Here is a 55,814-nt window from a genome sequence, read left to right as displayed (position 1 = left end):
GCGCGCCGACGGCGAATACCCGAATCGCGCCGCGACCGCGACACGGGATCCGGAGTACACCCAGCGGGACTTGCGGCTGCGCGGCGACTGGGTCCTCTCGGGTATCAGCAAGCTGTCCGGTTACGTCGGCTACACGGATCGGGAGTATTCGACGATCCGCAACCTGGATTTTTCGGGGCCGAGCGGACGCATCGCGTTCGACTGGCAGCCGACGGGAAAACTGGCGTTCCAGGTCGTTGCACGTCGGGAGATCGGTTCGGAATACGAAGTGCTCGACAACTACGTGCTGACCCGGGGCGTCGGTGTGGAAGCCGCATGGTCGGCGACGTCGAAGGTCACCCTGATCGCGCGGGCCGAGCGTCTTCGGCGCGATCACGGCGACATCACGCTGTCGTCGCTGGGCGAGGACCGGCGGCGTACGTACGGGCTGAGCCTCGACTATCGGCCGCTCGACACCGTCACGGTGAGCGCATCCGCGGTGCGCATCAAACGTGAGGCCGACGCCGCCTCGAGTTCCGATTACGACGCGAACATCTACGGCCTGGATCTGAAACTGGAGTTCTAGCCGCAGCGCGGGGATTGCCGTACCGGGCATCCCCGCCCAGCCCCCGGCCCCCGGGGCTTCGCATGGCTCGATCCGGGCGCGCCACGGCGCGGCGCCCCTCCGACAAGCCGCGGCGCGCGATAAATGAACCTCCGCACCGGCGCCGCGATCCTTTGCGTCCCCCTCCCCTTCATGCGAATGGATTTACCGTGCGAACTCCTCGCAGCGGCCTGATTGCGGCGTGCCGGACGGGGAGCCGGCACCGCGTCGACGCGTGCCCGACTCCGCTGCTGCATCGCTTCCGTGAGTTCATACCCATCGCGGTTCGCGCTTACTAGAGACAGCAAACCCCGTTCCCGTAGCTGAATGACATTTCGCTGAAGGCGTTATGTCGCAGTGCCGCATGGGTGCTTCCTGGGCAATTCATACGGTATCTGCAAGTTATTGATTCTTACTGATCTTACTTTTTTTCACGATCTGGGGGTAGGTGATCTGCATTGCATCAATCTACTCTAATCCGGTGAGGTAACGCAGATGATAAAGCCTTGTTCCCTTCTTCCGATGCTAATTGGAGCGGGTGTATTCCCGCTCTTCGCACATGCGCTCGACACGGTCGAGTTGAACTTGCCGGACGGTCGCCCGATGCTCGTTGCGGAAGCTTCCGCCCTGCGTTCGCAGTCCGGAGTTCCGACATTCACTTATGGCGCGGCCGCGGTCGACGTCACCTTCAACCGGCCCAAGTCGAGGTCGATTTTTCAGTTCCCGCTCGCGGAGCCCGCGGGCGACTTCCTCGGGTTCGCCGCGTCCGAGGTGACCAGCGTGCTCGAAGAGATCCGGCTCGCGACACCGCGTCCGACCGCTCCTGCGTCCGCATCGGCTGCCCAATTCGCTGCCGCGCTCGCGCTTGCGGGCTTGGTCGCGAGACGGCGTCTCGCTGGCCATTGAGGTGCGAGGAGCAGGCGCCGGCGGTCGAATTCGCCGTTGGAGCGTGGCGATCATGAAGGCCCTGATGTGGCGCCGCCCGGCCGGACGACTCATCGTGGTTGCAGCGATTGCTGCGTGTTCGCCGCTGGATCAGGACAAAGTCGCCGCGCGTGTAAACGGCGAGAAGATCCTCGCCGAGGAAGTCGATCTCGCGCTGCAATACAAGGGGGTTGCGAAACACGATCCGACCGCCCGCCAACGCCTGGTCGAAAAGCTGGTGATCGAGGAATTGCTTGCGCAGCAGTTCCTGCGAGGGACGCCCGGCAGCGCGTTGGTCGAGAAGTCCGCGGTCAGCGCTGCGCGTCGCGAGATTCTTGCGCGCAGCTACATCGAGACGCTCGTCGGCCGCGTGCCGCGCCCGACCGCCGAGCAGATGAGTGCGTACTACCGGGACAACCCGAACATGTTCGCGCGCCGACGGATCTTCACGTTGCGCCAGCTCGACGTTTCGGCGGCGCCGTCGCGGCACGCGGAACTGCGCCGGCGCGTCGGGGGGGCCGAATCGCTCGACGCGCTGGCCGATTGGCTGCGGCGGGAAAACATCCGCTTCGTCAGGACCGATCTCGAACGCGGTTCGGACGAGCTCGAAGGGAATCTCGTCGCACAGCTGGACGGGCTGAAGAAGGCGGAAGTGGGCGTGCTCGACACGAGTTCCGGTCTGCGCGTGATCCAGCTCGTGCGGACGCGCCCCGCGCCGATCGACGAAAAAACCGCATCGCCGAGCATCGAGCAGCGGCTGTGGCGGGAAATGCGTGTGGCCGCGGTCGAGGCGGAAGTCAGTCGCCTGAGCGGTATGGCAGCGATCTCGATTCCCGAAGGCGCGCCGCGCGGGGCCATGCAGGCATTGGTGCCGGACCCCGACCCGCCGCTGGCCCGCCGAATCACCGGCGTTGCGCCGCCAAGCGTGAAGGCACCAGGCGGATAAATCGAACCACGAGACGGAGAGGAGAGAAAAATGAAGCACTTGGGAATAACGATCGCCGTCTGCGCAGCGGCCTTCTCGGCAACCGGCAACGTCGCTGCGCAAGGGGAATACCTGCTCGCCCCGGGTGATGTGATACGCATCACCGTGTTCGAAAACCCGGATCTCACGACCGAGGCGCGGGTGTCGGAGACCGGCCAGGTGACCTTCCCGCTCGTCGGCGGTGCGGCGGTGGGCGGCAAGAGCCTGTCGGCCGCGGAAAAGCTGATCGCGAAAGGGCTCAAGGACGGCGGCTACGTCAACGCCCCGCAGGTGCTGATCTTCCCGATGGAAATCCGCGGCAATCAGGTTTCGGTTCTCGGGCGCGTCAATCGCGCCGGCCGTTACCCGCTGGAAACGGCGAACATGCGCGTCGCCGACCTCCTCGCGATGGCGGGCGGTGTCGCGCCCGACGGCGCCGATACGCTGGTTCTCACGGGAGTGCGCAATGGCGAGTCGATCCGGCAGGAAATTCCGCTGAGCGATCTTTTTGCGCGCTCGCCCGACGCGAACGTCGAGCTCTCCGGCGGCGACATCCTGTTCATCGATCGTGCGCCGATCTTCTACGTTTACGGCGAAGTGCAGAAACCCGGCGCCTACCGCGTCGAACCCGGGATGACGCTGATGCAGGGCCTCGCCACCGGGGGCGGCCTGACCAACCGCGGCACCGAGCGCGGCATGCAGGTCCATCGCCGCAGCGGCTCCGGCGCGGTCGAGGTCCTCGCCCTCGACCGCAACGAAAGCCTGAAGGCGGACGACGTCATCTACGTGAAGCAAAGCCTTTTCTGAGGAGCAGCCGATGACGATCCAGCAAGTCTTCCGCATCCTGCGCGCCCGCGTGCGGCTGATCCTCGCGCTGTTTGCGGCGATCGCAGCGCTGGGAGTCCTTGCCGCTCTCGTCATTCCGCGCAGCTATACTGCGAGCACGGCGCTGGTCATCGACGCGAAGTCGGCCAATGCCCTGCTCGGCGGGCTGCTGCCGCCGCAGATGCTCAACAGTTACATGGCGACGCAGGTCGATGTGATCACGAGCCGCCGCGTGCTCGAGCGCGCGGCGAACGATCCGTCGATTTCGAATGACGCGGCGCTGCGCGAGAAGTGGCGCGCCGATACCGGCGAGCAGCTCGCCTTTCCGGTCTGGCTTGCGAACCGGATCGAACGCGGTCTGGAAGTCGATCCGGCGCGGGACAGCAACGTCGTCACGATTTCGTACGGCTGCGCGGTCGCCGAACAATGTGCGCGGATCGCAAACGCGGTGGCCAATGCGTACATCGCCACCAATCTGGAAATGAAAGTCGAGCCCGCGCGGCAGTACGCGCAGTGGTTCGATGAGCGCAACCAGGGCATTCGCGGAAAGCTCGAGGCCGCACGCCACAAGCTGTCGGAGTACCAACGCCAGCACGGGATCGTCGCGTCCGACGAGCGGCTCGACGTCGAAACCGCGCGCCTCGACGAGCTGTCGCGCCAGCTCGTCACGGTGCAGGCCGAGCGCAACGCGACCCGTTCGCGCAGCGGGCAATCGGGCAATGCCCAGACCTTGCCGGAGGTCATCCAGAGTCCGCTTCTGGGCGGCCTGAAGAGCGAGATCGCGCGGCTCGAAGCGCAGCGCGAGCAGGCGATGGCGCGCCTCGGCCGAAACCACCCGGAAATCGTCCGCACCGGGCGCGAGATCGACTCGCTGCAGCGCAGGCTGAACACGGAAACCGCGCGCATCGTCGGTTCGCTCGAAACCGCCGACCGCGTCAATGTCGCGCGCGAGGAGGACATGCGCGCGGCGGTCGACCGGCAGAAGGAGAAAGTGCTGGAACTGAAGGCTCGGCGCGACGAGATGGCGGGCCTCGAACAGGAGGTGCGCACCGCGCAGCAGGCCTACGACCTCGTCACGGGCCGTTTTGCCGAAACCAATCTCGAGAGCCAGGCGCAGCAGACGAACGTGTTCGTGCTGTCGGCCGCGACCGCGCCGCTCGAACCGTCCGCGCCCCGCCGCCTCGTGATCGTCGCGATGTCGGCGTTGCTGGGGCTGCTCGTCGGCGTCGGCGTCGCGATCGCGCTCGAAATGGTGCGGCGGCGGGTCCGCTCCGAATCCGACATCATCGAAGTCCTCGGCATCCCCGTCCTCGGGGCGCTGCCGGGAACACGCCTTGCACCGCCGGCGCGCTGAGCCCGGCGCCCTTGTCCCCGAGCTGATACGGGAGTTGCGATGGATGCGATACAACACGACTTGATTGGAATGCTGCCCGGCAACGAGGAGCAGTCGATCGGCGCGATCCTCGTCGAGACCGGGCGGCTGACGGCGGCCGACGCGCACGTCGTCGCGCGCGAACAGAAGGCCAAGGGCGTTCCGTTCGGCGCTGCGGCGGTGCAATTGGGGCTGGTCTCACAGGCCGACATCGATTTCGCGCTCGCGCGGCAGTACGACTACCCGTACGTCCCCGCCCGCAGCGGCATCGTCGCGCCGCCGGTCGTCGCCGCGTACCAGCCGTTCGGCACGACCGCGGAGCATCTTCGGCTGTTGCGCAGCCAGGTGACCTTGCGCTGGAGCAATACGCGCATTGGCGCCAAAGCGCTGGCGGTCGCTGGCGTGGGCCGCGGCGAGGGCCGCAGCTTCGTCGCAGCGAACCTCGCGGTCGTCTTCGCGCAGACCGGTGCGCGCACGCTGCTGATCGACGCAGACCTGCGCAACCCGTCGCAGCATGCGCTGTTCCACGTCGACAACCGCTACGGGCTGTCGAGCGTGCTCGCCGGCCGCGTCGGCAGCGAAGCCATCGTGCGCATCGCCGCGCTGCGCAATCTCTACGTGCTGCCGGCGGGCCCGCTGCCGCCGAATCCGCAGGAGCTCCTCGCGCGGCCGACCTTCGGCATGCGTCTGCGCTCGCTCGAAGAGCTGTTCGAAGTGATCATCGTCGACACGTCGGCTGCGGAGAACGCGGCCGACAGTCAGATCGTCGCCGCGGTCAGCGGCGCGACGCTGCTCGTCGTGCGCAAGGACAGCACGCCGATGAAGGAACTGCGCGCGTTCCAATCGGCGCTCGAGTCCGCCGGCAGTCGCATCCTCGGGGCTGTCGTCAATGAGCAATGATCGGACGGGAATCCGATTCGGTGTCGCTGCGCCGGCGGTCCGGAGGCGCTGCCGGTGCTGACTGCACTCTATCCGGGCAAGGGGTTCGCGGATCGGACTTCGAGCGACCAAGCCGTTGCGACGGCCGACCCGGGTCTCTATCTCACGGCGCTGGTCCTGCTCGCGATCAGCCATCCACTCTGGCTCGTCCTGCTCCACACGCAGGCCGGTATCGGCGGATCCGGCGCGGTGGTCGTCACCGAAGCGCTGCTGCTCGCGGCCTGCGTGCCGCTGCTGCTCAAGCGTCTGCCGCTCGGGTTCTATCTCGCCGGGGTGCTGCTCCTGATCAATGCGGTCGCGCTGGGATTGCTGCGCGATTCGACCGATCCGAAGCCGCTGCGCGACCTGCTCGTGCCGCTCGTGTTTCTCGGGGTCGGCGCGTCGATCGCGAACGAAGCCGTCGCCGACCGCGTGCTGAAAACCGCCGTGTGGCTGGTGCTGGCGGTGGGGTTTTTCGAGTTTCTCGCGCTCGATGCGTTCATGCGGGTGTTCGACATCCAGTCGTACTTTCTCGCGCGCGGGGTCGGTGACCCGAACATCGGCCTTTACCGTCAGGACAAGCTCGTCGCCAGCGCGCTGCGGCCGGACGGCATCGGCCGCACGATTCTGCCGTTTCTCGGCCCGCACCGCGCTTCGTCGGTGTTCGTCGAGCCGGTTTCGTTCGGCAATTTCGCCGTCATCTGCGCTGCCTGGGGGCTCGCGAAAGGGCGCGAAGCGTGGCGCAGCGGCGCGTTTTTCGTCGCCGCCGCGCTCGTGATGCTGGTGCTGTGCGACTCGCGTTTCGGCCTGCTGTCGATCGCCGTGCTGGCGCTGCTGAGACTGGTCGTCGTGCGCGGCGGCGAGCCGATCGGCATCGCGTTCCCGTTCGCCTGCGTCGGAATTCTGATCGGCATGGCCGCGGTCCTCGGCGTCGAGTACACCGACTCGGTGCTCGGGCGGCTCACGCTGACCGGCGACACACTGAGATCGATGCCCGGCGGCGGACTGTTCGGCGTCGCAGCATCCGCGCGGCGCTACTACGACATGGGTTATCCGTATGCGCTGGCGAACTTCGGGCTGGTCGCGTGCCTCGCGATTTGGGCCGCGTTCTGGCTGCTGCCGCGGCAGTTTCCGGTTGCGCAGCGATTCCACCTGTATGTCGCGCTGTATCTCGCGCTGCTGTTGTGCGTCAGCGGGGATTCGGCATTCGCGTTCAAGACCTCGGCAGTGCTGTGGTTCCTGCTCGGGATGCTCACCGGGGACAGGACGTCCGCAGTGAGTGCGCCCGAGTGACGGCGACCGCGCGGGCCGGGGCGACTCACGCCGCGGACGGACAGTCCCCCATTTGCAATGCGCCCGCCGGGCGCGCCCGCGATCGCGCGGAGAAGATTGACAAGGAGCCAACACCGATGCGGATTGCCCACGTCGTACGCCAGTACCACCCGTCGGTCGGGGGGATGGAGGACGTCGTCCGCAACATCGCGCGCCACCAGCGGGACTCGGGACATTCTCCGGTCGTCGTCACGCTCGACCGCGTTTTTCGCGACGGCGACAAACCGTTGCCGGCGGACGAGGAAGTCGACGGCACTCCGGTGCGCCGCCTGTCGTTCCGCGGCTCGTCCCGCTATCCGCTCTGCCCTCAAGTGCTGGGCGCGCTCGACGGCACCGACCTGATCCACGTCCACGGCGTCGATTTCTTCTTCGACTACCTCGCGGCCACCCGCTGGCTCCATCGCCGGCCGATGGTCGCGTCCACGCATGGCGGCTTCTTCCACACGCGCTACGCGGAGCAGCTCAAGCGCGTCTTCTTCAATACCGTCACGCGCAGCAGCGTCCGCGCCTACGACCGGATCATCGCGACCAGCGACAACGACGGCCGCATGTTCCGACCGATCGTCGGGCGCGGGCGGCTCGAAGTGATCGAAAACGGCGTCAACGTGCGCAAGTTCCGCGGGCGGGCGGCGGAACGGCCGGCGCCGGTGCTGATCTATTTCGGCCGCTGGTCGGAGAACAAGGAGATCCCGCGCGCCATCGAGCTGCTCGGGCGGCTTCGTGTGCGCGAGCCCGATTGGCGCCTGATCGTCGCCGGACGCGAATTCGACCTCGATCTCGCGGAGCTTCGCGCGATCGTCGCCGCGCACGGGCTGGACGGCGCGGTCGACCTCGTCCCGAATCCGGGCGAAGCGGAACTCGCCGAATGGATCGGACGGGCGAGCTACTTCGTGTGCCTGTCGCGTCACGAGGGGTTCGGCCTCGCCGCGATCGAGGCGCTGAGCGCAGGCTTGATCCCGATCCTGAGCGACATTCCGCCGTTCCGTTCGCTTGTCGTGCGCTCGGGCCTGGGCGTGCTCGCCCCCCCGGGCGCGGAGGATGCCGTCACGACGTGGCTTCTCGCGTCCCGGAAGGACGACGCGGCGGCGTGGTCCGCGCAGCGCGCGCGGGCGATCGATTTCGCCGACGCCTACGACTGGCAGCAGGTCGCAGGGCGTTACCTGCAGGTGTACGACGAACTGGAGAAACGGTCATGACGAACCGGTGGATTCTCGGCTGCGTGCTGGTGTGCAGTCTGGTAACGGCCGGTAGCGCTGCTGCGGCGGGATGCCTGGACGGCCCGCTCGTCGGGGTCAACCTGGCGGGCGCCGAGTTCAATTCGAAGAAGCTGCCCGGGGTCATGAACAAGGATTACGTCTATCCCGCGGCCGACGACGTCGCTTATTTCGCGCAGAAGGGCGCGACTGCGATCCGCCTGCCCTTCCGCTGGGAACGCGCGCAGCCCACCTTGATGGGCGAGCTCGATACGGCCGAAATGACCGCGATCGACAAAACGATCGCGGCCGCGTCGGTGCATGGTCTGTGCGTGATCCTCGACGCGCACAACTACGCGACCTACCGCGGGTTGGCGATCGGTTCCGAGGACGTGCCGAATGCAGCGTTCGTCGATTTCTGGACCCGGATGGGAAAACGTTTTCCGGACGCCGACCGGGTCGCATTCGGGCTCATGAACGAGCCGAAACAGTTGCTGATCGCGCAATGGGCCGAGCTCGCGCAGACGACGGTGCAAAATCTGCGCAGCGCCGGCGTGCAGAACCTGCTGATGGTGTCGGGCGGACGCTGGAGCGGCGTGCATGAGTGGAGCAAGGTTTTTTCCGGAACCTCGAATGCGGTGGCGTTCGCCGGATTCACCGACCCGCTCGACCGCTCGCTGATCGAGGTCCACCAGTACGCGGACGCCAATTTTTCCGGCACCGGCACCGAATGCCAGCCCCCGGAGCGATTCGACAACATGTTCGCGCTGATCGCCGACTGGGCGCGAGCCAACAACAAGAAGCTCTTCCTCGGCGAGTTCGGCACGCCCGCAAACGAGCCCTGCCTCGCGACGCTCGACCACCTCCTGTCGCTGTCGTCCGATCGCAACGTGTGGCGCGGCTGGACCTACTGGGCGGCCGGGCGCTGGTGGGGCAGTTACCCGCTGAGCATCCATCCGAAGTCCGGCGTCGATGCGCCGCAGATGGGTGTCGTTTCGAAGTACCTCGGCCGATGACGGCGACCGGTGCGACCCCTACGCTGCGCGCTCGCGACTTGCAGAGTGCCCCCGATTCGGCGGCGGCGCCCCACGAGGCGTCGGAAGCCCTGCGTCGCCCGTTGCGCATCGGCTACATGCCGTATGGCGGGACCACGAACAAGTACGTTGAGCGCGTCATCGAGATTCTCGGCGCCTTCGGCAGCGTGTCCGACCTGCCCCGCCCGAAAAGCCTGCTGCGGCGCCCGTCGCACGTGCGGCGCAAGTTCGACGCCGCCATCCTCAACTGGGTCGAATTCGATCTGGTGCGCCAGCGCGACCAGGGCTTCTCGGTTTTCGGCTTTGCGAAAGTGCTCGCACGCGTGTTGGCGGTGCGCTGCGTCGCGCGGCGGGTGATTTACGTCAGGCACAACCTCTACCCGCACGGCACCCGCGAACGTGATATCGAACGGGCACGGCGCGCGCTCGATCTTCTCGAACGACTGTTCGACGTCGTGCTGGTCCATTCGGGCCACGATCTCGGCGCCCATCGCGACTACGTTCCGCACCCGCTTTACCGAGTCGACGACACGCCGCTGACCGCGGACGAGGAGCGAGTGCTTTCTGCACTGCCCGACGACTGCTACGCCGTGTTCGGTCGGATCGAGCGCTACAAGCGGATCGAGAAGCTGCTCGCCGCATTTCCCGCGTCGCGCAATCTCCTGGTGTTCGGCGCCGCCGAAGATCCGGCGTACGTCGAGGAACTGCGCGCACTTGCCGGACCCAACGTCCGCCTCATGCCGGGCTACGTATCGGACGCTTTCGCGCAGGCGGTGATCCGACGCTCCCGCGGACTCGTGCTGGCGCACGCCGAACGCGACATGATCGTCAGCGGCAGCTTGTTCTATGGCCTGTCGATCGGGGCGCGCGTGTTCGCGCTCGAATCTCCGGCGCTGTCATGGATACGCCAGAGGATCGGCGGCGAGCCGATCCACGTCGCGCGCGACCTCCCGACCTTGTGCGCAGCGATCGCCGCGGACCACGCCCCTGCCCCGCCGATCGCCGAGCGACAGTCCCTCATCGACGCCGAGTTCGGTGACCGCCGGATCGAAGCGGTGTTCCGGAGAGTGCTGCAATCGTGAAAAGCGCAGTCCTGAAGAACCTCGTCTGGCTTTTCGGCGAACGGGTCGCGCTGACGCTGCTCGTGTTCCTGTCCAACGTCTACGTGATCCGCTATCTCGGCGCGGAGCGGTTCGGCGAGTTGGCACTGTTCCAGGTCTATCTGGCGCTGACGCTGGTCTCGACCGAGTTCGGGCTGCGCCGAGTGTTTCTCGCGCTCGGGCGAGCTCGGGCAATCCGCCTGGTGCTGTCGGCGACGGTGAGAATCAAGGCCTTCCTCGGAGTCGGCCTCGCGGTCGTCCTGCTGATCGCGATCGTGTTTCTGCGCGCCCGCGCCGAATACTACCTGCTGGTCGGCGTCGTGCTGTTCGCACCGCTCGAAGCCTATGTCTACCACTTCGAGGCCCGCCTGCAGAACGATCTTCTCGCGCGCATCCGGATCAGCCTCGCGATCGTTTTCGCGGCCGTGCGGGTCGGGCTTTGCCTCGCCGGCGCCGGCGTCCCCGTGATCGCCGCGACCTACGTCCTGCCCGCGATGTTGCTCGGGCTCAGCTGCCGCGTCCTCGTGCGCCGCCACGCGCTGCCCGCCCTCCCGGCCGCGGCGTCCGGTCGCGGCGCGACGATCCGGGCACACGTGCTGCGACGGTCGTCCTACCTCTTCGCTTCGGCGCTGCTGGTGCAGTTGCACGGGCGTGCCGACCAGTTGCTGCTCAACGCGTTCGCCGGCACCGGCGAGCTCGGTCTGTACGCGGGTGCGTACAAGTTTCTCGAACAAATGTTGATGATTCCGGTGATCCTCAATGGCGTGCTGCTGCCGGCGATGAGCCGCTGGAACGAGGGCCGAACGTCCGAAGGGCTGGAGCAGGCCTATTTCGTGACCTTCCTGATCGCGCTCGGCCTCGCCGTCGTCGTCGGGCTCGGCGCGAAGCCGATCGTCGGGGTCGTGCTCGGCCCGGGCTTCGAGGCATCGGCCGGCATTCTCGAGATCCTCGCGCTGGGCATCCCGGGCCTCTTCCTCGCGAGCGTCAGCGGTCTCTATTACAGCCTGCACGGACTGGAACACCTCGGGTTCATCCGCAATCTCGCCGGCGTTGTCACGGGCGTCCTGCTCGGCCTGATCCTGATTCCGCGCTACGGCGCCATCGGCGCGGCCTGGTCGATGGTCGGGAGCTACACCTTCACGGCGTTCGGCGTCGAATGGGTGTCGAGCCGGTTCCGTCGCAACGTGCAGCTGAAGGCGCGTGCCTTCGCTTCGATATTTTCGCTTCGCAGTTACTGGGCATTGATCGCATTGGTAGGACGACAAAGTGGACCTCGATAGACTCATGACGAACTGGCAGGAACGGCGCTGCCTCTACTGGTGGGAACCGAAAGACGGCGAGCCGAATGTCGGCGACTATCTCGCGCGCGTCCTCGTCGGCGCGATCCTGCGACTCGCCGACCGCGAGATCGTCGACAAGCGCAACAAGCGCAAGCGGCTGTTTTCGATCGGGTCGGTGCTGCATTTCGCGCGAGACGGCGAAACCGTTTGGGGAACGGGCGTGAACGGCAAGATCCCGGCCGATGCGCATCGCTTTCGCGCGCTGGACGTGCGCGCGGTACGCGGACCGCTGACTCGCGAGTTCCTGGTGAAGCACGGAATCGACTGCCCCGCGGTGTACGGCGACCCGGCGCTGCTCGCGCCGCGATTCTTCCCCGCGGCCCTCGTCGCCGAGCGTTTCGCGAGCACCGATTTCCTCGTCGTGCCGCATCTCAACGATCCGCCCGAACCCTATCAGCGCTACCGCGACCGGATGTGCAGTCCGCGTCAGTTCCCGGCAGCCTTCATCCGCCGACTGGTGCAGGGACGGCGGATCGTCGCCGCCTCGCTGCACGGCGTGATCCTCGCCGAAGCCTACGGAATTCCCGCGGTACTGCTCGACGCGGGCGGCACCGAGGCGCGCTTCAAGTACGACGACTACTACGCGGGCACGGGGCGTACCGACTACCCGGTGGCTCGCTCGGTCGAGGAAGCGCTCGCGATCGAACCGGTCGAACTACCCGACGTCGATGCGATCGCCAGCCGTTTGCTGCGCGCCTTCCCGTTCGATCTGTGGAACGCGAGCGCGCCGAGCCAGAACCCGCGCGAGCGGGTCAGCAATGAAACGGCACGAGCCTGAAGGAGCGAACATGGGTGAACCGATGGACCACACGCGCCTGCGCGAACCGGGGCGGAACTTCCTCGTCATTTCCGCGCACGATTACCGATCCCCGCGCAAGGCGAATATCCACTTCATCTGCGAAGAACTCGCGCAGCGCGGGACCGCGCGCTTCTTTTCGCTGCGCTACAGCCATTTGTCGCGCTACACGGCGGACCCCCGTCTGCCGATCGACGAACGGGCGAACCGCATCGAGCAGCACCGCGGCGTCGAGTGTTTCCTTTGGAAGACACCGCTGCACCCGTTCAACACCCGCCGTCCGCTGCTGCGACCGGTGGAGACGCTGATGTTCCGCTGGTACGTGCGCGCAGCGAGCCCCGTGCTGCTGCGCTGGATCAAGGACGCCGACGTGATCCTGTTCGAGAGCGGCACCGCTCCGGTGTTCTTCGAACTCGCGCGCGCACTCAATCCGGCGGCGAAGACGGTGTACATCGCCTCCGACGACCTCGACACGATCAATTCGGCCGAGTACGTCAAGCACACCTTCCGTCGCATTGCGCCGTCGATCGACGTGATCCGGCTGCCGTCGCGTGCCCTCGCAGCGAAAATTCCGAGCACCGACAACCTCTACTTCATCCCGCACGGCATCGACCACGGGTTGGCCGAGCTCGGCGAGCCGTCGCCGTATGGGTCCGGCACGCACGCCGTGGCCGTCGGCTCGATGCTGTTCGATCCGGATTTCTTCATCAGCGCCGCCGGGCATTTTCCGGCGATCACTTTCCACGTGATCGGTTCCGGCCATCCCAGGCATCCGGATTACCCGGAAAACGTCGTCGTCCACGACGAGATGCCGCATGCCGAGACCGTGCGTTACCTCAAGCACGCCGCGTTCGGGATCGCGCCCTACCGCGCGGCAGAACTGCCCGACTACCTGGCGGACACCTCAATGAAGCTGATCCAGTACGACTTCCTCGGCCTGCCGGCCGTCTGCCCGTGGACGGTCGTCGGTGATTACGATTCGCGCTTCGGCTATTCCCCGAACGACGAAAGCTCGATCGTCGCCGCGATCGTCGCCGCGCTTCACGCGCCGCGCCGGCCGTCGCGGCGTCATCCCACTTGGGCCGAGGTCGCCGATCGGGTGCTGGCTCCGACCCGCTTCGCCGACACCCGGATGTGAGCGGCCACGCCATGACCAGCGAGGTGGAGATGCTGCCGATCGCCGGCTTTCCGGTGCTTCGGACCACGGCCGGCGCGCTTTCGCAGCGCTTGCTCGAGGCGTTGGAACGCGGCGAGCAAGCCGTGATGTTCTTCGCGAACACCAATTTCATCGTCCAGTGCACGCCGCTGCGCGAACGCATCGTCGCCGCGCCGAACGTCGTGATCGCGAACGACGGCATCGGGCTCGACATCGGCGCCTGGCTCGTCCACCGCCGGCGCTTCGTCGAAAACCTCAACGGCACAGATTTCATCCCGGCGTTGCTCGCGCAGGCGAAGCGACGGGTATTCCTCGTCGGCGCCCGTCCCGGTGTCGCGGCGAGAGCGGCGGACGCGCTGCGCGGCTTGCCGGGCCTGACGGTCGCCGGCAGCTGCGACGGTTTCGAAGGCATGTCGGACCCGCACCGGCTCGTCGCGCAGATCAACGCCTCCGGGGCGGAAGTCGTGCTCGTCGCGCTCGGCAATCCGGGACAGGAACGATGGATCCTGGATCACGCCGACCGTCTCGACGCGAAACTGCTGATCGGCGTCGGCGCACTGTTCGACTTTCTCGCCGGCGACAAGCCGCGCGCGCCGGCTTTGGTCCGCCGGCTGCATCTCGAATGGCTGTATCGACTCGGGCTGGAACCCAAGCGGCTCGCCCGCCGCTACACGGTCGATATCGCGCGCTTTCTTCTGCTGTGCGTCGTCGACGGCAGGAAGTCCGCCGCTTCGTCGGCGAACGCCTGAGCCTTCATCCGCCGGACCGCTGCGCCTCCGACTCGACCCGAATCGGGGGACACTAACGCTTCACGTCCCCCTCCGGCCCGGTGCCGTTGCGGCACCGGAACAGCCGGGCTTCAGCCGCGGCTGGCGAGGTAAGCGGCGAAATCCTCGCCGACTTCCGGGTGCCGCAGCGCCAGCTCGACGCTCGCCTTCAGGTAGCCGAGCTTCGACCCGCAGTCGTAACGCACGCCCTTGAACTGGTAGGACAGCACGGCTTCGTCCTTGAGCAGCGCCGCGATCGCGTCGGTCAGCTGGTATTCGCCGCCCGCGCCCGGCTTCACCGCGCGGATGTGCTCGAAGATGCGGGGCGTCAGGATGTAGCGGCCCACGACCGCCTGCGTCGTCGGCGCTTCCTCGGGCTTCGGCTTCTCGATGATGCCGGTCACGCGCTGCACGTCGCCGTTCTGGTTCTCGGTGCTGACGATGCCGTACTGGCGCGTTTCCTCGCGCGGCACGTTCATCGTGCCGAGCACCGAGCAGCGGTTGTAGTTATAGACGCCCACCATCTGCTCCATGATCGGTGTCGCGCCGGGGTTGTCGAGGAGGTCGTCGGCGAGCAGCACCGCGAATGCCTCGTCACCGACCACCGGCGCCGCGCACAGCACTGCGTGCCCGAGGCCCATCGCTTCCGACTGGCGGATGTAGATGCAGTTGACACCTTTCGGCACCGTGCGCTGCACCAACGCGAGCAACTCCTTCTTGCCGCGCGCTTCGAGTTCGGTCTCGAGTTCGTAGGCCTTGTCGAAATGGTCCTCGATCGAGCGCTTCGTGCGGCCGGTGATGAAGATCATCTCCGTGATTCCCGCGGCGACCGCTTCCTCGACGGCGTACTGGATCAGCGGCTTGTCGACGATCGGGAGCATCTCCTTCGGGCTCGCCTTCGTGGCCGGCAGGAACCGCGTGCCCATGCCAGCGACCGGGAACACCGCTTTCGTGACCTTCTTCATGTGCTGCCTCTCCTTGCTTTGCAGAGTTCGTTTTGAACGCATCACGCGCCGTTTTGGAGGACGCGCCGGAGCCCGTCCTCGTCGAGAATCGTCAGCCCGAGCGCTTCGGCCTTCGCGAGCTTCGAGCCCGCCTCGGCACCGGCGACGACGTAATCGGTCTTCTTCGACACCGAGCCGCTGACCTTGCCGCCGTGGGACTCGATCAGCTCCTTCGCGTCGTCGCGGCTGAGCGTCGGCAGCGTGCCGGTGAGCACGAAGGTCTTTCCGCTCGCCGCACCCGACGTCGGGACCGCGGGCGCGCCCTCTTCCCACGCGACGCCGCCCGCACGCAACTGCTCGATGACTTCGCGGTTGTGCGCCTCGGCGAAAAATCCGGCGATGCTCTGCGCAACGATCGGTCCGACATCGGGCACCTGCTGCAGGCGCTCGACGTCGGCGTCCATCAGCGCGTCGAGCGAGCCGAAATAACGCGCGAGATCCTTCGCAGTCGCTTCGCCGACGTTGCGGATGCCGAGCGCGAAAACGAAGCGCGCGAGCGTCGTGTGGCGGCTCTTCTCGATCGCCGCGAGCAGGTTTGCCGCCGATTTGTCGGCCATCCGCGGCAGGTTCGCGAGCTTCACCAGGCCGAGCCTGTAGACGTCGGCCGGCGTGTGGACGATGCCGCCCTCGACGAGCTGGTCGACGAGCTTGTCGCCGAGCCCCTCGATGTCCATCGCGCGGCGCCCGGCGAAATGGAGCAGCGCCTGCTTGCGCTGGGCCGGGCAGAAGAGACCGCCGGTACAACGCGTGATCGCTTCGTCCGGCTGCTTTTGCGCATGCGAGCCGCAAATCGGGCAGGTGTCCGGCATCACGAACGGACGCTCGCGGCCGGTGCGCCGCTCGACGACCGGCCCGACGACTTCGGGAATCACGTCACCGGCGCGCCGCACGATGACCTGATCGCCGATCAGTACGCCTTTGCGCGTGACCTCATCCTCGTTGTGCAGCGTGGCGTTCGTCACCGTGACGCCACCGACGAACACCGGCTTCAGGCGGGCCATCGGCGTCAGCGCGCCGGTGCGCCCGACCGACACCCAGATGTCCTCGAGCTCGGTGATTTCCTCCTGCGCCGGGTACTTGTGCGCCACCGCCCAGCGTGGCTCGCGCGTGACGAAGCCGAGCCGGCGCTGCAGGTCGAAGCGGTTGACTTTGTAGACGACGCCGTCGATGTCGTACGGCAGGCTGTCGCGGATTTCCGCGATGTGGTCATGGAACGCGATCAGCGTATCCGGGCCTAGCGCGACGACGCGGTGTTCGCACACCGGAATGCCGAAGCGCGCGAGCGCATCGAGCATTTCGCCCTGCGTCGACGGGAGATCCCAGCCTGCGGTCTCGCCGAAGCCATAGGCAAAAAACGACAGCGGGCGCTTCGCCGCGATGCGCGGGTTGAGCTGGCGCACGGCGCCGGCTGCGGCATTGCGCGGATTCACGAACACCTTCTCGCCGGCGTCGAGCTGGCGGGCATTGAGCTGCTCGAACGCGTCGCGGCGCATGTAGATTTCGCCGCGCACCTCGATCAGCGGCGGAGCTTCGCCGCGCAGCTTGAGCGGAATGTGGCGGATCGTGCGGACATTGTGGGTGACGTCTTCGCCGGTCTCGCCGTCGCCCCGCGTCGCCGCGCGCACAAGGACGCCGTTTTCGTAGCGCAGGTTGATCGCAAGCCCGTCGAATTTCAGTTCGCCGAGATACTCGATCGGGGCCGCGTCCGGGCCGAGTTCCAGCGCGTTGCGCACGCGCGTGTCGAACGCGATCACGCCGCCGCCGGTCGTGTCGGTCTCGGTGCGGATCGACAGCATCGGGATCGCATGCCGGACCGGGACGAGGCCCGGCATCGCTTTTCCGCCGACACGCTGCGTCGGCGAGTCGGCGCTCAGCAGTTCCGGGTGCGCGCGTTCGAGCGCTTCGAGCTCACGGAACAGGCGGTCGTATTCCGCGTCCGGAACCGTGGGCGCATCCAGAACGTAGTACGCGTGGTCGTGGCATTCGAGCTCGCGGCGCAGTTGCGCGGCGCGCTCGACTTCGACGGGTGAAGCAGCCATCAGACGGAGAACAGTCGCATCGCGAGCGGGCTGCCCGCGGGAACGTCCAGTCCAGCCATCTGCGCCTGGAAGTGCTGGATCTGCGAGCGGATCACCGCGGCGGCGTCGGGGCCGAAGGGTGCGCGGTTGTCGTCGACGACCGTGCCATGCAGCGCTTCGGCGATCTGCGTGGCCTGATGCATCATCCGCTCGAACACCGGGACGCCATTCGCGACCCGCGGAACGTCGATGACGAGCGTCAGGCCGCTGGTATGCAGTTGGCGCATCTCGTCGGGCGCGAACAGCCCCGGCTCCATGTTGCTCAGCGAATACAGCGTGTGGCCGGCTTCGTCGCGCGCGTGGAACGCGCCGTCGTCACCGATCGTCATGCCGTGCGCTTCGGCGAGCGCGCGCACCTTCGTACCGGCGAACGGCTGGTTCGTGGCGACGACGTTGATCCCGATCTGCACGTCGACGCTGGCGCAGAATTCGTCGAGGTCGGTCGCCTTGCGCAGTGTCTCGACGCGCGTCGGCAGGTCGGCCGGCACGGCGAAGAACTGGTCGGCGATGCGCTGGACGCCGCCCGAGAAATGCATGAAGTCGTTCTCGCCGATCGCGCCCCGCCGATCGACGAGCTGCATCGCAACGCAGTACCAGTGGAACGCGCCCGCGCTGTTCGGCGTCAGCATTCGCCACACATTCGCGGCGTCGTCGAACGCGAACCAGCGCACCGGCTTGGAGATGCCTTCGAGCTCCTGGTGCTGCGCGGCCCACAACCGCGGCGCGTCGAGCGTTTCGATCGATTCGATGCGGATCACGCAGTCGATGCGCGGGTCGACGACGTCGGGCACGCCGGGCGTGACGCGGCGAATCGGATTGTCCTTCGTGTGCCACTGCGTCGCGGCGGGAGCGGCGACCGGCTCCGGATTCTCGGCCGCCGGGTCATCCCACGACGGCTCGATGCGCTCATCGGCGGGCTGCGCGCCGTCCTGCGGCTCGAGCAGCACATCGCGGTGGTCGGACCGGAACGCCTGCTCCGCCTGCCGGCGGTGCTTGCGTTCCTGCCACTTGTTGTACGCGATGATGCCTGCGACTACGGCCACGCCGAGCGCGGCCAATCCGATCTGCAATTCGCTATCCATCTTCCTTCCTGTTGCGGGTCGCGCCGCCGGGGCGCACTCGTCACCAATTTCGATATGAATACAAAAAACTGCTCCGCATCCCGGGCGGGATACGGTCGGACTTCGTTTCTCAGGCTGCTGCCGGCTCCGCGAGTCGCAGAGCCGCTTCCATATCCACCTCCACCACGCGGGACACACCCTGCTCCTGCATGGTCACGCCGACCAGCTGCTGGGCGATCTCCATCGTGATCTTGCTGTGGCTGATGAAAACGAACTGCGTCTGCGACGACATGCGCTTGACCATCTGGCAGTAGCGTTCGGTGTTCGTGTCGTCGAGCGGAGCATCGACCTCGTCGAGCATGCAGAACGGCGCTGGGTTGAGCTGGAACATCGAGAAAACCAGCGCGATCGCGGTAAGCGCCTTCTCGCCCCCCGACAACAGGTGGATCGAGCTGTTCTTCTTGCCCGGCGGCTGCGCGACGATCTGGATCCCTGCATCGAGAATTTCGTCCCCGGTCAAAACCAGCCTCGCCTGCCCGCCGCCGAATAGCTGCGGGAACAGCGTGCTGAAGTGTTGCGTGACCGTATTGTAGGTTTCCTGCAACTGCTCGCGGGTTTCACGATCGATGCGGCGGATCGCGTCTTCGAGCGTGCCGATCGCTTCATTCAGATCCTCGGACTGTGCGTCGAGATAGCCCTTGCGCTCCTGCGCGCTGCGCAGTTCGTCGAGCGCGGCGAGGTTCACGTGGCCGAGTTCGGCGATCTCGCGGGCGAGCCGCGCGACTTCGCGGACGAGCGAGGTTTCGCGCAGCTCGGGGCCGAGCAGCGGCGCGAGCGCGGCTTCGTCGGCCTGCGCTTCGGCAAGCCGCTCGTGGAATTGCGCGACGGCGAGCTCCGCCGCCTGGACCGCGAGGCGCAGTTCGGCGACCCGGCCGCGGGCCGGACCCGCTTCGTGCTCGGCGCGCAGCCGCATCTCGTCGGTCTGCTTCAGCGCCGCCGCGGCCTGCTCCAGCGCGTCGCGCCGTCCCGCGAGCGCGGATTCGCGGCTTTGGCGCAGGCTCAGCGCTTCCTGCAGCGCGTCGCGGCTGCGGGCGCTGTCGGTCGCGTCGAGCTCCTGGCGGCGCGCATCGATTTCGGCGCTCACGCGCGCGAGCTGTTCGGTCGCGAGCTGGAGGTTGCGTGCGATGTCGTCGAGCTTGCCGGCGCATTCGCGCTCGGAAAAGCGCGCTTCCTGCAGCTCGCGCGCGGTCGCCTGTTCGAGCGCGCGCGTCTCGCGCAGCACGTTGTCGCGCTCCGCGAGGACTTCCATCGCGGCGTCGAGCCGCTCGCGCTGGAGTTCTGCGAGTTCGGCGCAGCGGGCCTGTTCCATGTCGACGCGCGCGAGATGCTCGCGCTCGGTCGCTTCGAGACGCACGAGGTCGTCGAGGTCCCGCGTGAGCTGGGTGCGCCTTTCGTCCGCACGCTGGCGGGCCTGCGTGAGCTTCAGGAGTTCGACCTGTTCGCCATGAATCTGCTGCTGCATCGTCTGCACGTCCCGCCGCAGCGCGCCGATGCGCTCCTGCAGGTCGGCGGCGACCGCTTCCGCTTCGAGCAGCGCGTCGTGCGCGGCCTGGGCGTCGCTTTCGAGTTCCTGCTGCGCGAGCGCGAGCGCATCGATTTCGCGCTGGCGCTCCATGACGCCGTGGGTGCGGCTGTCCGGCGCGTAATGCACGAGCGCGTGGCGGGTCAGGATCTGCCCGCGCGGCCCGACGAGGCTCACTCCGGGCGCGAGTTCGTGCCGGCGATCGATCCACGGTTCGAGCGCATCGACGGTGAAGCAGCCGTGCAGCCAGTCGGCGAGCACCGGACGCAGCGACGGGGTAGCGACGCCGATCCGTTCGATCAGCGGAATGCTGCCTGCAGGCGCCGGCGGCAGGTCTGCGCTGTCGCTGCCGTCGACGAACGCGACCGCGAGCGAGCCGGGCGGCGCGTCGTCGAACATCGCCTGAGCGGCGGTAGCGACGTCGCCGGTCAGCGCAGCCAGGCGTTCGCGCAAGACTGCTTCGACCGCGACCTCCCAACCCGGCTCGACGCGAAGCTCGCGCCAAACGGGTGGCAGCTCGGCGAGCTTGTGACGTTTCAGCCAGTCGCCGAGCTGGCCCTGCGACTGGACTTTCGCCTGCAACTGCACCAGCGCGTCGCGCCGAGCGCGCAATTCGGTCAGCCGCCGCTGCACCTGGCGTTCGTGGTCGAGCGCGGCCTTCAGTGCCGCCTGCGCTTCCGGGGCTCTAGCCTGCAGGGTGCTCGTTTCCTGCTGGCGTGCGTCGTGTTCGTCGCGGAGCGCATCGAGGCGGGCTTCCTGGCGCGCGATCATCGATTCGTCGGGCCCTTCGATCGTCTCGCCGTCGCCGGCGAGCCGAGTGCGCCGCTGCTCGAGTGCGTCGAGCGCTCGCAGCGCGCTCGCGCGATTCGCCTCCTCGACCCGCAGTTGCTGCTCGGTCTGCGCGAGTTCGCGCCGCGCGGCGGCGGCCGTAGTGTCGGCGGCCTGGCGCGCCGACTCCGCTTCGGGCAATCGATCGGCAATCTCGAAATGGCGCGCTTCGGCCTGCTCGGCGCGCATCGCGGCGTTGTCGAGCAAGCCGGTCCAGCGTTCGCGCTCGGCGCCGAGCGTTTCCTGGCGCTCGCGCCAGTGCGCCTCGTCGGTCGCGAGCTGCACGAGGCGCGCTTCGAGCCGCTTGCGCGCGTCGTCCAGATGGCGCAGTTCGGCTTCGAGCCGTGTGACCTCGGCGGACGCGGTGAAGAGGTCGGCCTGCGCCGCGTGCGCGGACTCGGACGCGGAGAAATGCGCGTCGCGTGCCGATTCGACCGCCGCTTCGAGTTCCTGCAGCCGCGCGCTGTCGGACTCCATCTTCGCCGACAGCTGGTTGAGTTCGGTTTCGAGCCGCGTCTGCTCGGCGCGCGCCTCGTTGCGCTTGAAGAGCCACAGCAGCTGCTGGCGCTGGGTGTGGGCGGTAGTGAGCTCGCGGTAGCGCGCGGCGACGGCTGCCTGGCCTTCGAGGTGGCCGATGCGCTCGCCGAGTTCCATCCGGATGTCTTCCAGGCGCGCGAGGTTGTCGCGCGCGTCCGACAAGCGACCTTCGGTCTCGCGGCGCCGTTCGCGGTACTTCGTGACGCCCGCCGCTTCTTCGAGAAAGCCGCGCACCTCTTCCGGCCGCGCCTCGATGATGCGCGAGATCATCCCCTGCTCGATGATCGCGTACGCGCGCGGGCCGAGTCCGGTGCCGAGGAAGAGATCGATGACGTCCTTGCGCCGGACCTGGACGTTGTTGATGTAGTACGTCGAGTCGCCACTGCGGTCGAGCACCCGCTTGACCGCGACTTCGGCGTAGCGCGACCACTGGCCGGCGGCGCGCCCTTCGGCGTTGTCGAACACGAGTTCGACGCTCGCGCGCGATACCGCTTTGCGCGTCGTCGAGCCGTTGAAGATCACGTCCTGCATCGACTCGCCGCGCAGTGCGCTCGCACGCGTCTCCCCGAGCACCCAGCGCACCGCGTCGATGATGTTCGATTTGCCGCAGCCGTTGGGCCCGACCACGCCGACGAGACTGCCCGGCGTCAGCACCGTGGTCGGGTCGACGAAGGTCTTGAAACCGGCAAGTTTGAGCTTGGACAGACGCACGTCGGAACGGGGAGCCGTTAGGGCCGGGGCTGGCGAAAGCCCATCATGATACCATCGCCGCCGTATGGGCCTCGCGGCCCGCGCCACGAAATATGCCGACACAATCAAAGTGAATCCGAACCTCGACCGACTGCAGCCCTACCCGTTCGAAAAATTGCGCGCGCTGTTCCAGGGCGTCACGCAAACTGCCGATCCGAGACCGATCCGTCTGTCGATCGGCGAGCCGCAGCACGCAACGCCGCCGTTCATCCGGGAGGCGCTGATCGAAAATCTCGACGGGCTCGCCAACTACCCGAGCACGCAGGGCAGCGACGCATTGCGCGGCGCGATCTCGGCGTGGCTCGAACGCCGCTTCGGGCTGCCGGCGGTCGATGCGGCGACCCAGGTGCTGCCGGTCAACGGTTCGCGCGAAGCCTTGTTCGCATTCGCGCAGGCGGTGATCGACCCGCGGCGCCCGAATCCGAAGGTCGTCTGCCCGAACCCGTTCTATCAGATCTACGAGGGCGCGGCGTTGCTGGCCGGGGCCGAGCCGGTCTTCCTCAACAACCTGCCCGAAAACCGCTTCGGCTCGGACTTCGATTCGTTGCCCGAGTCGGTCTGGCGGGACGTGCAACTCGTCTATGTCTGCTCACCGGGCAACCCGACCGGCCGGATGCTGAACCAGGACGAATGGGCGCGGCTATTCGAATTGTCGGACCGATTCGGTTTCGTCATCGCGGCCGACGAGTGCTACTCGGAGATCTACTTCGACGAAGACGCGCCGCCCGTCGGCGCGATGCAGGCGGCGCACCGCCTCGGCCGCAGCGACTTCCGCAATCTGGTGATGTTCTCGAGCCTGTCGAAGCGCTCGAACGTCCCGGGGATGCGCTCGGGTTTCGTCGCCGGCGACGCGAACGTTCTCAAGGACTTCTTGCGCTACCGCACCTACCACGGCTGCGCGATGAACCCGGCCGTGCAGGCTGCATCCGTCTCGGCCTGGAACGACGAGCAGCACGTGATCGAGAACCGCCGCCTGTACCGCGAGAAGTTCGACCTCGTCACCCCGGTCCTCGCGCGCCATCTCGACGTCGGGCTGCCCGACGCAGGGTTCTACCTGTGGGCGCGGACGCCGATCTCCGACACCGACTTCGCCCGCCGTCTGCACGCTGAATATAATGTCACAGTTCTGCCGGGCAGCTTTCTTGCCCGCGAAGCGAACGGCGTCAATCCGGGCGCCGGTTTCGTGCGTATCGCCCTCGTCGCCGGCACCGCCGAGTGCGTCGAGGCCGCCGAGCGCATCGCCGAATTCTGCCAAACCCTCAAATAACGGAAATCCCCATGCAAGAACTGCAAAAGATCATCGACGACGCGTTCGAGAACCGCGCCAGCCTGTCCCCGTCATCGGCGCCCGCGAGCGTCCGCGACGCCGTCGCCGCGGTCATCGACGGCCTCGACGCGGGACGTCTGCGCGTCGCGGAGAAGATCGACGGCACCTGGACCGTCAACCAGTGGATCAAGAAGGCGGTGCTGATCTCGTTCCGCCTCGCCGACAACGAAGTGATGCCTGCCGGCGCGACGCAATATTTCGACAAGGTACCGACGAAGTTCGGCGACTACACGCCCGAGCAGTTCCGCGAAGGCGGCTTCCGCGTGGTGCCGCCGGCGGTCGCGCGCAAGGGCAGCTTCATCGGCCGCAACGTCGTGCTGATGCCGTCCTACGTCAATATCGGCGCCTACGTCGATGAGGGCTCGATGGTCGACACCTGGGCGACGGTCGGTTCGTGCGCGCAGATCGGCAAGAACGTGCACCTGTCGGGCGGCGTCGGCATCGGCGGCGTGCTCGAACCGGTGCAGGCCGGTCCGGTGATCATCGAGGACAACGTGTTCGTCGGCGCGCGTTCGGAAGTCGTCGAAGGCGTGATCATCGAGGAGAACGCGGTGCTGTCGATGGGCGTGTACATCGGCCAGAGCACGAAGATCTACGACCGCGAGACCGGCGAAGTTTTCTACGGCCGCGTGCCGTCCGGCGCCGTCGTCGTGCCGGGCAGCCTGCCCTCGGCCGACGGCAAGTACAGCCTGTACTGCGCGGTCATCGTCAAGCGCGTCGATGCGCAGACGCGCGCGAAGACGGGCATCAACGAACTGCTGCGCGGCGCCTGATTCCCGTTCCGCGCGCCCCGCTCGGCGGGCGCGCGGGAGCGCTTCGACACTTTTTTTCCCATCGAGACCGTCGCGATGATTTTCGACAAGCTGTTCCAGTTGATGGCCGAGAAGAGCGCCTCGGACATCTTCATCTCGGCGGGCGCTCCGATCAACATCAAGATCCAGGGCATCACGATGCCGATCAATCAGCAGGTCATGGAGCCGTCCATGATCAAGCGGATGATCTACGAGATGATGACGCCGGAGCAGATCGAAACCTTCGAGCACGACAAGGAGCTGAACCTCTCGTTCGGCCGGCGTGAGCTCGGCAATTTCCGCGTGAACGTGTTCTGGCAACGACACAGCATCGCCGTCGTCGTCCGTTACATCCAGGGCGAGATTCCGACGCTCGACTCGCTCGGGCTGCCGCCGGTGCTGGCCGAGGTCGTCACCGAGAAGCGCGGTCTCGTGCTCGTCGTCGGCGCGACGGGTTCGGGCAAGTCGACCACGCTCGCGTCGATGATCGACCACCGCAACAGGAACCGCTCGGGGCATATCCTCACGGTCGAGGATCCGATCGAATATCTCTTCAAGCACTGCAAGTCGATCATCAACCAGCGCGAAGTCGGGATCGACACGCACAGCTGGCACGATGCCTTGCGCAACGCGATGCGGCAGGCGCCCGACTGCATCCTGATCGGCGAGATCCGCGACCGCGAGACGATGCAGGCGGCGCTCGCATATTCGCAGACCGGCCACCTGTGCCTCGCGACGCTGCATGCGAACAACGCGTACCACGCGCTGAACCGCATCGTTAACTTCTTCCCGCTCGAAAACCGCTCGCTGCTGTATCTCGACCTCGCGGTCGCGCTGAAGTGCATCATCTCGCAGCGCCTCATCCGCAAGCCGGACGGCATGCGCCTCCCGGCGGTCGAGATCCTGATGAACACGCGCCACGTCGCCGAGCTCGTCGAGCGCGGCGAACTCAGCGAAGTCAAGGAAGCGATGCAGCAGAGCCTCGCACCGGGATCGCAGACCTTCGAGCAGGATCTTCACCGCCTGCACCGCGACGGCGTCATCACCTTCGAAGAAGCGTTGGCGAACGCCGATTCGCCGACGAACCTGGCGTGGCTGATCAACAACGCTCAGTCCGACGCGCCGGTCGCCGACGACGCGAACGACAACCCGCCGACCCTCGACCTTCCTCCGACGAAGCCGGCCGTCGCGTCGTTCAGCGACTTTGCGCTGCACCTCGACGACACGGCGACGCAGTAACCAGCCAGAAAAACCCGGATCAGCATGAATCAGGAAACATCAAGGGCCACGTTCGAACTGGCCTGCGAGCTCATCGCCCGCCCGTCCGTGACCCCTGACGATCGGGGCTGCCTCGATCTCATCGCGGCGCGGCTCGCCCCGCTCGGCTTCCGCTTCGAGCGGATCGACGCCGCGGGGGTCTGCAACCTCTGGGCGCGTCGTGGCGACGCAGGACCGGTGCTCACTTTCGCCGGCCACACCGATGTCGTCCCGACCGGCCCGCTCGACGCGTGGGAGTCGTCGCCGTTCGAGCCGACGGTGCGCGGCGACCAGCTTTTCGGACGTGGTGCCGCCGACATGAAGACCTCGCTCGCGGCCTTCGTTACCTCGATCGAACGTTTCGTCGCTGCGCATCCGGACCACGCCGGCTCGATCGCGCTACTGCTCACGTCGGACGAGGAAGGCGTCGCCACGCACGGCACGGTCAAGGTCGTCGAGGCGCTCGCAGCGCGCGGTGAGCGCTTCGATTACTGCGTCGTTGGCGAGCCGACTTCGGTCGCCACGCTCGGCGACACGATCAAGAATGGTCGTCGCGGCTCCTTGTCCGGCACGCTGCGCGTCAAGGGCATCCAGGGGCACGTCGCTTATCCGCAGCTCGCGCGCAATCCGATTCACGAGCTCGCCCCGGCGCTCGCCGAACTCACCGCGATCCGCTGGGATGATGGCAACGAGTTCTTTCCGCCAACGACCTGGCAAGTGTCGAACATCCACGCGGGCGCCGGCGCGAACAACGTCATTCCCGGACTGTGCGAAGTGCTGTTCAACTTCCGCTTCGCGTCCGTGAGCAGCGCGGACGACCTGAAGCGGCGCACGCACGAGGTGCTCGATCGTCACGGGCTCGATTACGAGCTCGACTGGCACCTGTCGGGCAAGCCTTTCCTCACCAGTCGGGGCAAGCTCGTCGCCGCGTTGTCGGACGCGATCCGCGACACCGTCGGCGTCGACACCGAGCTGTCGACGTCCGGCGGCACCTCGGATGGGCGCTTCATCGCCGACATCTGCACCGAGGTCGTCGAGTTCGGCCCGGTGAATGCGACGATCCACAAGGTCAACGAATGCGTCGCGCTCGACGCGATCGAACCGCTCTCCGTCATTTTCGAGCGCACGCTTGCCGCGCTGCTGTCCCCCACCCGAGATTGAACATGTCCGACCTCCAGCATCACCACGAAGATGAACACGAGCATGAGCATGGGCCGCTCGGCGAGCTCGTCACCCTACGCGACTGGCTGCGCTACGCGGTGACCCGCTTCAACCGCGGCGGGCTGTTCTTCGGCCATGGCTGCAGCGACGCTTACGATGAAGCGGTGTGGCTGCTGCTGCACACCTTGTCGCTGCCGCTCGATCGGCTCGAGCCTTTCCTCGATGCGTGCATCACCGGCGAAGAGCGCGAAGCGCTCCTGGCCGTCATCGAGCGCCGTACCGAAGAGCGCGTGCCGGCTGCGTACATCACCGGCGAGGCGTGGCTCGGGGACTTCCGCTTTCACGTCGACGAGCGTGTCATCGTGCCGCGCTCGTTCTTCGCCGAACTGCTCGAAGACGGCTTCGCACCGTGGATCGAGGAGCCGGACACGGTCGGCGACGTCCTCGACCTGTGCACCGGCTCGGGCTGCCTCGCGATCCTGATGGCCCACGCATTTCCGAATGCTCAGGTCGTTGGCGCGGATTTGTCCGACGACGCCCTGGACGTCGCCCGCGGGAACGTCGCCGACTACGGTCTCGAAGACCGCGTCGACCTGGTGAAGAGCGACGTGTTCAGCGGGCTCGGCGGCCGGACGTTCGACCTGATCATCAGCAACCCGCCCTACGTCACCGACCAAGCGATGGCGGCGCTCCCCGCCGAATACCTCCACGAACCGCGAATGGCCCTCGCTGCCGGCGAAGACGGGCTCGACGTCGTGCGGCGGCTCATCGCCGAGGCGAAGCGCTTTCTCAACCCGGGCGGTCTTCTGGCTGTTGAAGTGGGGCATAATCGTTCGCTCGTGGAGCTGGCTTTCCCCGATCTTCCGATGGTGTGGCTATCCGCCCGCGGCGGCGACGACATGGTCTTCGTGCTCCGCGCCGAAGAACTGCCGGGGGCGGACTGAGCGAAGGAGCACCGCGAGCCGGGCCGCGGTCATCGTGTCGCGTCCGCGCGTCCACGGTCCCGTTTCGGCTACTCACAGGAAGCAAGTCGATGTCCCTCGAACGTCCCATCCTGCTCGTGGAGGACAACCCGGACGACGAGGCGCTCACCTTGCGCGCCTTCGCCAAGAACAACATCCGGAACCCGGTCGTCGTCGCTCGGGACGGCGTCGAGGCGATCGAATATCTGCTCGGAACGGGGCCGCATGCGGGGTGCGACAAGTCGGTGATGCCCGCGCTCGTGCTGCTCGATCTGAAACTGCCGCGCATGGACGGCCTGGAAGTGCTGCGGCGCGTCCGGGCGGACGAACACACGGCCCTGCTTCCGGTCGTCGTGCTGACCACGTCGCGCGAAACCCAGGACATCCACGAAGCGTACCGCCTCGGCGCGAACAGCTACATCCGCAAACCGGTGAATTTCGACGCGTTCATCAAGGCAGTCGAGCAGATCGGGGCCTACTGGCTGTCGCTGAACGAGCCCTCGGACGGCCACGGCATCCCATCGTACTGAGGGTGCGTTCGCCGATTCCCGTCGGAAGCGGAATCGCTGCCGCGTCGCCGTACCGAGCGCGTCGCGGCAGCGTTCAAAGCAGCGCTTCGATGTCCTTCGCGATGCTTTCGGGCTTGGTCGCGGGGGCGTAGCGCCCGACCACCTGCCCTTCCCGGTCGATCAGGAACTTGGTGAAATTCCACTTGATCGCTTCCGTGCCGAGGATCCCCGGCGCGGTCGAGGTCAGGTGGCGATAGAGCGGGTGCGCCTGCTCGCCCTTCACGTCGATCTTCTCGCCGAGCGGAAAGCTCACGCCGAAATTGCGCTCGCAGAAAGTCGCGATCGCAGTCGCGTCGCCCGGCTCCTGCCCGCCGAACTGGTTGCAGGGGAAGCCGATCACCGAGAAGCCGCGATCGGCGTAGCTGTCGTGGAGCTTTTGAAGCGCCGCGTATTGCGGCGTGAAACCGCATTCGCTCGCGGTATTGACGATCAGCAGCACTTTGCCGCGGAAGTCCGCGAGCGGCATTGCGCTGCCGTCGAGCCGTCGCGTTTCGAAATCGAACACGCTCGCGGCGGTCATCTCACTCGACCTCGTCGATCCAGGTCTGCTGGATCGCCTCGAGCACGCGCTCGCCGCAATGCTTCGGATCGTCGTCGAATTCGGGCAGCGCCATCACCCAGTTCATCAGGTCCACGAAATTGACCTTCGTCGGGTCGACATCGGGATGGCGTTCGGAGAGCTGAATCGCGATCTCCTGGACCTCGGTCCATTTCATCAGTGCTTGCCCTCCCGGGCCATGTTGATCGTGTAACGCGGAATCTCGACGACGAGCGGGGTGTCGCCGACGATCGCCTGACAGGACAGCCGGGACTGCGACTCGAGCCCCCAGGCCATGTCGAGCAGGTCCTCCTCGGTCTCCTCGGCCTCGGGAAGGCTGTCGAAGCCCTCGCGGACGATGACGTGGCACGTCGTGCACGCGCATGATTTTTCACAGGCATGCTCGATCTCGACGCCGTTCTCGAGGAGGCTGTCACAGATCGACTTGCCGGGCTCCGCTTCGATCACGGTGCCGTCCGGGCAGAGTTCGACATGGGGCAAAACGATGATCTGGGTCATACCTGGATCTCATCAACCTTGTGGCCGGCCAGCGCCGAGCGGACGCTGAGGTCCATGCGACGGGCCGCAAATTCGTCGGTGGCGCGGGCGAGCGCGTCGATGCCCTGCTTGATCGCGCGGGGATCGTCCCCGCCGGAGAGACGTTTGAGTTCGGCGACCGCCGCGTCGATCGTCGCGCGCTCGTCGGCCGAGAGCAGTGCGCTGTCCTGCTCGAGCGCATGCACCGTCGCTTCGATGACACGTTCGGCTTCGACCTGCTGCTCGCGCAGGGAGCGTGCGTTCTTGTCGTCGCCGGCGTGATCGACGCCTTCCCGCAGCATGCCGGCGATCTCGTCGTCGGTGAGGCCGTACGAGGGCTTCACGAGAACGCTGGCTTCGACGCCGGAGGACATTTCGCGCGCCGACACCGAAAGCAGGCCGTCGGCATCCACTTGGAACGCGACGCGGATCCGCGCCGCACCGGCCGCCATCGGCGGAATGCCGCGCAGCTCGAAGCGGGCGAGCGACCGGCAGTCCGTGACGAGCTCGCGCTCGCCTTGGACCACGTGGAATGCCATCGCGGTCTGGCCATCCTTGAACGTCGTGAATTCCTGTGCGCGCGCGATCGGCAGCGTCGAGTTGCGCGGCACGACCTTCTCGGTCAGTCCGCCCATCGTCTCGAGGCCGAGCGACAGCGGGATCACATCGAGCAGTAGCCAGTCGTCGTCCGACTGCCGGTTGCCCGCGAGCACGTTCGCCTGAACGGCGGCGCCGAGCGCGACGACTTTGTCGGGGTCGAGGTTCGTCAGCGGCTCCTGGCCGAAAAAGTCGGCGACCGCGCGCTGGATGTGCGGCATCCGGGTGGCGCCGCCGACCATCACGACGCCCTTGACGTCTTCGGGCACGAGGCCCGCGTCGCGCAGCGCTTTTCGCATCGGCGCGACGGTCTTCAGCACCAGATGCTGAGTGATCTTCCCGAACTCTTCGCGCGTGATGACGAGGTTTACTTCCTCGCCGGTCGACAGCCGCACCTTGATCGGGGCCTCGTCGCTCGCGGTGAGCAATTCCTTCGCCTCACGCGCTTTCATCAGCAGTCGGCGTGCGTCCTCGCTCGAGGGCGGCTCGATCGAGGCCTGGTCGAGCACCCAGCAGAACAGCCGGTGATCGAAGTCGTCACCGCCGAGGGCCGCGTCGCCGTTCGTCGACAGCACTTCGAAGATCCCGCGCGAGAGCTTCAGGATCGAGAGGTCGAAGGTGCCGCCGCCGAGATCGTAGATCGCGTAAACGCCCTCGGCCGCGTTGTCGAGTCCGTACGCGACGGCCGCTGCGGTCGGCTCGTTGAGCAGGCGCAGCACGTTGAGGCCCGCGAGCTTCGCCGCGTCCTTCGTCGCCTGGCGCTGCGCGTCGTCGAAGTACGCGGGCACCGTGATCACGACGCCGGTGAGCGGGCCGCCGAGGCTCGCTTCCGCGCGGGCGCCCAGCACCTTCAGGACTTCGGCCGAGATTTCGACCGGCGTCTTGACGCCCTGCACCGTGCGCAGACGTACCATCCCGTCGCTGTCGAGGAAGTCGTACGGCGAGGATTCGACATGGGAAACGTCCTTGAGCCCGCGGCCCATGAAGCGTTTCGCCGACATGATCGTGTTCTTCGGGTCGGTCGCGTGCGCGGCCACGACGGTGTGTCCGACTTCGATGCGGCCGTCGGCGTGATAGCGGACCACCGAGGGCAGCATCGAGCGCCCCGCTTCGTCGGCGAGACACACCGCGATGCCGTTGCGGACGGTCGCGACGAGCGAGTTGGTCGTACCCAGATCGATCCCGGCCGCCAGTCGGTGCTTGTGCGGCTCGGTCGACTGGCCGGGTTCAGCGATGTGCAGAAGGGCCATTCAGGTTTCCAGTGCCTCGAGGGCGTCGTCGATCTCGTGTTGGATCTTTTCCATGAACATCAGGCGGCGCACGATTTCGGCCCCCGCGCTGAAGTCCTGGCGTTCGTCGATCGCGTGTTCGAGTTCATCGAACACCTCGCGCGAATGGTGACGCAGGCGTTGATGCAGTTGCGTCAGCTCCTCGCTCTCGCCCGCCGCGCGTGCCTCCTCGACCGCTTCGCGCCATTCCATCTGTTCCATCAGGAACGCGGACGACATCGCGGTGTTGGTGTGCAGGCCGACGTCGATGCCGGCGAGTTCGAGAAGATATTGCGCGCGTGGTAGCGGCTTGCGCAGCGTCCGAAACCCTTCGTTGACGCGCGTCGCCCACTGCATCGAAAGGCGCTTCTCGACATCCGGAAGACTCGCGTAGCGGTCCGGGTGCACCTGCCCCTGCAGGTCGTGGTAGGCCAGTTCCAGCGCCGCTTCGTCGATGCTGAAGCGGCGCGGAAGACCGAAAAGTGCGAAGAAGTCCTGCTGAAGATCGATGCTCATCGGGAAACGCGCCGTTTTCAGACGTTGAAGCTTTCGCCGCAGCCGCAGGAATCCTTCACGTTCGGGTTGTTGAACTTGAACCCTTCGTTCAGCCCCTCACGGACGAAATCCAGTTCGGTGCCATCGAGGTAGGCGAGGCTCTTCGGGTCGACGACGACTTTCACCCCGTGGCTTTCGAAGACCATGTCTTCGTCGTGCGTTTCATCGACGAACTCGAGCCGGTAGGCCATGCCCGAACAGCCCGACGTCTTCACGCCGAGGCGGATGCCGACGCCCTTGCCGCGCTTGGCGATGAAGTCCGAAACATGCTTCGCCGCGTTGGTGCTCAATGTGACTGTCATGACTCGGTCCCCCTCGAACTCAGCCGACCTGCTTCTTCTTGTAGTCCGCCACTGCAGCCTTGATCGCGTCTTCGGCGAGGATCGAGCAGTGGATCTTGACCGGCGGCAGCGCGAGCTCCTCGGCGATCTGCGTGTTCTTGATCTCCAGCGCCTGATCGACCGTCTTGCCCTTGACCCACTCGGTCACCAGCGAGCTCGACGCGATCGCGGAGCCGCAGCCATAGGTCTTGAACTTCGCGTCCTCGATCACGCCGTCCTTGCCGACCTTGATCTGCAGCTTCATCACGTCGCCGCACGCGGGCGCGCCGACCATCCCGGTCCCGACGCCTTCGTCTTCCTTGCCGAACGCGCCGACGTTACGGGGATTCTCGTAGTGATCCAACACTTTTTCGCTGTATGCCATGATTTTCTCCTCTTCTCTTCTCTGTTAGTGGGCCGCCCACTGCACCGTATCGAGATCCACGCCGTCCTGGTACATCTCCCACAACGGAGACAACTCGCGCAGCTTGCCGATCTTCTTGTGCAGCAGGTCGACCGTGTAATCGACTTCCTCTTCGGTCGTGAAGCGGCCGATCGTGAAGCGGATCGAGCTGTGTGCGAGCTCGTCGTTGCGGCCGAGCGCGCGCAGCACGTAGGACGGCTCGAGGCTCGCCGACGTACAGGCCGAACCGCTCGACACCGCGATGTCCTTGATCGCCATGATCAGCGACTCGCCCTCCACGTACGCGAACGAGATGTTGAGGTTGTGCGGGACGCGATGCTCGAGGTCTCCGTTCACATAGGTCGCCTCGATGTCCTGCAAGCCCTTCAGCAGCCGATCGCGCAGCGCTCGGATGCGCTCGTTCTCGGTCGCCATCTCCTCGCGCGCGATGCGGAAGGCTTCGCCCATGCCGACGATCTGGTGCGTCGCGAGCGTGCCCGAACGCAGGCCGCGCTCGTGGCCGCCGCCGTGCATCTGCGCTTCGAGGCGCGCGCGGGGCTTGCGGCGGACGTACAGCGCGCCGATGCCCTTCGGACCGTAAGTCTTGTGCGCCGAGAAGCACATCAGGTCGACCTTCAGCTTCGCGAGGTCGATCTCGACCTTCCCGGTCGCCTGCGCCGCGTCGACGTGGAACACGATGCCCTTCTCGCGGCAGATCTCGCCGATCTCGGCAATCGGCTGGACCACGCCGATTTCGTTATTCACGAACATCACCGAGACGAGGACGGTGTCCGGACGGATCGCATCCCGCAGGCGCGCCAGATCGACGAGGCCGTTCTCCTGCACGTCGAGATAGGTCGCCTCGAAGCCTTGGCGCTCGAGTTCGCGGAAGGTGTCGAGGACCGCCTTGTGCTCGGTCTTGAGCGTGATGACGTGCTTGCCCTTGCCCTTGTGGAACTGCGCCGCGCCCTTGATCGCGAGGTTGTTCGACTCGGTCGCGCCCGACGTCCAGACGATTTCCTTCGGGTCGGCGTTCACCAGCGCGGCGACTTGCGCGCGCGCATCCTCCACCGCCTTCTCCGCTTCCCAACCGTACGCATGCGAGCGGCTCGCGGGGTTGCCGAAGTGTTCGGTGAGCCACGGGATCATCGCCTCGGCGACGCGAGGATCGACCGGCGTCGTCGCCGAGTAGTCCAGGTAAATCGGAAACTTGAGCATCGGGTTCCTCCGGGGATCTGCTTTAGTGTTGGACCGACACAGCGGTCAGGTTATTCAGTTCTTGCATCAATCGCGAGAAGGTCGCGAGGAATCCTTCGACGTCGCCCTGCTGCGTGCCCCGGCCGAGGCTGACCCGGACCGCGCCGCGTGCGACATCCCGCTCGACGCCCATTGCCAGCAGCGTATGCGACGGCTCCGGGTTCGCGCTGGAACACGCCGAGCCGCTAGCGCACGCATACCCCGCGCGGTCGAGCTTCGCAACCAGTGTCTCGCCGTCGAAACCTTCGGCGGCAAAAAATACCGTATTCGGCAGGCGCGGCGCACCCGACGAAAAAATCTTCATGCCGTGCGCGACGAGGCCCGTTTCGAGCCGCTCGCGCAGCTCGACCAGCCGTCGCGCTTCCGTCTCGACCCGCCCCGCGGCCTGCTCGCACGCGACGCCGAAACCGACGATCGCCGCGACGTTCTCCGTGCCGGACCGCAGCCCGCGCTCCTGTCCACCGCCGGCCACGAGCGGCGCGAGTTCGACGCGCTTGTCGAGCACCAGCGCACCCGCGCCGAGCGGGCCGCCGATCTTGTGCGCCGACAGCGTCATCGCGTGCACCCCGAGCGAGCGGAAATCGACCGGCAGCTTGCCGCACGCCTGCACCGCGTCCGTGTGGAACCAGGTCCCGGCCGCCTTCGCGTCCGACGCGAGCGCCGTGATGTCCTGCAAGACGCCGGTCTCGTTGTTCGCGGCCATTACCGAAACCAGTGCCGGCCGCTCGGCGAGCGCTGCTTTCCAGTCGTCGGGGCGAATGCGTCCCTGCGCATCGACCGCGATTTCCCGTACCGTCCAGCCGCTGCGCCGGAGTTGGCGGGCAGGTTCGCGCACACAGGGATGCTCGATCGCGCTGATCGCCACGACTCCCGGCTTCATCAGCGCTGCGGCGCCCTTGATGAACAAATTGTTCGCTTCCGAGCCGCAACTCGTGAAGATCACCTCGGTCGCGTGCGCACCGACCGCCGATGCCACTTTTGCCCGCGCCTCGTCGATCGCCGCCCTCGCCTGCCGGCCGTATTCATGACGGCTCGATGCGTTACCGAACCGGCCGTCGAGCCAGGGCAGTATCGCCTCCCGCACCGCCGGATCGAGCGGGGCGGTCGCGTTCCAGTCGAGATAGACGGGTGCGAACATCGTCTTGTTTGTCTTACGCAGCGGCGACTTCGCGCACCGAAATCATCGCGCGCCGGCGCAGGTCCTTCAGCACGCTCATGTCGGGGTCGGCCTTGACCTCGCGCATCACCAGCGCGCCGAGCGTGACGGAGTCGAGATACTCGTACATCCGCTTGTTCAGGTTCGCCCACAGATCGTGGGTCATGCAGCGCTGCTCGTCGTGACAGTTCTGCTTGCCGCCGCACTGCGTCGCATCGAGCGGCTCGTCGACTGCGACGATGATGTCCGCGACGGTGATCCGGCCCATGTCCCGCGCGAGCCGATAGCCGCCGCCGGGGCCACGGACGCTCGACACCAGCTTGTGGCGCCGCAGTTTTCCGAACAGTTGTTCCAGGTAGGACAGCGAAATGCTCTGCCGCTCCGCGATGCCGGCCAGTGTCACCGGGCCTTCAGCCTGGCGGGACGCCAGATCGATCATCGCCGTAACCGCAAATCTTCCTTTGGTGGTCAGTCTCATTTTGGCTCCTCGTATCTCGGAGGTTTATCGCCCAGGACAATACCCGAACGTTTCACTCGACTATACGGATCCCGACCAAATCAGTCAACTACTCGGGAGCCCTTGAACCCCGCTCAATCCACCATTTTGGATAGCCGTTGCGCATCGAATTCGTCGCTCTTCTCGACCGTCGAATCGACCCTGACGCCGGCCTTTTCGAGTTGCTCGACGAGGATCTGGATGCGGCGATCGGTCTCCACCGCGTGATCGAGCAGTCCGTGCATCGCCTTCGCGATCGGGTCGTCCATCTGCTTGGTCACGCCGTAGGCCGAAAATCCCATCTGCTCGGCCTTCTGCTGCCGCGCCTTGTCGCGCGCGTCAGTGCGTTCCGGGTCGATGATCCGCGCGGGGTTGCCGACCGCGGTGGTCCCGGTCGGCACCGGCTTGACGACGACCGCGTTCGAACCGATCCGTGCTCCGTCTCCGACCGTGAAGCCGCCGAGCACTTTCGCGCCGGCGCCGACGACGACGCCCTTGCCGAGCGTCGGGTGGCGCTTCGTGCCGCGATACAGCGACGTGCCGCCCAGCGTTACTCCCTGGTAGATCGTGCAGTCGTCGCCGATCTCCGCGGTCTCGCCGATCACGACGCCCATGCCGTGGTCGATGAAGACGCGCCGGCCGAGCGTCGCGCCAGGATGGATCTCGATGCCGGTCAGGAAGCGCGACAGATGGCTCACGAAGCGGCCGATCCAGTGCAATTCCTTCTTCCACGCGGCGTGTGCAAGACGGTGGAACAACAGTGCATGCACGCCGGGATAACACGTCAGCACCTCCCAGGTCGAGCGTGCGGCGGGGTCGCGTTCGCGAACGCTGGCAAGATCTTCGCGCAGGCGGCTGAACATGGATCTTCTACTCCCGGAAGCTTTTGTTACCGATGAACTTTAATGCCTGACCAGTTTAGTCGGGTTTGCGCTCGAGTGCAGCAACGATGCCGCGCAGGATGTTTACTTCCTCTTTCTCGAGACGGATCCGGCCGAACAGTCGCCTGAGGCGCTGCAGCAGCCGCTTGGGATTGGCCGGATCGTAGAACCCGCTCGCCGTCATCGCCCGTTCGAGGTGGCGATGGAAGCCTTCGACTTCCTCGAAAGTGGCGAGGTCGGGCAAGGGCTCGGCCGGCGGGGTCGGCGACAGTGCCGCCATCCGCAGCTCGTAACACAGCAATTGCACCGCCGAACCCAGGTTCAGCGACGAGAACGCAGGATTCGCGGGGATCGACACCGGCATCGAACAGCGCTCGACCTCCTCGTTCGTGAGTCCGCTGGTCTCGGTGCCGAACACGAGCGCGACGTCGCCCGTTCCGGCGAAGGCGACGAGCTCGGGGGCGGCGTCGCGCGCCGTGCGTATCGGCACCGAACGCTCCCGCCGTCGTGCGGTGATCGCGGCCGACAGCACCGTCCCGTCGAGCGCCTCTTCGAGCGATGCGACGACGCGGGCGTTTTCGAGGATGTCGTTCGCGCCGGACGCGCGCGCCTCGGCGACGGGGTCGGGAAACGACGCGGGTTCGATGAGTACCAGGCGGCTCAGGCCCATCGTCTTCATCGCACGCGCGGCGGCGCCGATGTTGCCGGGATGGCTGGTACGGGAAAGTACGATGCGGATGCGGTCGAGCGCGATGTCGCCGTTCATATTAAAATCTTGTGTTTTTTTCGAATTTTCTTAAGCGGAGACCCTTAGCGGGCCCCCTCCGCAAGCGAGACCGATGCGCATGCACCCCACCCTGACCATCGCAGTGAAAGCCGCCCGCCGTGCGGGTTCCGTCATCAACCGCGCTTCGGTGCAACTGGACGCCCTGACGGTCCAGACCAAGTCTCCGAACGATTTCGTCACCGAGGTGGACCAGGCCGCCGAGGCGGCGATCATCGAAGTCCTGCGCGAGGCCTACCCGGAGCACGGCATTCTAGCAGAGGAGTCCGGCGAGTCCGCGGAGTCCGCAGACAGCGAATATCAGTGGATCATCGACCCGCTCGACGGCACGACGAACTTCATTCACGGCTTTCCGCAGTATGCGATCTCCATCGCGCTGGCGAAGAACAAGGTCATCGAACAGGCGGTGATCTACGATCCGACCCGAAACGAGCTCTTCACCGCCTCGAAAGGCCGCGGGGCCTTCCTCAACGACCGCCGCATCCGGGTCTCGAAAAGGACGCGGCTGAACGAGGCGCTGATCGGCACCGGCTTCCCGTACCGCGAATTCGACAACATCGACGCGTATCTCGGGATGTTCAAGGACCTCACGCAAAAGGTCGCCGGCATTCGCCGCCCGGGCGCCGCCGCGCTCGACCTCGCGTACGTCGCCTGCGGCCGGCTCGACGGTTTCTGGGAAATCGGCCTGCAGCCGTGGGACATGGCAGCCGGCGTGCTGATGATCCAGGAGGCCGGCGGACTCGTTAGCGATCTCGCGGGCGAAGGCGCGTATCTCGAGACCGGCAACGTCGTTGCGGGCACGCCCAAGGTTTTCGGCCAGCTGCTGCCGACCATCCAGTCGCACCGTACTTCGGCGCTGCGCGCCTGACGACGCGCCCGCGCGCCGGGGTGGCCGCCCGAGACGCGCGCTACGCGGCGCGCGGCGCGGCGCACAGCCCGCTCTCGTACCAGCCCCGCGTCCCATTCACGACGCGGACGAGCCATAGCATCACTGGCACCTCGATCAGCACGCCGACGACGGTCGCGAGCGCGGCCCCGGAGTCGAAGCCGTAGAGGACGATCGCGACTGCGACCGCGAGCTCGAAGAAGTTCGACGCGCCGATCATTGTTGAAGGCCCGGCGACGTCGTGCCGCACGCCGAAGCGGCGGTTCAGCCAATAGCCGAGCGCGGCGATGAACAGCCCCTGCAGCAGGATCGGCACCGCGAGCATCGCGATGATCAGCGGCTGCTCGATGATTGCCTGCCCCTGGAACGAGAACAGCAGTACGAGCGTCGCGAGCAGCGCGAGGATCGTCACCGGCGCGATCCGCTCCATCGCGTGGAGGAACGCCGCCTCGCCGTTCGCGAGCAGTCGCCGCCGCAAGTACTGCGCGATCGCGAGCGGGATCACGATGTACATCACGACCGACAGGAACAGCGTGTCCCACGGCACCGGGATCGACGACACGCCGAGCAGCAGCGCGACGATCGGCGCGAACGCGAACACCATCACGAGGTCATTCAGAGCGACCTGCGAGATCGTGAAGTGCGCGTCGCCGCCGCACAGGTTGCTCCATACGAACACCATCGCAGTGCAGGGCGCCGCACCGAGCAGGATCAGTCCGGCGACATAGCTGTCGAGTTCGCCCGCGGGCAGCCACGGCGCGAACACGTGGCGGATGAAAAGCCAGCCAAGCAGCGCCATCGAGAAGGGCTTGACTGCCCAGTTCACGAACAGCGTGATGCCGATGCTGCGCTTCTGCGCGCCCACCTCGTGCAGCGACGCGAAATCGATCTTCATCAGCATCGGAACGATCATGATCCAGATCAGGATCCCGACCGGAATATTGACGTGCGCTACCTCGAGCCGCCCGACGGCATGCGCGGCCGCGGGGAGCGCCTGGCCGAGCACCGTTCCGGCGACGATGCACAGCAACACCCAAAGCGACAGGTAGCGTTCGAACCGCCCGAGCGGCGCCCCGGCAGCCTTCCGGCCCGCGACTTCACATGGTGCGGACATCAGATGCGCTCTCCACTATTTCAGACGTTCGTCGGATTTTTTGCGGCGGCGACGAGCGTCCGCAGCCGTTCGATCCCGACCGGCTCGTCGGCCTGCATCGCGACCAGCGCGACGCGTTTTGCGTGGTGTTCGCGGACGGCTTCGATCTGCGGCCATTCCTGCTGCGCGCGGCGGCGCAAGATCGGCGAGGTCGTCGGTGTCGCCGCGAGGCTGTTGTTGATGATCCACGCCCACGGCTCGATCCCTGCGCGACGCAGGTCGGCCTGCAGGCTCGCCGCTTCGAGGACCGGCGTCGTCTCGGCGAGCGTCACGAGCAGCACCTTCGTCTGCGCCGGGTCCTGCAACTGCATCATCGGCGTCGTGAAGTGCGCGACGCCGCTTTTGTCCATGTGACGCGCGATCTCCTTGTGATACGCGCCGGTCGCGTCGAGCAGCAGCAGCGTGTGGCCGGTCGGTGCGGTGTCCATGACGACGAACTTGCGCCCGGCCTCGCGGATGATCCGCGAGAACGCCTGGAACACCGCGATTTCCTCGGTGCAGGGCGAGCGCAAGTCCTCTTCGAGCAGCGCGCGGCCCTGTGCGTCGAGGTCCTTGCCTTTCGTGTCGAGCACGTGCTGACGGTAACGCTCGGTTTCCGCGTGCGGGTCGATGCGGCTGACGGTCAGATTCCCGAGCGAGCCTTCGAGCGTTTCGGCCAGATGCGCCGCCGGGTCGGAGGTCGTCAGATGCACCGGGAAACCCCGCGCCGCAAGTTCCGTCGCGACCGCGGCGGCGAGCGTCGTCTTGCCGACGCCGCCCTTCCCCATCAGCATCACGAGGCCGTGGCCATTGGCGGCCAACTCGTCGATGAGGCCGCCGAGCGTCGGCAGGCTCGGGCGGGACGGCTCCGGTTCGAACGCCGCGTCGCCGGCTGCTTCGACGTCGCCGAGCAGCGCGCGGAGCGCCGGAAGACCCACGAGATTGAACGGCATCAGCGGCACGAGATCGATCGGCAAATCGCGCAGCACCTCGGGCGATGCGTCGAGCGCGGCGCGTTCGCGGCGGCGCACCGCTGCCGCGAGCGCGTCTTCATCGCCCTCGGCGGCCGGCAGAATGCCGTTGATGACGAGGAACTGCCGCGTCAGACCGATCGCGGCGAGTTCGTGGTGGGTGCGCGCGACTTCACGCAGCGTCGACGCCTGAGCGCGGGCGACGAGCACGAGCCGGGTCCGCTCCGGGTCGGCGAGCGCCGAGACTGCGGCGCGATACTGCTCGCGCTGCTTCTCGAGTCCGGCGAGTGGCCCGAGGCAGGACGCGCCGTCGGGTTTGTCGTCGAGAAAGCCGGACCACGCGCCCGGCAGCTGCAGCAGTCGGATCGTATGGCCGGTCGGCGCGGTGTCGAAGACGACGTGGTCGAAGCCTTCGGTCAGCTTCGCGTCGGTCAGCAGACCGGTGAACTCATCGAACGCGGCGATTTCGGTTGTGCAGGCGCCCGACAGCTGTTCCTCGATGCCGCGGACCACGTCATCCGGCAGCAGGCCGCGGACCGGGCCGACGATCCGGTCGCGGTACGCCTGTGCGGCGGCCTGCGGGTCGATTTCGAGCGCGGACAAACCCTCGACGGCGGAGATTCGCGTCACCCGGTTGCCGATCGTCTCTCCGAACACCTGGCCCACGTTGGAGGCCGGGTCGGTGCTGACGAGAAGCACGCTGCGATCCGCGGCGGCAAGCCTGACCGCGGTCGCGCATGCGAGCGACGTCTTGCCGACGCCGCCCTTGCCGGTGAAGAACAGGTAACGCGGTGCGTCGTCGAGGAAGACCATCGCCGGTCTTCCGCTCAGCAGCAGTGACCGCAGCACTGGCTCGCCGCCGGGCGCGGCGACAGCGTCTTCGCACCCCAGCGGGAGAATTCGTCGCGGGTCGGGTAGCGCCCGGCGAGCGCGACTTCGCCGTCGATCAGCACCAGCGGCAACGCTTCGGCGCCCGAGCGTTCGAGGAAGGCCTTCACGGCGGGCGTCTCGGCGAAGACGGTCGGCTGTTGCGCGAGATTGAAGCGCTCGACGGCGATGCCCTCCTTCTTCGCCCACTCGATGTCGGCCGATGCGTCGACGAGTTTCTGGTCGACGTCCACGCCACAGACGCCGGAGCTGCAGCACAGGGCGGGATCGAAGATCTGGATCGTTTTCATGGTGGTTTCCTCAGGTTGAATTGCGGGTCACGCGGAGAGACGGCCGATGCGTTCGAGTTCCGCCTGGAAGGCGGCCGGATCGTGTCGGACCAGGTTTTCGGGTAATGCCAGAAACGCTTCGATACGCGTGCGCAGCACGCGATAAGCGTGTTCGAACGCGGCATCGATCTCGGCCTCGCTGCCGGTCGCCTGCGCCGGATCGGCCACCCCCCAGTGCACCCGGCGCGCCGAGCCGAGATAGACCGGACAGGTTTCGCCCGCGGCGCTGGCGCAGACGGTGATGACGAGATCGGGGACGGTCGGGAACGCGCCCCACGACTTGCTGTGCAGCCCTGCCGTCGGAATGCCTTCGCGCTGGAGCAGCGCCAGCGAGCGCGGATGCACGTAGCCGGCCGGATGGCTGCCGGCGCTCATCGCCCGCATGTCTTCCGGCGCGAGCGCATTGAAAGTCGCCTCGGCGAGAATCGAGCGGCACGAGTTGCCGGTGCAGAGGAAGAGCACGTTCATCGTTCGGTCGTCGCCGCGGCGTGGGCCGGTTCTTTGCAGCCGGGGAGTCGCGCGGCGACGCCTCGACTGCCGGAGCAACCTTCGGGCAGACCGCTGCAGCAGTTCTCGGTCAGGAAGCCGATCACTTCCGCCATCAGCCCGAGGCTCGCGCGATAGCGCTGAAAGCGCCCTTCCTGCTCGACGTCGAGGAGCCCGGACTGCGTCAGCGTGCGCAGGTGAAACGACAGGCTGCTGGGCGCGATGTCGAGCGCGGCCGCGATCTCCCCCGCGACGAGTCCCGGGGGCCCCGCCTTCACGAGCAGCCGGAACACGTCGAGACGCACGCCCGACGACAGGCTCTCGAACACGGCAAGCGCGGCTTTCTGATTCATTCTTCCACTCTTCGACAATTGTGGAAGGATTGTAGGGTCGGGTCGTCGAGACGGTCAATAAAATTACCGAAAGCCGGCCTAAACTTTCGGGCGCAGCACCAGCCGCACGAGGACGATGGACAAGACCGGGAGTTGGCGATGGAAATGAAACGCATCAGTTCGGGCAAGCTCCGCGCGATCGGGTACGACGCGGGCCAGCGCACGCTGAGGGTCGAGCTCGACGACGGAAGCCGGATCGACTACAGCGGCGTCGGGGAAGAAATCTGGCGCCGGCTGTCGAGTTCCGGCTCGGCGTGGAGCTACTACCGCGACAACGTCGAGGAGGAATTCTCCGGCCGCAGGGCCTCGGCGAGTCAGGAGAAGAGGGCGAACCCGCTCGACGAGCTGTTCAAGAAGTAAGGGGCGGCGGACGGTCACGGGAAGGGGGAAAAGCTGGCGATCGTGCGCCCTGCCCGCCTCCCGTCGGTCGCGGAGGCGACCTGTACGCACTCACGTTCCGCCCGCTTGCCCGGTCGGTTCCGTGTCGACCGCGTCGCGCTCGGATGATGAGCTCTGCAACGAGGCCGGGTTGCCTTTTCCGCCGACGAACAGCGAGCCGAGCCAGCCGACGAACATCAGCACCGCGATCCAGACCATCAGCCAGCCGGTGCTCTCCTGCTGATCGACGAGATAGCTGTTGCACACCCGCACCGGCGCGGCGATGTAGAGCCAGCCGAGGACGGCGAGCATGCTGAAGAAGTTCGTCCACACGAAGCCGCGGCCGAGCGTGCCGAGCCGTCGCCACGCGAGCGCGAGCGGCAGGCCGACGAGGACCGGCAGGCTGACGAACTTCGCCGCTTCGACGGCTCCGCGCGCGAGCGCCTCGTCGAGCGCGCGCGGCAGCATCCAGTAGCTCGACGCGAAAGTCGCGAGCAGCACGCACGGGACGATGCCGCCGGCGCGGTCGAGCAGCGCGTCCTGCGTGCGTTCGGGCAGCAGGCGGCACGCGACGAAACCGAGCGCGGCGAGGAGCGGGATCTGCGCCAGCATGTGGGCGCTCATCGTCGCTTCGAGCCACGCACGCGCGGGTGGCGTCGCGAGCAGCAGATACAGCACGCCGGCTGCCCACGCCAGGTGCCGGCGACAGCCGCGCGCCGGCATCACAGCTTCTCCCGCACCTTGCCCGCGAAGGCGAGCGGCTCGTCGAGATCGCTGATTTCCACGAGTCGCCCGTCGCGGCCGACGAGATGGATCGCCGCGTTGTGCTCGAAGCCGCCGAAGCGGTCGGATATCACGACGACGCCGAAGGCGGCGAGCAGCGCCGCGAGTTCGCCCGCGTCGCGCACGCGCGCGAGCCGCCAGTGCTCGCCGTCGGCGCCGAAGTTGCGGCCATACGCCTTGAGGCTCGCCGGGTCGTCGCGCTCCGGGTCGAAGCTGATGCTGAGCAACGCGAAGTCGCGTTCCAGCGCCTCGGGCGGGACGGCTTCGCGGATCTGTCGGAACGCGAGGCCCAGGCTGCGGCAGACCGTCATGCAGCGGGTGTAGATGAACTCGACCGCGAGCAGCCGTCCGCGGTAATCCTCCAGGCTGAAGCGCCGCCCGTCCTGATCTTCGAGCACGACCGTCGGCACGGGTCGCGGCGAGCGCAGGATATCTGCCCGCCGCGCGGCTTCGGCGGTGTACGCGCTGAAGCCGTCGGTGCCCCACCAGAACGCCGCGGTCCCGCACGCGACGACGAGTGCCGTCGAGACGAGGCCGCGGACGAGCGTGCTCATTGCGGGCTTCAGACGAGCGCGCTGCCCGCGACGGGTGCGCGCTGATAGTCGCGCCGCGCGAGCCCGATGCGCGAGAAGAAGCGCACGACGAAGAGCAGCGACGACGCGATGACCAGCGCCGCGAACACCGACGCGATGCGGTCGTACGGCACCCATTCGGGCAGATGCACCGCGTAGCGGCGCGCGACGCTTTCCTTGCCGGAATACAGGAAGCTCATCGTGAAGCCGAGCACCGACGACGTGAAGAGCCAGAACGCGATGCGGTCGATCAGGCGATCGTCGGCCTCGTGGTCCGGCTTGCCGAGGTAATACATGAAGCCGAACACCATCGTCACCATGCCGAGCAGCAGGTAGGTGTGGAAGTGCCCGGGCACCCACAGCGTGTTGTGCATGACGTAATTGACGGTGATCGTCCCGTCGATGAAGGCCGGCATCGCCCCCGCCGCCCAGCCGAACAGCGACAGGAAGAGCAGCTTCGATGCCATGTCCCAGCGGATGCCCGAGCGATAGACGATCATCAGCGCACCGTAGCCGGTGACGATGAGGATCGGCACGGTGTTGAGATAACCGATGATGTGGCCCATCACCAGCATCCAGGTCGGAAACGCGAAGTCCATCAGCAGGTGGTGCGGGAAGATGAACATCACCATCAGCGTCGACGCGGTCCAGGACGCGAGGAACACCTTGTTCGACTTCCACGGCCGCTGCGTGTAACGCGGCAGGATCTCGTAGACCGCGATCACCGCCATGTAGATCGTCGCGTTGATGAAGACGTGGCCGAAGAAGTAAATCATCCCCTTGGCGAGCAGCGGATCGATGTCGAAGCTGGGCACGTAGAGGTTCACCAGCATCATCGTCAGGATGCTCGCGCCGACGACGAGGCCGACGAGGTTGACGATCGTGACCATCGTGCTCGCGACCACGGTCGGCGGCGGCGCCTTGCCGTCGTCGTGGCCGAAGAGCTGCGGCCAGCCGAGTGCGCGCGCGAAGTTGCCGTAGCGGGCGACGATCGCGCGCGCGATGTCGAGGTGAAGCAGCACGAAGCCGACGCCGATCACGAGCATCCCGCCCATGAAGAGCGCGGCTGCCCCGGGCGTCCACGTTCCCATCGACTTTCCGGGCAGCGGATACAGGAAAGTCCAGCCGCCATGGAAATGCCCGAGCAGCACGCTGGCGAGGACCATCCCGACCCCAGCCAGAAACAGCACCAGGTTCGCGACGAAGATGCGCGGTGACAGGTCGACGTACTGGCGCAGGAAGTGCCACATGATCGCCGCGCCGGCGATCGCCGCGATGCCGACCATGCCGGCGCCGTGCAGCGTCAGCAGTTCGTAGAAGCGCAGCGCGCCGATCGAGATCCACTGCGCCTGTTCGAGCCGCATCAGCAGGCCGAAGGTCATCATCAGCAGCAGCACGACCGCGGATGTCACCAGATAGGCCAGCACGCCAGCCTTCGCCCCGTGATCGGGGCTGTGTTCGTAAGTGTAGGTCGCCACGTTCGTCTCCTCCCTCATTCGCCGCCGACGTGGATCTCGGCCAGCATGTTGTGGTGTGCGAGGCCGCAGTACTCCATGCAGAGGATCCGGTACGTCCCCTCTTCGCCGAACGTGTGGCGCAGCGTGTTGGTGTAGCCGGGCATCGCCTGCGTCTGCGCGACCAGGCGGAGGTCAGCGTCGTAGATGCCGAAGCTGTGATTGACGTCGGCGCTGGTGACGCGGAATTCGACCGGCTGCCCGGCCGCGACGCGGTCCCGGCTCAGCTCCCAGCGCCACTGGTGGCCGGTGGCCTCGACGACCTGCGCCGGGCCGGACCCCGGCGAGGCGCGGCTTGCGCCGTACGGAAGCTCGAACAGCGTGTAGATCATCGCCGGCCCGAAGGCCAGCACCACGACCCAGAACAGTCGCGTACGCAGGCGATAGGCCCGCTTTTGCAGCGGTGCGTAGTCGTCCTCGCGGCGCCCGGAGCGGATCGCGACGAACGCGAATCCGAACGCCACGAACGCCATGAGCACCAGCGATATTTGCCAGGCGATTGCTTGCACGGTGAAGTCTCCTGTCCATGCGGTTTTCGTCGGGACGGTGCGTCCCCCCACCTTCACACAGCGAGCCCCATGCCATCTTCTCTAACCGCTTGATGCTCTTCGCTTTTGGATCCGCTCGGGGCTGTTGAATCAAGTTTCGAATTGCCACTGAACGTTCATCGTGGACGTTCAATCTGAACGGGGGGTGGAACAGGCAGTTGTGTCACCAGCAGCCATCTGCGAAGCGGAACCGATCGTGATCCGACGCCTCGATGGTCGGCAGGCGTGCAGGCGTGCAGGCGTGCAGGCGGCGATGTTGTCGTAGATGACCATGTTGCCGTCCAGGCCGGGCATCAAATAGTCACCCTCAGGATAGTCGGCTACATCGGATATCACAGGAATATGACCATGACCCAACGCGTCCTCATCACCGCCGGCGCGAGCGGAATCGGTCTCGCGATCGCCGCGTTGGCCGTCTTCCTTGCCGGTTCGCATGCCCGCACCATCTCCGGCCAGATGTTCCCGATCGACGGCGATTCGAAATCGTCTCGACGACTACGCGCTCGTTGAACGGCTGAAGGAGCATGTGGCCGCCGGGTCGGCTTGCTACGCGCGACTGCTGGACCTCGTGATGTTTCCGAGCGCATCCCCGGGGGCGGAACAGCGTTCACCATCCAGCAGACACGCCGCGGTGAGTCGAGAAAGCGGCCATGCCATGCGGGCAAGCCGCCCCGTTCACGATGCCAACGGGCTCTGTTTTCCAAGGCTCGGCGCGCTGCCTCTGCCTTCAATCGCTTGATGTCCATCATTTTTGGATCGGCTCGCGGCTGTTCAAATAAGTTTCGAATGGTCACTGAACGTTCACTGCGGACGTTCCATCTGAATGCTAGGGGGAGTGTGGATGCCGTCTTTGACGACGCTAAGGGTGTTTCTCGACAGTCTCGAGGAAGGCGTGATGTTTCTCGACGCCGCCCGCCGCGTGCTCGAAATCAACAGTGCGGCGGCGCGGATGATCGGGGTCGATTCCCAGCGCGTCGCCGACGAGCTGTGCCCGACGCTCTTTTCCGGAACACCCTGCGCGCGCGCGTGCGTGGCGCGCGGGTCCTGCTCGCTGACGCCGGAAAAGGGCGAAGCCGGCAAGATCCAGGACATCGTGCTGAAGTCCCCGGAGGGCCGGGACGTGCCGCTGCGCATGTGGGCGATGCTGCTGCCCGAAAATGACGCCGGCCTTTACTGCGCGATCATCCTGCGCGACCGCTCGCGTGAGGTCGAACTCGAAGCCGAAGTGCGCGACCGCTGGCAGCTCGGCGGACTGACGGGCCGCAGCCGTGCGATGCAGGATTTCTACCAGAAGGTGCTGCGCGTCGCCGCGAGCGAGGCGAACGTGCTCGTCACCGGCGAGAGCGGCGTCGGCAAGGAACTCGTCGCCCGCGCGGTGCACGACAACTCCACGCGTGCGAAAGGTCCGTACATCGCGGTGCACTGCGCGTCGCTGCCTGAGAACCTGCTGGAAACCGAGCTGTTCGGTCACGCGAAAGGCGCGTTTTCGGGCGCGACCGCGGCACGGCCAGGGCGCTTCGAGGCGGCCAACGGGGGCACGCTGCTGCTCGACGAGATCGGCGAAATTTCGCCCGCGACGCAGACGAAGCTGCTGCGCGTGCTGCAGGAACGCGAGATCGTGCGCGTCGGCGAAAACCTGCCGCGCAAGGTCGACGTGCGCGTCGTCGCGGCCACGCACCGCGACCTCGCCGGCATGGTCGCCCGCGGCGAGTTCCGCGAGGATCTGTATTACCGCCTCCACGTGCTGCCGCTGCACGTGCCGGCCTTGCGCGAGCGTCGCGAGGACATCGCGCTGCTCGCGAGCACGCTGCTGCACGAGCTGGCCGAACGCTACCGCCGCCCGGACCTGCGCCTGTCGCCCCAGACGATCTCCGAAATGGAGTCGTTCTCGTGGCCGGGCAACGTGCGCCAGCTCTTCAACTCGCTCGAATACGCGGTCGTGAACTCCGACGGCCCGTTGATCCTGCCGGAACATCTGCCTCCGGAGGCAACGATCGCGACGCCGGACCGCAGGACGGCGCCGCGTCCGGTGACGCGCTACTACACGCCGCCCGCGACCGAGGGAGACGAGCGCAGGGAAATCCTGCGCGTACTCGCCGAGTCGGGCGGAAACCGTGCGGAAGCGGCGCGCCGCCTCGGGATGTCGCGCACGACCTTGTGGAAGCGGCTCAATCAGATGTGAGCGTTCGAGGACGGCGCGCGGCAGCCGCCGGATTCCGTCCATCCCGCGGGACTCATCGGCTCATCGCATGTCGAACAGCTCCTGATGGAAGTTGTCCGGTGAGAAACTCCTGGCGGTGAAGCCCTCCCGCAAGGCCTGGCCGAAGCGTGCCGGCCCGCAGAACCAGATGTCCGCCTCCGACCATTGCGGCACCGTATTGCAGATGCGCTTCACGTCCAGCCGCCCGTCGCGGCTCGACACCAGCACATGCAGGTTGACGCCCGCGGCCTCGGCGTCGCGCGTCAGGCGGCCGATGAACTCCTCGTCGGGTTCCGCGGTGCTGTAGAAGAGATCCACGTTGCGGCCGTCCGCTTTGGCGGCCAGCGCCTTCATCCGCGCGATGAAGGGCGTGATGCCGATCCCGCCGCCGACCCAGATCTGCCGTGTCTTGCCGCTTGTGAAATCGAACCGCCCATACGGGCCTTCGACGACGACGAGATCGCCGATCTGCAGCAGGTCCGGGAGACGCGCCGTGTAGTCGCCGATGCCCTTGATCAGGAAGAACAGCCGGCCGTCGTCGGCCCATCCCGACGAGATCGTGAAGGGATGTGCGCCCTCGGCCGAATCGAAGGTGACGAAAGCGAACTGGCCCGCCTGATGCCCGGCCCAACGGTCCTCGAAGCGGATGCCGACCTTCAGCACCCGGTTGTCCGGGAAACGCACCAGCTCGTCGATCTCGCCGACTGCCCGGCGGCGACGGCCGAGACGGCCTGACAAGGACACCGCCGCTCCGACCGTGCCGCCGACCATCAGCAAGACCATGACCGGCCCGACCGCATGCCCCCAGAAGTCGAAGGGCATCAGCATCACCGAGTGGACGACGAGGAACAGATAGACGATCGCCAGCAGCCGATGGGTTTTGAAGAAGAGCCGGTAGGGGAAGCGCTTTGTGAGCGCGAGCACGATCAGCACGACGGCAGCGTAGAAGGCCCACTCCCCGATCGACTCCGCCAGCCCGCGCTGCTGCTCGAAGAAGCTCAGGATGGGATCGGTTTGGGCCGGGGCGGGCACGCGTTTGGGCTTCACCAGCCAGCCCCAGCCCACGGCCCACTTCGTGCCCTGTGCCCACAGCCAGTGGATGACGGACATCACCAGTCCCGTGATTCCGAGCCACTTGTGCAGCCGATAAGTCTTGTCCAGCCCGCCGAGCGCTGGCTCCACCAGCACTGGCCGCAGCGCGAGCATCATGCCAACGCTCATCACGCCGATGCCGATGATGCCGGTGTAGTTGATCGCCAGCTTGCGCAAAGCGAAATATTCGTAGCCGTTCGGCAACAGCGGGTCGGCGACCCACCATAGCAAGCTGAGCAGCACGATGAGCCCGAGGTACGCGAGCTTAATCTTCTTCATCGCCTCAATCCTCCGCCGGTTTTCGAATTCCGTTCACCGCGAATCGGATTCTCCCTACTCGCGACTACGGAATCATTGTCGGCGGACCGACATCGGGCTGCCTTGCTCTAAAACAAGTGGATCGGGAAGGCGGTGGTGGACGTCGCGAGTGCGACGGTTCGGCCTCGATGCGGCCGGAGGTGAAGGCGTCGCCGCGACTTCCATCGCGGCGACGCGAGCCCGGCCACCATCGCTCGGCTGCCGGGCTCGATTGCCGTCGACCTTCCGGCCGACGGTCCGGCTCAGAGCAGCGCCGGCAGTTGCTGCAGCAGCGCCATCCCCTTGCCGACGTGCTGCCCGGTCACGACGTATCCGACCAGCCGGCCGTCGTCGTCGTGCGCCTTGCCGGTGAGGCCCGTTTCGTCGGCATCGACCGCCCACTGCAGGCCGTCCGCGACCGTGACGCCCGCAAGCTGGATCGGGAGCGCGGGAGTCTTCACCAGCGTCGGCATCGCGGGCAGACGAAGCGCCGTAGTGTCGCCGGCGAGAGTCTTGGCCAACGCCTGCGCCGACAGCGACAAGGGATGCATGAATGGCAGCACCATGCCTTCGATCTCGGCGCAGTCGCCGAGCGCGTAGATATGCGGGTCGCTCGTCCGCAGCTGCGGATTCACCTTGATGCCGCGGTTCACGTCCAGGCCGGCGTCGCGCGCGAGTTCGATCCGCGGCCGCAATCCGGCTGTCGCGACCACCGTATCCACTTCGAAGCTTTCTCCATTGGAAAGCTGCACGACGATGCCGCCATCGCTCGAGTCGATCCGCGCGATGCTGTCGCCGAGGTGTAGCTGGCATCCCTTCTGCGCGAGCCGGGTTTCGAGCTCGCGGCTGACGAAGTCGGGCAGCAGCTTCGCGAGGGTGCGCGGCGCGACGTCGGTGAGGCGCACCTGCAGCCCGCTTTCGGCGAGGTCGAGTGCGACTTCGGTGCCGGTGAGGCCCGCGCCGATCACGAGTACGCGCTCGCCCTGCGCGAGCTGTTCCAGATACCGTTCGTAATCCGCGAGGTTGTTCAGCGTGATCACCCGCCCCGCCGCGCTCCCCTGCAGCGGTGGAATCCACGGATCGGCGCCGAGCGCGAGGACGAGATCGCGGTATGGCCGCACTTCATCGTCGAAGCTGATTGTCTTGTTGTCCGGATCGATCGCGTCGACTTGGGTGTGCGCGAGGATCGTGATGTTGAACTCGCGCGCGATCTGCTCGGGCGTGCGCTGCACGAGATCCGACGGGCCGAGCTTGCGGCTGAAACCGTGGACCAGCTGCGGCTTCGGATAGTCCGAGCCCGCGTCGGCGGTGATCACGAGCACCGGCGTGTCCGCATCCTGGGCACGGAACGCGCGGACCAGCTGGTACGCCGCGCTGCCGCCACCGACGATCACGACCGGCGCGGGTTGCAGGTCGCGGTCCGCGGACACTTGGCTGGCGACGCTCCCATGCGTGTTCAACGGGTCGAATTCCGACTTGCCGAGCAGGCACTCGGGGCACAGGAAAGTCTCCGGCACTTCCGACCACGGCGTGCCGGCGTGCACGCCCTGCCCCGCTTCGCCCTTCGCCGGATCGTAGATCCAGCCGCAGGTCCTGCAACGCATCGATCCTTCTTCGACGGCTGCGGCGAGCGGGGTCTTTGCGGGTGCCGCAGTGGGTTTCGCGTCCTTGCGCTTCGGCGCCGAAGACCGCTTGATCGACGACGCTTGTTCCGGTGCCGCGGCTTCCGCCGGCTCCCACTCGCCGCGCCACTGCCGCGCAATGTCGCGGCCGAATGCGAGGCATTCTTCCAGCGCGCCGTCGGTCGGTTTCCACAGTGCCTCGATTCCGCCGCTGACGGCGAAGCCTGCTTCCTCGAGCCGCTGTCCGATCCGATCCACCGCGCCGCCGGCCCAGCCGTGTGCGCCGAACGGTGCTGCATGTTTACCGCGGAAGCGCAGACCGCGCAGTTCCTCCAGCAGCGCCGCAACCTGCGGCAGCATGCCGTTGTTGACCGTCGGCGATCCGACCAGAATGCCCTTCGACTTGAACACCTGCGTCAGCACGTCGTTCTTGTCGGTGTTCGCGAGGTTGAACATCTTCACCTCGACAGCCGGGTCCTCCTGGCGGATGCCCTTCGTGATCGCCTCGGCCATATGGCGCGTGCCGTTCCACATCGAGTCGTAGACCAGCGTGATCTGGTTTTCCTGGTAGTCGTCCGCCCACGCGAGATATTGCTCGACGATCTGCGCCGGGTTGTCGCGCCAGATGATTCCGTGCGCGGTGCAGATCATCTCGAGCGGCAGATTGAACGACAGGACTTCGTGAATCTTCGCGGTCACGCGGGAGCTGAACGGCGTGAGGATGTTCGCGTAGTACTTGAGGCACTCGGCGCGCAATTCCTCTTGATCGACGAGATCGTTGAACATCTGTTCGCTGGCGTAGTGTTGACCGAACGCGTCATTGCTGAACAGCACCGCTTCGCCGGCGAGGTAAGTCATCATGCTGTCCGGCCAGTGCAGCATCGGTGCTTCGACAAAGACCAGCTGCTTGCCGTTGCCGAGATCGAGCGTGTCCCCGGTCTTGACGATCTGGAAATTCCAGTTCTTGTGATAGTGCCCCTTCAGGGATTTGACTCCGTTTTCCGTGCAGTAGATTGGCGTGCCCGGAATTCTCGCGAGCAATGCCGGCAGCGCCCCGCTGTGATCGCTTTCGGCGTGGTTCGCGATGATGTAATCGATCTTGTGGAGGTCGATTTCCTTCTCGAGATTGTCGACGAATTCCTGCGCATACGGGGTCCAGACGGTGTCGATCAGCGCGACCTTTTCCTCGCGGACGAGATAGCTGTTATAGCTCGAGCCTTTGTGCGTCGAATATTCCGAGCCGTGGAATTCGCGCAGTTCCCAATCCTGCTTGCCGACCCAGGTGATGTTGCCTTTTACCGCAAACGACATTTGATGCTCCTGATTCAATGACGGTGAACGCGCCTCGAACAGGAGGCGCATCTAAAAAAAGCGCGATCGATTCAGTCGATCACCCGCGGATGTAAAGGCTCAGATGACGCAATTGCGCGCCCGGATTGTTTCGATATTCAACGAGTTCCTTTTGCACTTCGGCCCGGGTCTTTCCGCTCCGGCTGCCAGCCTGCCCGACCTCGTGAATCCATCCCGGCTCGCCGCCGACATAGCGCCAGTCCGCCGTGGAAAGGCCTTGCTGCGCGGTGCTTGAAGCGGACGCGGCGTGGGTGCTCCTGGCGCCATTTGCAGTATTCGGCGCGGAGTCGGCGACGGCGAGCGAGGTCCCGAGAGCGGCGACCAGACCGATAACGATGTTCCGGATTTGTTTCTGCATTTTCATCTCCTGAATTAGTGGGTAATTGCCATGCTTCAAATGTGCCGGATGCGTTTCAATTGCATCGAGATTCAGTCTAGGCATCGAGATGAATGCAAAACTTGATTTATGTTAGTTTGCGCAAATTTAAATATTCCCATCATATCGACGAGGAATTACGGGCGAGTTCTTATTTTCAGGCAAAAAAAATTGATCGAGAACGCGCCAGACAAGGCGAACTCTCGATCAAAAACGATGCTCAATCCGATCGAATTTCGGAATTGGCTCTTTCAGCGATATGGGAAAAATGGGATTCTGTTTCTGATTTTGATTGCTATTTTCGAAGATGATTATCGCGGCACTCTAATTATCTGAACGTCGGCGCGGCGCTGATTGCGCGACATGCCCGCTGGACCGAAGAACGAATAATCGTTCAGCGCTCAGGACTGCGTCGTCTGGGCAAACTGGCGTTCCTTCGTCTCCAGTGACTTGATCAGACCGTCTATTCCCCCGAGACTGATTTCGCGCGCGAAAGTCCCGCGGTAGTTCGTCACCAGACTGACGCCGGCGACGACGATGTCGAAAATCTTCCAGCCGTCGGGGCGCAGTTCGAGAACGTAATCGACGGATACCGGCTGACCGCCCGGCTGGTGAATTTCCGTCTGAACTCGTGCGCTCTTCTCGGCGGGATCAAGGCGCAGCGGACGCACCGAAACCGTCTGATCCCGATACTGCGTCAGCGCGTTCGAATACGTCCGCGTCAGCATTCCGTAGAAAGCATCGGTCAGCCGCTTCTGCTGTTCGGGCGTCGCTGCGCGCCAATCGCGCCCGACCGCAAGCATCGTCATCCGCCGGAAATTGAAATGCGGCAGGACCGCCTCCTGCACCAAACGCACCGTGCCGGCCGTATCACCACCGCGCGCCGGCTTATTGCTCCGAAGAATGTCCACGACCTCGTCACACAGCTTGGTGATCAATTGATCAGGAGCCGGCCCATTCGCGGAAACGCCGAAAGGCAATAATGTCAGCACGGAGAAGCACAGGGTGAAGAAAGCGGATTTCATGATTTTCCTAATCAGCAACGCATCGTAAGCGGTCTCATGATGCGTCTAAGCGAGATGCGTGCCAGTTCGCGCAAGTTACTGAGTTGAAAAGATATCAGTGTGAAAATGCGGGTGAATCCGCAATGGCGCTTGCAGGAGTTGAACGTTCAGTTTGAACGTTCAGCTGAACGCGCTGCGTCGATTGACGCTTACTGAAAGGCGTCGCCGCTGAGGTTTGGAACGCGAGACTGAATCGCCCCGGGTTTCCTAGACGGTCCCGTTCTTCAAAAAACACTGCCGCTCGAACTCTACCGGCGAGAGCTGGTTGGTGAAACCGTGGCGTCGTCGTGGGTTGTAGAAGAGCTCGATGTAATCGAACACATCCGAGCGCGCCTGCGCCCGATCCGTGTAGATCTTTCGCTTGATCCGCTCGCGCTTGAGTAGCTGAAAGAAGCTTTCCGCCACCGCGTTGTCGTGGCAGTTGCCGCGTCGGCTCATGCTTGGCACCAGCCGGTGCGCCTTCAGGAAGTCTTGCCAGTCGTGGCTGCTGAATTGGCTGCCCTGATCCGAATGCACCACCACCTCCTCGGTGGGTTTGCGACGCCACACTGCCATCAGCAAGGCGTTCAACGCCAACTCCTTGGTCATCCGCTCACCCATCGACCAACCGACAACCTGACGGGAGAACAGATCGAGCACCGCGCACAGGTACAGCCAGCCCTCGTGGGTCCGGATGTACTAATGCGTAAGTTGGTTACCGGATATGTTATTCGGCCGCATAGCGGGTGCTAGGGTGCCTGAAGAACGCGCGAACGAGGTCCGGCATTTTCTGCAGAGAGCGCAGAAACCGGATTGCGAGTTTTTTCATTTGGTCAGGTCCATTGATGATGCTGCGGCCCATTTTGTGTCCCTTCAGATGCGCCCAGACGTGCTCGTCGGGATTCAGATCGGGCGAATAGGCCGGCAGACGGAACAAGCGCAGCTTGCCCTCAAGTCCCTCAACGAATTTCCTGACCTTGGCGCTGCGATGCACCGGATGACCATCGACGATCAGGAAAATCGGCTTGGTGCTGCCCTGGACGAGCCGTTTCAGGAATTCAATGAACACGTCGGCGGTGACGTTGCCTTTATTGCACATGAAGCGCAGCTGCCCCTTGGGACTGATCGCCGAGATCAGGTTCACCTTGAACCGTGCGCCCGTTGTCTTGATGACCGGGGTGGCCCCCACCGGCGCCCAGGTCGTGCCGCTGTGGTAGTCCGAGCGTACCGCGGCTTCGTCGCCAAAAAAGATCTCCGCGCCGGCCGCCTTCGCTTCTGCGCGAATGCGCGGAAACTCGTTCTTGATCCAATCGGCGACGAGTTCCGGATCGCGTTGGTAGGCACGCATCAAGGGACGCTGCGGCGACAAGCCCAGCTTGCGCAGCAATCGACCGACGCTGACCTCCGAGAGCGCCACCTTGAACTGCTTGCGGATGAGCTCACGCACCATCGCGCGCGTCCACAGGGCGAATTCGAATTTGAACTGCTGGGGGTTGGACAGCGTAATCGTGCGGTACAGCCAATCCAGCGCCTTGCCGTCCAGTTTGGGCGCCGCACCAGGCACTGGCTTCGCCCTCAAGGCATCGAGCCCACCTTCCCGGTACAACGCCAACCATTCGTAAATACGGGCGCGAGAAAACCCCAGCGCCTTAATTACGACTTCCGGCGACTCACCGGCCTCGACACGTTGCACTGCTCGAATCCGCATCTCCTCGAGCGTGGCATGCGACAGCGAACGACCGTCTCTCTTTTCCATGCTGAATTATCGCATGTCACCAATAATCAATGTCCGGTAACCAACTTACGCCTTAGTAAGTGATGTCGGTCACCCAGCTCTTGTTCGGAGCTGTCGGGGCAAACTGACGCTCGAGCAGATTCGGCGCGACCACCGCCGGCCGGCCACCGTAGCGACCAGGGCGGCGTCCATAGCCGGTGTGTGAGCGCAACCCCGC

At 65.9% G+C, this 55,814-nt stretch carries 54 protein-coding genes and 2 pseudogenes (1 of these 56 running past the window's edge); 23 read left to right on the top strand and 33 right to left on the bottom strand.

The genetic code is table 11. The features are described from left to right. The 13 genes from epsL to ROZ37_RS11615 form a co-directional block, all read left to right on the top strand. Positions 1 to 565, top strand: partial view of an XrtB/PEP-CTERM-associated polysaccharide biosynthesis outer membrane protein EpsL gene (epsL, locus tag ROZ37_RS11675; RefSeq protein WP_312659537.1) — the 3' end only. It extends 698 nt beyond the left edge of the window; the window shows 565 of its 1,263 coding nt (coding positions 699-1,263); the start codon falls outside the window, past its left edge; the stop codon is at positions 563 to 565. Between the two features lie 976 nt (positions 566 to 1,541). Next, the gene (locus ROZ37_RS11670) at positions 1,542 to 2,453 is read left to right on the top strand and encodes an EpsD family peptidyl-prolyl cis-trans isomerase (protein ID WP_312659535.1); all 912 of its coding nucleotides are present in this window, start codon (positions 1,542 to 1,544) and stop codon (positions 2,451 to 2,453) included. Positions 2,454 to 2,483: 30 nt separating this feature from the next. Beyond that, positions 2,484 to 3,278: a polysaccharide export protein EpsE gene (gene epsE, locus ROZ37_RS11665; protein WP_312659534.1), complete on the top strand. Its 795-nt coding sequence runs from the start codon at positions 2,484 to 2,486 to the stop codon at positions 3,276 to 3,278. A 10-nt stretch (positions 3,279 to 3,288) separates the two neighbouring features. After that, positions 3,289 to 4,650, top strand: a complete 1,362-nt coding sequence (gene epsF / locus ROZ37_RS11660) for a chain length determinant protein EpsF (RefSeq protein WP_312659533.1) — start codon at positions 3,289 to 3,291, stop codon at positions 4,648 to 4,650. 39 nt (positions 4,651 to 4,689) lie between these two features. Further along, a complete protein-coding gene (gene epsG / locus ROZ37_RS11655; protein WP_312659532.1) occupies positions 4,690 to 5,568 on the top strand; it encodes a chain length determinant protein tyrosine kinase EpsG in 879 nt (292 codons plus the stop codon). Between the two features lie 54 nt (positions 5,569 to 5,622). Further along, positions 5,623 to 6,879: a hypothetical protein gene (locus tag ROZ37_RS11650; protein ID WP_312659531.1), complete on the top strand. Its 1,257-nt coding sequence runs from the start codon at positions 5,623 to 5,625 to the stop codon at positions 6,877 to 6,879. Between the two features lie 116 nt (positions 6,880 to 6,995). After that, entirely contained in the window at positions 6,996 to 8,114 is a 1,119-nt protein-coding gene (locus ROZ37_RS11645; RefSeq protein WP_312659530.1) for a glycosyltransferase family 4 protein, read from the top strand. Continuing rightward, a complete protein-coding gene (locus ROZ37_RS11640; protein ID WP_312659529.1) occupies positions 8,111 to 9,127 on the top strand; it encodes a glycoside hydrolase family 5 protein in 1,017 nt (338 codons plus the stop codon). The genes ROZ37_RS11645 and ROZ37_RS11640 overlap by 4 nt, the downstream gene beginning before the upstream one ends. Beyond that, positions 9,124 to 10,227: a hypothetical protein gene (locus ROZ37_RS11635; protein WP_312659528.1), complete on the top strand. Its 1,104-nt coding sequence runs from the start codon at positions 9,124 to 9,126 to the stop codon at positions 10,225 to 10,227. The genes ROZ37_RS11640 and ROZ37_RS11635 overlap by 4 nt, the downstream gene beginning before the upstream one ends. Continuing rightward, positions 10,224 to 11,525: a flippase gene (locus tag ROZ37_RS11630; RefSeq protein ID WP_312659527.1), complete on the top strand. Its 1,302-nt coding sequence runs from the start codon at positions 10,224 to 10,226 to the stop codon at positions 11,523 to 11,525. Before ROZ37_RS11635 ends, ROZ37_RS11630 begins: the two co-directional genes overlap by 4 nt. A 4-nt stretch (positions 11,526 to 11,529) precedes the next feature. After that, a complete protein-coding gene (locus ROZ37_RS11625; RefSeq protein ID WP_312659526.1) occupies positions 11,530 to 12,363 on the top strand; it encodes a polysaccharide pyruvyl transferase family protein in 834 nt (277 codons plus the stop codon). Positions 12,364 to 12,373: 10 nt separating this feature from the next. Continuing rightward, positions 12,374 to 13,519 (top strand): glycosyltransferase family 1 protein, encoded by a 1,146-nt coding sequence (locus ROZ37_RS11620; protein ID WP_312659525.1) that lies wholly within the window; start codon positions 12,374 to 12,376, stop codon positions 13,517 to 13,519. An 11-nt stretch (positions 13,520 to 13,530) separates the two neighbouring features. Then, a complete protein-coding gene (locus tag ROZ37_RS11615) occupies positions 13,531 to 14,286 on the top strand; it encodes a WecB/TagA/CpsF family glycosyltransferase (RefSeq protein WP_312659524.1) in 756 nt (251 codons plus the stop codon). A gap of 110 nt (positions 14,287 to 14,396) precedes the next feature. Here ROZ37_RS11615 and galU read toward each other — a convergent pair whose 3' ends face one another. From galU to smc, 4 genes are all read right to left on the bottom strand, one after another. Next, a complete protein-coding gene (galU, locus tag ROZ37_RS11610; protein ID WP_312659523.1) occupies positions 14,397 to 15,269 on the bottom strand; it encodes a UTP--glucose-1-phosphate uridylyltransferase GalU in 873 nt (290 codons plus the stop codon). A gap of 41 nt (positions 15,270 to 15,310) precedes the next feature. Further along, positions 15,311 to 17,347, bottom strand: coding sequence for an NAD-dependent DNA ligase LigA (gene ligA / locus ROZ37_RS11605; protein WP_312659522.1), 2,037 nt, complete (start codon positions 17,345 to 17,347; stop codon positions 15,311 to 15,313). Then, positions 17,347 to 18,468: a cell division protein ZipA C-terminal FtsZ-binding domain-containing protein gene (locus ROZ37_RS11600; protein ID WP_312659521.1), complete on the bottom strand. Its 1,122-nt coding sequence runs from the start codon at positions 18,466 to 18,468 to the stop codon at positions 17,347 to 17,349. The genes ligA and ROZ37_RS11600 overlap by 1 nt, the downstream gene beginning before the upstream one ends. Before the next feature lie 109 nt (positions 18,469 to 18,577). Further along, positions 18,578 to 22,105 carry a chromosome segregation protein SMC gene (gene smc / locus ROZ37_RS11595; RefSeq protein WP_312659520.1) on the bottom strand — a complete coding sequence of 1,176 codons (3,528 nt, stop codon included), beginning with the start codon at positions 22,103 to 22,105 and terminating at the stop codon, positions 18,578 to 18,580. Positions 22,106 to 22,214: 109 nt separating this feature from the next. Here smc and dapC point away from each other — a divergent pair, with 109 nt between their 5' ends. The 6 genes from dapC (at position 22,215) to ROZ37_RS11565 (ending at position 28,172) form a co-directional block, all read left to right on the top strand. Next, on the top strand, positions 22,215 to 23,411 hold the full coding sequence (dapC, locus tag ROZ37_RS11590) for a succinyldiaminopimelate transaminase (protein WP_312659519.1): 1,197 nt from the start codon (positions 22,215 to 22,217) through the stop codon (positions 23,409 to 23,411). Between the two features lie 11 nt (positions 23,412 to 23,422). Continuing rightward, positions 23,423 to 24,244 carry a 2,3,4,5-tetrahydropyridine-2,6-dicarboxylate N-succinyltransferase gene (gene dapD, locus ROZ37_RS11585; protein ID WP_312659518.1) on the top strand — a complete coding sequence of 274 codons (822 nt, stop codon included), beginning with the start codon at positions 23,423 to 23,425 and terminating at the stop codon, positions 24,242 to 24,244. A gap of 75 nt (positions 24,245 to 24,319) precedes the next feature. Continuing rightward, positions 24,320 to 25,501 (top strand): PilT/PilU family type 4a pilus ATPase, encoded by a 1,182-nt coding sequence (locus tag ROZ37_RS11580; protein ID WP_312659517.1) that lies wholly within the window; start codon positions 24,320 to 24,322, stop codon positions 25,499 to 25,501. Positions 25,502 to 25,525: 24 nt separating this feature from the next. Beyond that, the gene (dapE, locus tag ROZ37_RS11575) at positions 25,526 to 26,680 is read left to right on the top strand and encodes a succinyl-diaminopimelate desuccinylase (RefSeq protein ID WP_312659516.1); all 1,155 of its coding nucleotides are present in this window, start codon (positions 25,526 to 25,528) and stop codon (positions 26,678 to 26,680) included. A 2-nt stretch (positions 26,681 to 26,682) separates the two neighbouring features. After that, positions 26,683 to 27,624 carry a 50S ribosomal protein L3 N(5)-glutamine methyltransferase gene (gene prmB, locus ROZ37_RS11570; RefSeq protein ID WP_312659515.1) on the top strand — a complete coding sequence of 314 codons (942 nt, stop codon included), beginning with the start codon at positions 26,683 to 26,685 and terminating at the stop codon, positions 27,622 to 27,624. 89 nt (positions 27,625 to 27,713) lie between these two features. Further along, positions 27,714 to 28,172 carry a response regulator gene (locus ROZ37_RS11565; RefSeq protein ID WP_312659514.1) on the top strand — a complete coding sequence of 153 codons (459 nt, stop codon included), beginning with the start codon at positions 27,714 to 27,716 and terminating at the stop codon, positions 28,170 to 28,172. Between the two features lie 73 nt (positions 28,173 to 28,245). On the opposite strand, the gene ROZ37_RS11560 is transcribed toward ROZ37_RS11565, so the two are convergent. From ROZ37_RS11560 to ROZ37_RS11505, 12 genes are all read right to left on the bottom strand, one after another. Continuing rightward, positions 28,246 to 28,731: a glutathione peroxidase gene (locus ROZ37_RS11560; protein WP_312659513.1), complete on the bottom strand. Its 486-nt coding sequence runs from the start codon at positions 28,729 to 28,731 to the stop codon at positions 28,246 to 28,248. 1 nt (position 28,732) lies between these two features. Beyond that, positions 28,733 to 28,927, bottom strand: a complete 195-nt coding sequence (iscX, locus tag ROZ37_RS11555; RefSeq protein WP_312659512.1) for a Fe-S cluster assembly protein IscX — start codon at positions 28,925 to 28,927, stop codon at positions 28,733 to 28,735. Then, entirely contained in the window at positions 28,927 to 29,268 is a 342-nt protein-coding gene (gene fdx / locus ROZ37_RS11550) for an ISC system 2Fe-2S type ferredoxin (RefSeq protein WP_312659511.1), read from the bottom strand. Before fdx ends, iscX begins: the two co-directional genes overlap by 1 nt. Then, complete coding sequence (gene hscA, locus ROZ37_RS11545) at positions 29,265 to 31,133, bottom strand: Fe-S protein assembly chaperone HscA (RefSeq protein ID WP_312659510.1); 1,869 nt, start codon at positions 31,131 to 31,133, stop codon at positions 29,265 to 29,267. Before hscA ends, fdx begins: the two co-directional genes overlap by 4 nt. Beyond that, positions 31,134 to 31,667 carry a Fe-S protein assembly co-chaperone HscB gene (hscB, locus tag ROZ37_RS11540; protein WP_312659508.1) on the bottom strand — a complete coding sequence of 178 codons (534 nt, stop codon included), beginning with the start codon at positions 31,665 to 31,667 and terminating at the stop codon, positions 31,134 to 31,136. Positions 31,668 to 31,684: 17 nt separating this feature from the next. Further along, positions 31,685 to 32,008: an iron-sulfur cluster assembly protein IscA gene (gene iscA / locus ROZ37_RS11535; protein WP_312659507.1), complete on the bottom strand. Its 324-nt coding sequence runs from the start codon at positions 32,006 to 32,008 to the stop codon at positions 31,685 to 31,687. Between the two features lie 19 nt (positions 32,009 to 32,027). Beyond that, complete coding sequence (gene iscU / locus ROZ37_RS11530) at positions 32,028 to 32,411, bottom strand: Fe-S cluster assembly scaffold IscU (RefSeq protein ID WP_312659506.1); 384 nt, start codon at positions 32,409 to 32,411, stop codon at positions 32,028 to 32,030. Positions 32,412 to 32,435: 24 nt separating this feature from the next. After that, positions 32,436 to 33,647 (bottom strand): IscS subfamily cysteine desulfurase, encoded by a 1,212-nt coding sequence (locus ROZ37_RS11525; protein ID WP_312659505.1) that lies wholly within the window; start codon positions 33,645 to 33,647, stop codon positions 32,436 to 32,438. A 22-nt stretch (positions 33,648 to 33,669) separates the two neighbouring features. Beyond that, a complete protein-coding gene (locus tag ROZ37_RS11520; protein WP_312659504.1) occupies positions 33,670 to 34,824 on the bottom strand; it encodes a cysteine desulfurase family protein in 1,155 nt (384 codons plus the stop codon). A 13-nt stretch (positions 34,825 to 34,837) separates the two neighbouring features. Then, on the bottom strand, positions 34,838 to 35,320 hold the full coding sequence (gene iscR, locus ROZ37_RS11515; protein ID WP_312659503.1) for a Fe-S cluster assembly transcriptional regulator IscR: 483 nt from the start codon (positions 35,318 to 35,320) through the stop codon (positions 34,838 to 34,840). Between the two features lie 113 nt (positions 35,321 to 35,433). Further along, on the bottom strand, positions 35,434 to 36,201 hold the full coding sequence (gene cysE / locus ROZ37_RS11510; protein WP_312659502.1) for a serine O-acetyltransferase: 768 nt from the start codon (positions 36,199 to 36,201) through the stop codon (positions 35,434 to 35,436). Positions 36,202 to 36,256: 55 nt separating this feature from the next. Then, positions 36,257 to 36,985: an RNA methyltransferase gene (locus ROZ37_RS11505; RefSeq protein ID WP_312659501.1), complete on the bottom strand. Its 729-nt coding sequence runs from the start codon at positions 36,983 to 36,985 to the stop codon at positions 36,257 to 36,259. A 79-nt stretch (positions 36,986 to 37,064) separates the two neighbouring features. Here ROZ37_RS11505 and ROZ37_RS11500 point away from each other — a divergent pair, with 79 nt between their 5' ends. Beyond that, a complete protein-coding gene (locus ROZ37_RS11500; protein ID WP_312659500.1) occupies positions 37,065 to 37,871 on the top strand; it encodes an inositol monophosphatase family protein in 807 nt (268 codons plus the stop codon). A gap of 40 nt (positions 37,872 to 37,911) precedes the next feature. Here the strand turns inward: ROZ37_RS11500 and arsB are convergent, their stop codons facing one another. Genes arsB through ROZ37_RS11475 form a run of 5 tightly spaced genes read right to left on the bottom strand, consistent with a single transcriptional unit; the run spans position 37,912 to position 42,048 of the window. Beyond that, entirely contained in the window at positions 37,912 to 39,003 is a 1,092-nt protein-coding gene (arsB, locus tag ROZ37_RS11495) for an ACR3 family arsenite efflux transporter (RefSeq protein WP_312659499.1), read from the bottom strand. A gap of 20 nt (positions 39,004 to 39,023) precedes the next feature. Beyond that, positions 39,024 to 40,805: an arsenical pump-driving ATPase gene (arsA, locus tag ROZ37_RS11490; RefSeq protein ID WP_312659498.1), complete on the bottom strand. Its 1,782-nt coding sequence runs from the start codon at positions 40,803 to 40,805 to the stop codon at positions 39,024 to 39,026. 14 nt (positions 40,806 to 40,819) lie between these two features. Next, positions 40,820 to 41,170 (bottom strand): arsenite efflux transporter metallochaperone ArsD, encoded by a 351-nt coding sequence (gene arsD / locus ROZ37_RS11485; protein ID WP_312659497.1) that lies wholly within the window; start codon positions 41,168 to 41,170, stop codon positions 40,820 to 40,822. A gap of 27 nt (positions 41,171 to 41,197) precedes the next feature. Next, entirely contained in the window at positions 41,198 to 41,677 is a 480-nt protein-coding gene (locus ROZ37_RS11480; RefSeq protein WP_312659496.1) for an arsenate reductase ArsC, read from the bottom strand. Next, positions 41,674 to 42,048, bottom strand: coding sequence for a helix-turn-helix transcriptional regulator (locus tag ROZ37_RS11475; protein WP_312659494.1), 375 nt, complete (start codon positions 42,046 to 42,048; stop codon positions 41,674 to 41,676). The genes ROZ37_RS11480 and ROZ37_RS11475 overlap by 4 nt, the downstream gene beginning before the upstream one ends. 138 nt (positions 42,049 to 42,186) lie before the next feature. Between ROZ37_RS11475 and ROZ37_RS11470 the strand changes: the two genes are divergently transcribed. Further along, positions 42,187 to 42,447, top strand: a complete 261-nt coding sequence (locus ROZ37_RS11470) for a KTSC domain-containing protein (protein WP_312659493.1) — start codon at positions 42,187 to 42,189, stop codon at positions 42,445 to 42,447. 90 nt (positions 42,448 to 42,537) lie between these two features. On the opposite strand, the gene ROZ37_RS11465 is transcribed toward ROZ37_RS11470, so the two are convergent. The 5 genes from ROZ37_RS11465 to ROZ37_RS11445 all read right to left on the bottom strand — a co-directional run bounded on the left by ROZ37_RS11465 (position 42,538) and on the right by ROZ37_RS11445 (position 46,317). Continuing rightward, a complete protein-coding gene (locus ROZ37_RS11465) occupies positions 42,538 to 43,188 on the bottom strand; it encodes a hypothetical protein (protein ID WP_312659491.1) in 651 nt (216 codons plus the stop codon). Continuing rightward, complete coding sequence (locus tag ROZ37_RS11460; protein ID WP_312659490.1) at positions 43,188 to 43,802, bottom strand: SCO family protein; 615 nt, start codon at positions 43,800 to 43,802, stop codon at positions 43,188 to 43,190. The genes ROZ37_RS11465 and ROZ37_RS11460 overlap by 1 nt, the downstream gene beginning before the upstream one ends. Before the next feature lie 8 nt (positions 43,803 to 43,810). Next, a complete protein-coding gene (locus tag ROZ37_RS11455) occupies positions 43,811 to 45,298 on the bottom strand; it encodes a cbb3-type cytochrome c oxidase subunit I (RefSeq protein ID WP_312659489.1) in 1,488 nt (495 codons plus the stop codon). 14 nt (positions 45,299 to 45,312) lie between these two features. Then, positions 45,313 to 45,843 carry a cytochrome C oxidase subunit II gene (locus ROZ37_RS11450; RefSeq protein ID WP_312659488.1) on the bottom strand — a complete coding sequence of 177 codons (531 nt, stop codon included), beginning with the start codon at positions 45,841 to 45,843 and terminating at the stop codon, positions 45,313 to 45,315. A 168-nt stretch (positions 45,844 to 46,011) separates the two neighbouring features. Continuing rightward, positions 46,012 to 46,317, bottom strand: a complete 306-nt coding sequence (locus ROZ37_RS11445; RefSeq protein WP_312659487.1) for a hypothetical protein — start codon at positions 46,315 to 46,317, stop codon at positions 46,012 to 46,014. 406 nt (positions 46,318 to 46,723) lie between these two features. Between ROZ37_RS11445 and ROZ37_RS11440 the strand changes: the two genes are divergently transcribed. Continuing rightward, positions 46,724 to 48,064 carry a sigma 54-interacting transcriptional regulator gene (locus tag ROZ37_RS11440; RefSeq protein WP_312659486.1) on the top strand — a complete coding sequence of 447 codons (1,341 nt, stop codon included), beginning with the start codon at positions 46,724 to 46,726 and terminating at the stop codon, positions 48,062 to 48,064. Positions 48,065 to 48,124: 60 nt separating this feature from the next. Here the strand turns inward: ROZ37_RS11440 and ROZ37_RS11435 are convergent, their stop codons facing one another. From ROZ37_RS11435 to ROZ37_RS11425, 3 genes are all read right to left on the bottom strand, one after another. Further along, positions 48,125 to 49,453 (bottom strand): ferric reductase-like transmembrane domain-containing protein, encoded by a 1,329-nt coding sequence (locus ROZ37_RS11435; RefSeq protein WP_312659485.1) that lies wholly within the window; start codon positions 49,451 to 49,453, stop codon positions 48,125 to 48,127. A gap of 281 nt (positions 49,454 to 49,734) precedes the next feature. Further along, positions 49,735 to 52,404, bottom strand: coding sequence for an anaerobic nitric oxide reductase flavorubredoxin (gene norV, locus ROZ37_RS11430; RefSeq protein ID WP_312659484.1), 2,670 nt, complete (start codon positions 52,402 to 52,404; stop codon positions 49,735 to 49,737). A 79-nt stretch (positions 52,405 to 52,483) separates the two neighbouring features. Beyond that, positions 52,484 to 52,801 (bottom strand): hypothetical protein, encoded by a 318-nt coding sequence (locus tag ROZ37_RS11425; protein WP_312659483.1) that lies wholly within the window; start codon positions 52,799 to 52,801, stop codon positions 52,484 to 52,486. 92 nt (positions 52,802 to 52,893) lie between these two features. Between ROZ37_RS11425 and ROZ37_RS11420 the strand changes: the two genes are divergently transcribed. Then, positions 52,894 to 53,130: a hypothetical protein gene (locus ROZ37_RS11420; RefSeq protein WP_312659482.1), complete on the top strand. Its 237-nt coding sequence runs from the start codon at positions 52,894 to 52,896 to the stop codon at positions 53,128 to 53,130. 90 nt (positions 53,131 to 53,220) lie between these two features. Here the strand turns inward: ROZ37_RS11420 and ROZ37_RS11415 are convergent, their stop codons facing one another. The 4 genes and pseudogenes from ROZ37_RS11415 to ROZ37_RS11400 form a co-directional block, all read right to left on the bottom strand. Beyond that, positions 53,221 to 53,844, bottom strand: a complete 624-nt coding sequence (locus ROZ37_RS11415; RefSeq protein WP_312659480.1) for an ABC transporter substrate-binding protein — start codon at positions 53,842 to 53,844, stop codon at positions 53,221 to 53,223. Between the two features lie 246 nt (positions 53,845 to 54,090). Next, a pseudogene (locus ROZ37_RS11410) lies at positions 54,091 to 54,561 on the bottom strand (IS3 family transposase); the annotation flags it as partial. A 28-nt stretch (positions 54,562 to 54,589) separates the two neighbouring features. Further along, positions 54,590 to 55,618, bottom strand: a complete 1,029-nt coding sequence (locus ROZ37_RS11405) for an IS630 family transposase (RefSeq protein ID WP_312659478.1) — start codon at positions 55,616 to 55,618, stop codon at positions 54,590 to 54,592. A gap of 55 nt (positions 55,619 to 55,673) precedes the next feature. Beyond that, positions 55,674 to 55,814, bottom strand: a pseudogene (locus tag ROZ37_RS11400) (IS3 family transposase); the annotation flags it as partial.

The sequence above is a fragment of the Aromatoleum sp. genome (genome assembly GCF_032027225.1).
Taxonomy (GTDB): Bacteria; Pseudomonadota; Gammaproteobacteria; order Burkholderiales; family Rhodocyclaceae; genus Aromatoleum.
This window is presented reverse-complemented; position numbering and strand designations above follow the sequence as displayed.

Bases quoted from the DNA above. Each gene is read 5' to 3' on its own strand.
- ROZ37_RS11670 (WP_312659535.1), top strand. From the start codon at position 1,542: ATGAAGGCCCTGATGTGGCGCCGCCCGGCCGGACGACTCATCGTGGTT.
- epsE (WP_312659534.1), top strand. From the start codon at position 2,484: ATGAAGCACTTGGGAATAACGATCGCCGTCTGCGCAGCGGCCTTCTCG.
- epsF (WP_312659533.1), top strand. From the start codon at position 3,289: ATGACGATCCAGCAAGTCTTCCGCATCCTGCGCGCCCGCGTGCGGCTG.
- epsG (WP_312659532.1), top strand. From the start codon at position 4,690: ATGGATGCGATACAACACGACTTGATTGGAATGCTGCCCGGCAACGAG.
- ROZ37_RS11645 (WP_312659530.1), top strand. From the start codon at position 6,996: ATGCGGATTGCCCACGTCGTACGCCAGTACCACCCGTCGGTCGGGGGG.
- ROZ37_RS11640 (WP_312659529.1), top strand. From the start codon at position 8,111: ATGACGAACCGGTGGATTCTCGGCTGCGTGCTGGTGTGCAGTCTGGTA.
- ROZ37_RS11635 (WP_312659528.1), top strand. From the start codon at position 9,124: ATGACGGCGACCGGTGCGACCCCTACGCTGCGCGCTCGCGACTTGCAG.
- ROZ37_RS11625 (WP_312659526.1), top strand. From the start codon at position 11,530: ATGACGAACTGGCAGGAACGGCGCTGCCTCTACTGGTGGGAACCGAAA.
- ROZ37_RS11620 (WP_312659525.1), top strand. From the start codon at position 12,374: ATGGGTGAACCGATGGACCACACGCGCCTGCGCGAACCGGGGCGGAAC.
- ROZ37_RS11615 (WP_312659524.1), top strand. From the start codon at position 13,531: ATGACCAGCGAGGTGGAGATGCTGCCGATCGCCGGCTTTCCGGTGCTT.
- galU (WP_312659523.1), bottom strand. From the start codon at position 15,269: ATGAAGAAGGTCACGAAAGCGGTGTTCCCGGTCGCTGGCATGGGCACG.
- ligA (WP_312659522.1), bottom strand. From the start codon at position 17,347: ATGGCTGCTTCACCCGTCGAAGTCGAGCGCGCCGCGCAACTGCGCCGC.
- ROZ37_RS11600 (WP_312659521.1), bottom strand. From the start codon at position 18,468: ATGGATAGCGAATTGCAGATCGGATTGGCCGCGCTCGGCGTGGCCGTA.
- dapD (WP_312659518.1), top strand. From the start codon at position 23,423: ATGCAAGAACTGCAAAAGATCATCGACGACGCGTTCGAGAACCGCGCC.
- ROZ37_RS11580 (WP_312659517.1), top strand. From the start codon at position 24,320: ATGATTTTCGACAAGCTGTTCCAGTTGATGGCCGAGAAGAGCGCCTCG.
- dapE (WP_312659516.1), top strand. From the start codon at position 25,526: ATGAATCAGGAAACATCAAGGGCCACGTTCGAACTGGCCTGCGAGCTC.
- prmB (WP_312659515.1), top strand. From the start codon at position 26,683: ATGTCCGACCTCCAGCATCACCACGAAGATGAACACGAGCATGAGCAT.
- ROZ37_RS11565 (WP_312659514.1), top strand. From the start codon at position 27,714: ATGTCCCTCGAACGTCCCATCCTGCTCGTGGAGGACAACCCGGACGAC.
- ROZ37_RS11560 (WP_312659513.1), bottom strand. From the start codon at position 28,731: ATGACCGCCGCGAGCGTGTTCGATTTCGAAACGCGACGGCTCGACGGC.
- iscX (WP_312659512.1), bottom strand. From the start codon at position 28,927: ATGAAATGGACCGAGGTCCAGGAGATCGCGATTCAGCTCTCCGAACGC.
- fdx (WP_312659511.1), bottom strand. From the start codon at position 29,268: ATGACCCAGATCATCGTTTTGCCCCATGTCGAACTCTGCCCGGACGGC.
- hscA (WP_312659510.1), bottom strand. From the start codon at position 31,133: ATGGCCCTTCTGCACATCGCTGAACCCGGCCAGTCGACCGAGCCGCAC.
- hscB (WP_312659508.1), bottom strand. From the start codon at position 31,667: ATGAGCATCGATCTTCAGCAGGACTTCTTCGCACTTTTCGGTCTTCCG.
- iscA (WP_312659507.1), bottom strand. From the start codon at position 32,008: ATGACAGTCACATTGAGCACCAACGCGGCGAAGCATGTTTCGGACTTC.
- iscU (WP_312659506.1), bottom strand. From the start codon at position 32,411: ATGGCATACAGCGAAAAAGTGTTGGATCACTACGAGAATCCCCGTAAC.
- ROZ37_RS11525 (WP_312659505.1), bottom strand. From the start codon at position 33,647: ATGCTCAAGTTTCCGATTTACCTGGACTACTCGGCGACGACGCCGGTC.
- ROZ37_RS11520 (WP_312659504.1), bottom strand. From the start codon at position 34,824: ATGTTCGCACCCGTCTATCTCGACTGGAACGCGACCGCCCCGCTCGAT.
- iscR (WP_312659503.1), bottom strand. From the start codon at position 35,320: ATGAGACTGACCACCAAAGGAAGATTTGCGGTTACGGCGATGATCGAT.
- cysE (WP_312659502.1), bottom strand. From the start codon at position 36,201: ATGTTCAGCCGCCTGCGCGAAGATCTTGCCAGCGTTCGCGAACGCGAC.
- ROZ37_RS11505 (WP_312659501.1), bottom strand. From the start codon at position 36,985: ATGAACGGCGACATCGCGCTCGACCGCATCCGCATCGTACTTTCCCGT.
- ROZ37_RS11500 (WP_312659500.1), top strand. From the start codon at position 37,065: ATGCACCCCACCCTGACCATCGCAGTGAAAGCCGCCCGCCGTGCGGGT.
- arsB (WP_312659499.1), bottom strand. From the start codon at position 39,003: ATGTCCGCACCATGTGAAGTCGCGGGCCGGAAGGCTGCCGGGGCGCCG.
- arsA (WP_312659498.1), bottom strand. From the start codon at position 40,805: ATGGTCTTCCTCGACGACGCACCGCGTTACCTGTTCTTCACCGGCAAG.
- arsD (WP_312659497.1), bottom strand. From the start codon at position 41,170: ATGAAAACGATCCAGATCTTCGATCCCGCCCTGTGCTGCAGCTCCGGC.
- ROZ37_RS11480 (WP_312659496.1), bottom strand. From the start codon at position 41,677: ATGAACGTGCTCTTCCTCTGCACCGGCAACTCGTGCCGCTCGATTCTC.
- ROZ37_RS11475 (WP_312659494.1), bottom strand. From the start codon at position 42,048: ATGAATCAGAAAGCCGCGCTTGCCGTGTTCGAGAGCCTGTCGTCGGGC.
- ROZ37_RS11470 (WP_312659493.1), top strand. From the start codon at position 42,187: ATGGAAATGAAACGCATCAGTTCGGGCAAGCTCCGCGCGATCGGGTAC.
- ROZ37_RS11465 (WP_312659491.1), bottom strand. From the start codon at position 43,188: ATGCCGGCGCGCGGCTGTCGCCGGCACCTGGCGTGGGCAGCCGGCGTG.
- ROZ37_RS11460 (WP_312659490.1), bottom strand. From the start codon at position 43,802: ATGAGCACGCTCGTCCGCGGCCTCGTCTCGACGGCACTCGTCGTCGCG.
- ROZ37_RS11445 (WP_312659487.1), bottom strand. From the start codon at position 46,317: ATGCGAACCGGCAAGGAAGACGGCCAACGCGGCGATCGCGAGACCGAT.
- ROZ37_RS11440 (WP_312659486.1), top strand. From the start codon at position 46,724: ATGCCGTCTTTGACGACGCTAAGGGTGTTTCTCGACAGTCTCGAGGAA.
- ROZ37_RS11435 (WP_312659485.1), bottom strand. From the start codon at position 49,453: ATGAAGAAGATTAAGCTCGCGTACCTCGGGCTCATCGTGCTGCTCAGC.
- norV (WP_312659484.1), bottom strand. From the start codon at position 52,404: ATGTCGTTTGCGGTAAAAGGCAACATCACCTGGGTCGGCAAGCAGGAT.
- ROZ37_RS11425 (WP_312659483.1), bottom strand. From the start codon at position 52,801: ATGCAGAAACAAATCCGGAACATCGTTATCGGTCTGGTCGCCGCTCTC.
- ROZ37_RS11420 (WP_312659482.1), top strand. From the start codon at position 52,894: ATGCAAAACTTGATTTATGTTAGTTTGCGCAAATTTAAATATTCCCAT.
- ROZ37_RS11415 (WP_312659480.1), bottom strand. From the start codon at position 53,844: ATGAAATCCGCTTTCTTCACCCTGTGCTTCTCCGTGCTGACATTATTG.
- ROZ37_RS11405 (WP_312659478.1), bottom strand. From the start codon at position 55,618: ATGGAAAAGAGAGACGGTCGTTCGCTGTCGCATGCCACGCTCGAGGAG.